The sequence below is a fragment of the Ignavibacteriales bacterium genome (genome assembly GCA_026390815.1).
Taxonomy (GTDB): Bacteria; Bacteroidota; Ignavibacteria; order Ignavibacteriales; family SURF-24; genus JAPLFH01.
Genome location: JAPLFH010000012.1, coordinates 57,672 through 115,342, shown reverse-complemented (window position 1 = coordinate 115,342; position 57,671 = coordinate 57,672). Strand labels below are relative to the sequence as shown.

Sequence of the window (57,671 nt, the reverse complement as noted above, 5' to 3'; positions counted from 1 at the left end):
ACAAGGAATATGTAAATCAAAATTACAAGGCATTATATAATAAAAAATTCTCGGATACTTTTTTAACTACTGGTGGAACAACGGGAAGAGGCTTGAAATATCCAGTATCAAAGGAGTTCATTTATCATCAATGGGCAACATTTTGGAAGTTTAGAACGATTCATGGATTAAACATGAAAACCTGGTGTGCCTATCTTGTTGCCAAACCAATTATTAAAAATGAAAAAACGGAACCACCACTGTGGATAAAAGATTATTTTTCTAAACGATTATTTCTATCTCATCCGCACTTAAATGAAAATACGATCAAGCTTTATTTAGAAGAGATTAAAAAAAACCAAGTTACTTGGCTTCACGGTTATCCATCGGTGCTCAATTTATTTGCAAACCTAGTTGTTGAAATGAATCTTATCGATTTAGCCAAGGGACTTAATTTGACCTGCATTACAACAAGTTCTGAAATGATCCTTGATTTTCAAAAAGTAAATATTGAAAATGTTTTTGGTTGTAAGGTAAGACAGCTTTACGGGCTTACTGAAGGAGTTGTTAATATTTTTGAATGTGAATCAGGAAATCTTCATGTTGATGAAAGCTTTTCTTATGTAGAATTCTTACAAGAAAAAGAAAACTCTGAGTTATACAAAATTATTGGAACTCAATATCATAATAAGGCATTTCCATTATTCCGTTACAATACGGGCGATTATGCATTACTACCAGAGAAGAATTATGAATGTGATTGTGGTAGAAAATCCAGAGTTGTAAAAGCAATTTTAGGAAGAGAACAAGATTATTTAATTCTTAGTGATAACTCTAAAAGAGTGTCAATCGGTACGATCATTTTTAAGGGAACTCACAACATTTATAAAGCTCAAATCGTTCAAAAGAAAGAAGGGGAGGCAGAATTTCATATTGTAAAGGGACCAGAATACAATGAAACTGATGAAAAAATATTGCTGCGTAATATTGAACATTATTTGGGTAAAAATTTCAAACCTCAATTTATTTATACTGACAGTTTAAAAACGTCAGGTAATGGAAAATCTAAGTTAATCATTCATGAAAATTAAAAATCATTCAATTATATATAGCAGGTTATACCAGCGAACCCCGCAATTAAAAAAAACATTATTAAAGATTTATTCTTTAGAATTCTTTGCAGATTGGAGCAAATTTTAATGATAAAGACTTATTTCAGATTACCATATTTATTAAAATTTATAGCTGTAAATGCACACGGGTATTATTTAAAAAAGAAGAGGTATTCGCCAAAATTTTTTGAAATATTAGATGAGTATTTAAAAATAGATAAAACAGAAAATATATCTCTTGATATAAATAAAATAATTGACATAACTAAAGAGTCAAATTTTTATTCAATTAAAAATAAAAGTGATTTCTTCGCAACTCCATTTATTAATAAAGAAATTGTTAAAGAAAACTTTGATAAACTTGTAAATAAAAAACATATAAGTACATTTTTGTCAACTGGCGGCACTACAGGTTCTGCGCTTAAATATCCGGTATCCAGAAATTTTATTTTCAATCAGTGGGCAGTTTATTGGAAATTCAGGATGATCCACGGATTGGATATGGATACATGGTGTGCATATATTGTTGCAAAGCCAATATTGAATAGAGATCAATCGAAACCCCCATATTGGATTAAGGAATATTTTTCAAAACGACTTTACCTAACTCTTGTACATTTAAACGAGGATACTGTTAATATTTATCTGGATCAAATAAGAAAGAATCAAATTAAATGGATCCATGGCTATCCTTCAATTTTAGCTTCTTTGTCTCACTTAATAAAAGATCATGATCTTGTTGACAAAGCAAAATCATTAAATATTAAATGTATTACAACAAGTTCGGAAATGTTGTTAGGTTATCAAAAAAATATTGTTGAGGAAGTATTCAATTGTAAAGTTCGGCAACTATATGGCTTAACTGAAGGAGTAGTAAATATTTTTGAATGCGAGTATGGAAGTTTGCACATTGATGAAACTTATTCTTTTGTTGAATTTATTAAAGATGATGAAGTATTAACTCAATATAAATTGATTGGTACTCAATACCACAACAAAGCTTTACCGCTAATAAGATATGATACTGGAGACAGAGTAATTTTAGAAAATAATCATTCAATGTGTAAATGCGGAAGAAAATCCAGAGTTGTTAAAGAAATAATTGGAAGAGAAACTGAATATCTTTTAAAAGAAGACGGGAGAAAAATAATCAGGATCGGAATGTTATTTTCAAATTCATTTAATATTTATAAAGCCCAAATTGTTCAACACACCCCAGGTCATGCAGAATTTTATATCATCAAGACAAAAAACTATTCCAATAAAGATGAAAAAGAATTGAAAGAGAAAATAATCGAATTGCTCGGAGATGATTTCAGATTCGAAATCATTTATACTGATAAACTTAGAACTACACTAAATGGTAAAGTAAAATTAATCATTAATGAAACTGATTTTGATAAAGGTGAAAGGACTTTACTATACAATTATGTTAATTAGAAAATTTTCATTTAAGAAAGTTAACTATTCAACAATACTAAGATGAAAATGGTTAATAATAAAACCACTTTATTGAACATAGCAATGAACTTAAGTAATAAATCAGCTAAAACCGTGAGGGGTTTATGAAACAAAAAATCGCATTGATTCAGCTGAATTCATTTTCCAATATAAATGAAGCAGTTAGAAAAAATATTTTAAAAGTATATCCTGAGTTTGAGCTGAAAATAATTGATGTGTACAAAGAATTTAATTCTAACAAAGTAATTAAAGTACTTAATTACATCTTTACAGTTATGGAATATTTTTATCCTTTAATTACCAGTAAAATTCACATAAGAAATTGTCTGGCAGCTAATTCCTTCTTCTTTAATCATGCAAAAAAATTGGTTTATAGAATTCTAATAAAGGATCAATATATTTTTACATTTCAAACCCAATCGCTTTTTGATGCCAGCATAAAAGGAATCCCAAATTTCATCTTTACTGATAACACAATGCTGGAAAATTTAAACAACACATTTTCTACTAATCATATACTTCCATCAAAAAAATGGTTGAAATTAGAAAAAATGATGTATTCCAATGCGGCAAGAATTTTTGTAATGAGTTCTAATGTGTACAACTCATTGATTAATCAATATGGAATTAAAAAAGGAAAAATTGAGATTGTATATGCCGGAAGCAATTTTCCTGAAAGCAATGTAGTGAACAGACAGAGAAATTATAATTCCAAAACCATTCTTTTTGTTGGCAGCCATTGGGATAGAAAAGGTGGTCCAACCCTGGTTAAAGCGTTTGAGAAAGTAATTAAAAAATATCCTGATGCTCAATTAAAAATTGTAAGTTGGACAGCACCAAAAATACATACTCCAAATGTTACACAGTTTGGTAAACTATCCTTACAGGAAGTTGGTGAGTTATTTTCTGTGGCATCTATATTTTGTTTGCCATCAACAGTTGAACCTTTTGGCTTAGTTTTTTTAGAAGCTATGATGTTTAAACTTCCTATTGTTGCAGCAAAAGTAAATGCAATACCAGATTTTGTTAATCATGGAATTAGTGGTTATTTGGTTGAACCAAACAATGTTGATCAATTAACCGAAGCTTTACTAAATTTATTGGCATCGCCAGAAAAATGTGAATCATTTGGTAAAATGGGATATGAATTATACACACATAGATATACCTGGGATAAAGTGATTTCCAAGATGAAATTATGTATTGATGAAGAATTGAAAAATCCAAATTCGTATAAAAGAGAAAATGATCTGATTGAACTAACTCAAATGGCTTTATATAAAACGCAGTTATCTACATAACCTTTCAACAAATATTCCTCGTTAAATTATCTGTTATTTCAACTATTTATATGAAAAAATTATTTAAGATTTTCTATTCAATAAAATATACGAAGCCAAGCCAGCTTTATTACCGGTTATTCTTTATCTCGAAAAGATTTATTCGGAATGTAGTTCTAAATTTCTTGTATAAATATTGGAGTGGCTTCATTCACAATAATATTAGATTGAAAGTAAATCTTCCAAAACACTTGATGCCTTTACGCAAAAACAAAATTGCCAGAGCAAAAGATGGATTTATTATTTCTTTCCTGAATGAATCAAATAATTTTAGAGCCCCGTTTGATTGGAAATTAAATATAGAAGATCAATCAAAACGTTTATGGTTGATGAATCTGCATTATATGGAATATTTAGAAGAGGTAAGTAACAATGATTTTGAATTAATTGTAAATGATTGGATAAAGCAAAATCCTCCATATGAAAAGAATTTTGATTGGGCAGGATGGAATTCTTATGTGATTTCTTTAAGAACTGTTGTTTGGATGCAGCAATTTGAAGTTAGAAAAGATTTTCTTTCAGAAATATTCAAACAGAATTTGCTTCAATCGCTTTTTGTTCAAGTCCTCTTTTTAGAAAAGAATTTAGAAAAAGATATCGGTGGTAATCATCTTATTAAAAATGTAAAAGCACTAATCTTGGCTGGGAGTTTTTTTGATGGACAGATTGCTAATCGTTGGAAATTTAAAGGTGAATCTCTTTTAGCTGATCAAATTGAAAAACAAATTTTAATCGATGGCGTCCACTTTGAATTATCGCCTTCTTACCATTGTCAGGTTTTTGTTGATTTGTTGGAGAGTTATTCAATCCTTTCAACTGAAAATATTAAAAGCCGCTTAAAAGAAAAATTAATCAAAATGGCTCAGGTAATTGCTGATTTAACGCATCCAGATGGCTACACAAGTATATTCAATGACGGATCGCTGAATATGAGCTATTTGCCAGATGAATGCTTAAATGCCTTTGAAAAAATTATTAAGGAAAAAATTGTAAAACAAAATTCATTTGAATATAACGAAGGTGGTTATTATGGATTGAGCAATTCACAATTTCATTTGGTAATAGATGCAGGTAGAGTTGGGGCAGATTTTTTGCCAGCTCATAGTCATGGGGACATATTTTCATTTGAGCTAAGTATAAAAGATAAAAGATTTTTTATAGATCCTGGCGTATTTGAATATAATGCCGGCGATAAAAGGAATTATTCCCGTTCAACAAAGGCGCACAATACTTTAACTATTGATGATGAAGATCAGTGTGAATTTTATGATTCATTCAGGTTAGCGAAAAGAGCAGACGTAAAAACTGAAAAAATAATTATTAATGATTCATTCCTAAATTTATCTGCCGAACATAACGGGTATAAAAAATTTACCGGCAATCCTATTCATAAGCGGGAATTTTTAGTAAATGAATCCATTTTAAAAATAAATGATATTGTAATTGGTGGCAATGGACAAACAGTTTGTGCCAGACTTTTATTACATCCTGAATGCAGAGCCGAGATTCAAGCTAAAAAAATAATCATTTCACGAAATGATGAATCAATCATTTTATATTGCACTTCTTCAATAAGTATAATACCCGCCAAATGGTTCCCTGATTTTGGTGTTGAGATAGATACTAAACAAATAGTACTGGAGTATGGAATCGCACCTTGTGAAGGTGAATTTTCAATTGAATTGGTAAATGAACCAATAGGTCAAGGCTCTGATATTAGTAAAGAGTCCGAAATAATTTCAGCTTAAAAAAATCGCAAACTTGGAAAAAGGGGCGCAGTCAATCATGAATATCTTATATCTAACATTTTTTTATAAACCGGATCTATCGGCTGGTTCCTTTAGAAATACAGCCTTAGTGGATATGTTGAAGAAAAAAATACAACCCACTGATAGAATTGATGTGCTAACTACAATTCCTAATAGATATCATTCATATAAAACACAAGCTGAATCAATTGAAGTTGATGGTAACGTTCATATACATAGAATAAAATTGAGTGAGCATAAAAATGGATTCGCAGATCAGATATTTTCTTTTAGAGATTATTACCAAAGTGTATTAAAATTCACAAAGAATAAAGATTACGATTTAATTTATGCTTCTTCATCAAAATTATTTACGGCATTTCTGGCAGCAAGGATTGCAAATAAAAAAAAGATTCCTTTGTACCTGGACATCAGAGACATTTTTGTTGATACGCTGAACGAAGTTTTGAAAAATAAATATGTTAAAGCAGTTATTATTCCATTATTAAGAATGGTTGAAAAATATACAGTTAATTCAGCTACTCACATTAATTTTGTTTCAAGAGGATTTGAAAATTATTTTGATCGAATTTACAGAGGACCAAAATCATTTTTTACAAATGGTATTGATGATGAATTTTTGAATATGTCAAAACCAATTTCAACTAACGGAAATGGACAGAATGGTAAGATTAAAATAATCACTTACGCAGGTAATATTGGAGAAGGGCAAGGTCTGGATAAAATTATTCCCGAAGCAGCAAAGAAACTTGAAGGAAAATATCTCTTCAAAATTATTGGGGATGGCGGTGCTAAAAAAGTTTTGTTAAACAAACTTGCGGAAATGAAGATAATTAATGTAGAAATTCTTCAACCAGTTAGCAGGGAAAAGTTAAAACAATATTATTCAGACAGTGATTTTCTATTCCTTCATTTAAATGATTATGAAGCTTTTAAAAAGGTATTACCATCAAAAATATTTGAATATGCTGCCACCAATAAAGGTATTATTGCTGGTGTTGGTGGTTATGCAGGAGAATTTATAAAAGAGAATTTACCAGACGCAATATTGTTTTGTCCAGGAAATCATTTTGAATTTCTTGAAAAATTAAATATGTATAAAGCAAATGGCACTACAAGAACAAGTTTTATAGATAAGTTTAGCAGAGGAAAGATTATGGATGAAATGGCTTCATCTATCCTGGATATTTTAAAATTAAAACCCGGAGTAAAAGTAACTTTAAAGAAAATTCTTTTCGTTCAAAAATCAACCGAATATTCAGATAGAGCAATATTAAATTAATATTAATAATGGTGATAATTAACACATTATATTTCAGTAAAGTTGACATTCACCAGCTATGTTTTAACTTATATACAAGAACGATAGGCATCCAAAAATGGAAATCTTGAGAAAATGAATTTTTTATTAATATTTTTTACCAGTTTAATTTTTACGATTTTTTTTACACCGTATTTTATTGCTTATTTGCAAAAATCCAAGGTTGTAGATCTTCCAGGTAATAGAAGAATTCACACTGCCATTGTTCCGCGGATGGGTGGGCTATTAATATTCTTAGTTGCTTCTGTAATGATCCTAACATTTTCTGAAAATCTCAATTCGATTCGTTTAATAATAATTGCTGCTAATATTATTTTGCTTGTTGGAATATTTGACGATATACTTGGTCTAGATTATTCAGCAAAGTTTATAATGCAGCTTTTTGCTACAATGCTGATGATTTTTTATTTAGCGCCTCGGTTTACAGAAATTCATTTGTTTGATGTAACAATTCCATCACCTTTTAGTTTTATAGTTTTAGGACTTTTCATACTTGGAGGAATAAACGCGGTAAATTTATTAGATGGAATGGATGGATTAGTTAGTGGATTTTCTTTGTTAGTATTTTCAATAATATTGGCACTGGCAATTATTTCTAACGACACATTTCTTCTAATATTAACCACAAGTTTAATGGGAAGCATTTTAGGATTCCTCAAATACAATGCTTACCCGGCAAAAATATTTCTAGGAGATACTGGATCATTATCTTTAGGTTTCTTCCTGGTACTTACCTCCATTATTACATCAATTAATTTAAATAACAAAGTTTTGGATTTAACTTTTCCAACGATGTTATTAGCAATACCATTAATGGATACTCTTAAGGTAATGTCATTTAGAATTTTCCGGAAGCAAAATCCATTTTTACCGGATAAAACCCATATTCATCATTTGATCACTTCCAATGATATATCCCATAAATTCACTGTTTTTTTAATTGAGGGTTTTACATTAATCTTTATAATAATTTCACTTTATTACATTAAAGTATCTCATTTTATTCCTTCAATATTATTCTTTGTTTTTGTCGGAATACTTGTTGCGATAGACCCAATAATTAAATTTGCAAAAAGTCTTGTCCGTATAGAAAAAGCATTGGCAGTATTTAGAAAATTACCTGTAAAGATTGTAGTATCATTGGAAAAAAGTTTGATACTAATATCAACTATTTTAATTGGGATTATTTTAATTTCCTCAATACCACAAAATACTAAAATTACTAATAACATTTTGATGATATTCTCTGCAATTGGAGTAATAATGTTTTTATTGGCTTTTGGTCATCAAAAAAAATCCAAAGACGTTAGTAACATTTATACATTTATTAATTTAGCAGCATTTTTTACAATCACTAATCTAAGTTCTACCTCCATCTTCAATTATTCTTCTGCCAGTTTTGATCTAAGAGAAATAACGGAAATTAGTTATTACATTTTAACGGCAATTGTTGTTTTATTTTTAGTTGCAAGCGATAAGCTTTCACCAGTAAAAAAAGTTGTGTTAAATGGAATTGACTTAACAGTTATAGTTTTTATTTTATTAGTAATGCTTGTAAATAGCTTTATTAAATTTCATTTTGATGAATTTTTTAGTATTAGTTTGCTTGAGGCATTTATTTTTTACCTTTGGTATAAGATAATTATTTCTATTAAAGCTGAAGTGACCAACCTGCTTTTTTATAGCTCATTTGCTCTTCCATTTGTTGCAATTATCACGCTGTTCATCATTTGAAAATTAAGAGAATTGCAAAAATCTACTTATTAGAGTTCTTACTTTATATCCAAGAATCTTTTTATGAATCTTAAAGTGATTATGAAATATCTTACAATTATTTTCTTATTTATTATTATAGGATTTCTATTTTCATCTAACATTGAGTTTCCAAAAATTGTAAAAAAGAATCCTGATTCAAAAGCAGATTTTTATGTTATTCCACCAACAAAATATAATCGACTTACTGGCAAGAATTTACCAGATGATATTAAACCTCTTGAAAAGTTAACAGCTAGAAGTTCACCTGGGGAATATTTACCACTTTCTTTTCTTATTCAAGCAAATGAAAAACTAAAAAATATTAAAATAATGTGGACCGATTTTATTGGCAATTCCGGGAAAATCCCAAACACAGCTCTGGATGTTTCAATTGCAAAAGTATGGTACCAAGCGGGATATAGAACCAGTGATAACACACAAAAAATTTTAACTCAAGAACTACTTATAAAAAACGATAACCTGATAAAAGTAGATTATGAAAAGGAAATGAATTTTATTCTTGTAAAATTTCCAAATGGATCTGAATCTTACGTTGACGTTACCACTCCAACAGCAATTTTTCCGGAAAATGGCATTATTGAGGATAGCCAATCCTTGTTACCTTTTTCTATTGAAGCAAATTTTAATAAACAGATTTGGTTAACAATTCACATTCCGTCTAATGTTGCCTCCGGAAAGTATATTAGTCAGGTTACAATTTCGGATGATAATGAAACACTTAAATCTTTCCCGATTGAAATTGAAGTTCTTCCTTTTAAGCTTGATGAATCTCGAATAACTTACGGCATTTATTACCATGGTTATGTGGATAATTTTACAAAACGAACCATGCATTACACTAATAAAACTGAAAAGCAATATAGAATCGAAATGAAGGATTTGAAAGAGCATGGGGTTCTTTATCCAACCACTTACCAGGTCTTACAAAATTTAGATAATGATTTGAAGATTAGAAAAGAAGTTGGTTTACAAAACGATAAGATTTTTACTTTGGGAATTACAACCGGTAACCCGCAATCTGAAAGTGAAATTAATAATCTTAAAGAAAATGTAAAAGCCTGGCAGAATAAGATTACCCAATTTGGTTATAAAGAACTTTATGTTTATGGAATAGATGAAGCGAGAGGTGATCAGCTTACCAGTCAACGACCTGCCTGGAAAGCTGTGAGAGATATTGGAGCTAAAATATTTGTTGCTGGTTACAGAGAAACTTATGCAGCAATGGGTGACCTGCTTGACGTTGGTATCATTCAAGGGGAATTGGACAAAGAACAGGCAATATTTTATCATTCCAAAAAAAATAAAATATTTTCTTATTCCAATCCACAGGCAGGGGAAGAGAATCCTGAGATTTATAGAAGGAATTATGGAATAGCATTATGGAAAGCTGGTTATGATGGGGCTATGGATTATGCATATCAGAAGAATTATGGTAGTACCTGGAATGATTGGGATAGTAAAAAATATAGAGATGAAAATTTCACTTATCCTACGGCAGATGGAATAATTTCTACAATTCAGTGGGAAGGATTTAGAGAAGGAGTTAACGATGTACGATATCTTTCTACCTTGCTTAACAAGATAGATAGATTAAAAGCAAAAGGGAAAGATGTTTCCAGTTTGGAGCAGTGGATCAATTCAATAGATACTTCAGTAGATTTGGATATGCTTAGACAACAAATAATTGATAAGATTCTTTCGATTGAATAGCGAAAATTTTGGTAACTGATAATCAGGAAGTATTTAAATATAAAAATGCTGAATGGTTTGAGTCTGTAACTAATTTTAAAATACAGGATCAAACATTCAGCATTTTAATTCAATTTTATTTTACAAGTTGCATTTTGTTTACAGCAGTAAAATTCTCTTTTCCTTCAGTTGAGCTTACTCCTATCCTATAAAAATAAATACCAGAAGATAAATTCATAGCATTCCAAACGGTCTCATAACTACCAGCCAGTTGGTTATTATTAACCAGCGTTTCAACCAGTTCGCCTATCGAATTGTAAATCGTTAACTTTACATTGCTCTGATTTTTTAATGAATATGAAATTTTAGTTGAAGGATTGAAAGGATTAGGATAGTTTTGAAGAAGTGAATAGTTCAATGGTTTCTCAACCATAATTTCTACTTCATCAGAGTTTGAATAAGCGCCATCAATATCAATCATTTTTAATCGATAAAAATATTTACCAGTCTTTCCGCAATTAACATCCTGGAAATTATATTTTTTATACGAATTAGAGGTACCAGCACCGTTTACAAATCCAATCTTATTCCATTCTTCATTATTGGAGGATGAGAATATCTTACGTTGAATTTCAAATCCCCAAACGTTCATTTCAGTTGCTGTTTCCCAATTTAATTTTACAAAATCATTTTCAAAGTTAGCATTAAACAAAGTTAACTCAACTGGCATTGGTGTATCCAAACCGAAGAAAGTGAATTGCTGCGTAATATCTATAAAACCGCTTCCAGTTAACATTGTACGTTGTGTTCCGACTGTATCCCAAAGAAAACCTGTGGTATAATGGCCAAATGGGACTGAATTTTGAATTCTGAATCTTCCAAGTCTTGTATAAGTGCTCGAAATAATATCGCTGCCAGGCCATGAAGCCATACATAACCGTTCACTTCCATTATCATTTTCAACTGCTTGATTTAACGGCTGATTGCTAAGTTGAGAGGAGGCTGCTATATAACTAAATGTCAATGTACCTCCATTTAGTATTTCTTGATTAAAACCCACTACACATTGATAAGAAGTTAATTCAAAACTAGCTCCTGTACTTTGAATATGAATTTCGAATTCAAAAGTTTTATCATCAATTTCTAAACTATTTGAAATACTAAGATGTCCCTGGGGAAAACTTGTTTGGATTGTTATAACAGATAAGAGCAAGATCCAAAAAAAGAATTTATTTATAAAGCCAAAATGTGCATACGACTTTGTTAAAGTACTCATGGCGACCCATCCGTGATTAACCTTTTAAATCTATTATTTAAGCACTTCCTCGGAAATTATATAGAAAGAATTATGCCATCAAAAACAATCTAATATCAGCATCTTTTCAAATAAAAAATTTATTGTAAGTAAGAATTGCATGTAGTTATTTATCCGAAGTTAGAAAAATGAGAGCTGAATATTCAACTATATTTTATTATTCGAGTAATAATTAAGACTGTTCAACAAATAGTTGAGCAGTCTTAGTAAATTCATAAAAATATTTCTATTTAATTTATTTAGGATTTACCATAGTAATGTTAGCATTAATCAGAGGGTACTTTACTGGTTTTAAAGAGGGATTTGTAAGTCTTTCCATAATCCAAAACATTTATTACTTGGTTTAAATCCATATCCCCTTGTTTATAACCAGTTTGAAAAATACTATTTGCAACACTGCAATAGTCTAAAACATTTACAGTTCCATTTGCAGCCCCATCACCCGCGTACATACCATAAATTCCACTACCTAAAAAGGCAATTGGATCGTCACCATAAGTTTTAGATGCTGCCGATGTGAAATCATATTGTGAAGAAGTATCTGAAAGAAATATGAAACTTGCACTCATAATACCAAGATGATTTCTATGTCTTACAACTAAGTAATAGTTACCATGAATAAGACTATCGAATTTAACACCTTCAGAATCATCAATATCAAATATTCTTCCATCAGATTTAAGAAACGCAGCGCGGCGGCTTACAATTGAATTAACACCCGTTCCAGTTCTAAGTTCAAACAATAACCAATCTACGGTTCCCGATGGAATTTTTGAAACTGTTTCTTTACCAGGATAATTCCAAGGTGGAAGATTATATGGTTGTTGAAGCGGAATTACGCCGGATACTAATAGATTTGTATTCATTGAATTATTTGAATATGCACCTTGTAAAAATATTTTTGCTTTTACTTTAACAAAAGATCCAAATGAATATGAATGTTTGTTAAAGTTTGGATTAATTAAATTTCCTGTAACATCAAGTATATTGTTTGCAGTTATTGTATATAAACTATATGGATGATGTGTTGATGTGGCGATGGTAACCGATTTGTTATCAGCATTAAGTACAACACTGTTAACAGTAATGCCAGATGCTATTGTGAAATTGGATTTATTTTGAGCTGTTGTTGCATCCAAGGCTTCATCAAAATCTACTTTTAAACAGGTTGGATTAACGATAGTTGCTTCAACTATCTGCGGAAGTGTTCTATCAGGTTCTGGTATTATGTTTTGGGATTCTATAATTTTGCTAATAATTTGCGAGCGCAGTAAATCCAAATCTCCATAAGTATTTATTGCATTAATAAATTGATCTAATGATGCAGTATTAATGCCAGAAGCTTTAAGCTGATCTATTTTATTTAGAAGTGTAGAAAGATATCTTACATCATCAATCCCTTCTCTAAATCCTTCCCATTGGATGGTTGAAATTATTCCATTTGAAACGGGATAAGTAAAACATTGTTCTCGGTAAGTTGCTCCATCCCAGTCATTCCAAAACGAACCATAATTTTTCTGATAAGCGTAATTCATAGCCCCATCATAACCAGCTTGTAATAATGCAATTCCATAATTGCGGCGATAAACATCCGGGTTTTCATATCCAACTTGAGGATTAGAATAAGAAAATATTTTATGCCCAAAAGAATGATATTTGGTTGCTTCAGTTGAGTTTAAACCCCCAAGTATGTTTCCTACATCGAGCAAATCTCCCATAATATCAGCAGTTCCAACATAACTGGCAACAAAAATACTTGCCCCCGCATCGTGTACCGCTTGCCATGCAGGTCTTTGGCTTGTTAAAGTACTGCCAGTAGCTTCATCAATTCCATATACATATAAATTGGAATATCCATTGCTGGACATTTTTGTTTTCCATTGCGCAACCTGGGATTTTAATGCATCAAGTTCCGGCTGTGTTTGTGGATTACCGGCAGAAAATGTAACTGTGTACAACCTGTCATTAGGTAATCCAATTGCATTTCTAATTTGTAAATCGCCCGCAAGATTATTTAATGATTGGTAACATGTTGGATAAAGAATTCCATGTTCTTTAATATCTGCCAGTTCTAATCTAAGTTGTGCTTCTTTTTTATTTGAATAATAAAATGGTCGGTCTGTAAAATTATCTAAATAACCATGATAATAGACGCCATAAGTTAATCTTGAAGGATCCAAATTGAATGGAAGGACTTCTATTTCAACTGGAAATGTTCTAACAATATTTTGATTCTCCAACACAGTAAATTGCGCAATGTAAATTCCCGCTGGTGTTCCAGTCGGGATGTGAAATGAAAGCCAAAGTTGCTTATTTCTTCCATTCATTATTTTAAATGGAAGAAGTGTTGGACTATCTGAAATGGTAATTCCAGTTGGAAAAGTTGCGCTTGATGTGGTTATATCAATATAAGATTTAGAACCATTTGAATTTGTTACAAGAAGGTAATTCAATTTATTTATAAGGTCCATTTTTATCAAACTATCATTCTTAACCAATAACTCCTGCATAGGAATTTTGCTTGTTGTCCTGTACTCATCCAAACCAGCCTGGTACCATACTTTTGCAATTGATACATCCAATGCAGTAGATGGAATTGTTCCAGAAGAACCAGAAAAATCTGTCCATCGCACATTTATATTATTGATGTTTGATTTTGCTTGTAATAAAATTGATAGAGGCTCATACTCACCAGAACAAGCCCGAACATTTAACTTTTCAAAACTTGTTAAACCGCCAGGTTGATTAGTTTCATCTAATCGGTTAAATGCTGTTGCCGGGAATGAAAAAATATCAAGCTTAGAACCAGGATTAGAAATTTCATTTATAAGTAGATTTACCCAGGAAGGATATAATCCTAACAATGTATTCATCGAATCCATAATTGATGGTGCAAAATATTCCGAATTATCCATTGTTGTTAAAAGATTAGTCATATTAATTTTTGCGCTCTTCAAATTGTTGAAATAAATTAGTCCCTGAGGAGTTACAATACGTCCGCTTGTATCAGGCACAGGTTGAAGATTGTTAAATTCGCTATGCTTGCCGATAACTATTGCATCTACTTCTGATTTATATTTATTCCAGGCAGTTGTATATTGATTAACGAAATCCGTTTGCGATAAATTTGTTCCTGTAATTTCTACTTTATCGATGTAAAAAATAATTCTGTGAGAACCTTTTGCTTTTATTGTTAACGCAACAAATTGTAATTCTCTACCAAAATCATCTTTAGTTGAATTATAGATTTTAGTGTTTGCAAAATAATCCGCATGATAGGCTACATCATTTGAAAGCACAGTTGATTGTGTAAACCAGGTATTGAATTGCGTAACGGTAGGTGCTGTTGGCAGGCGTTCCAATCCGGTTGGAGGAAAGTCATAATAATAACCCAGCTTAACATAAGTTGCGGCATCTGCATCCATCCACAAACGTGCTGAGAAATTTATTGTACCGTGCAGGTTTGTTTTTACCGGAAGCTTCCAGTAATAATAGCAGTCTTTTGTACCGCTTCCATTAATTGTAATATCCATTTTAAGTGATTGGTTTCCATCAAAAGCCCGATCAATAGATGGACTAAAAGAATTAATTGTGTAGGTTGCATTGCTTGTCCAAAAAACAAATGGGTTACTACTTTCAAAACTTTCTGTATAAGAAAAACTTTGCGGAAAACTATTTTCGTTAATTATTAAAATGAATAGTAGTAAATGAAAGAAATTTATAAATCTATTTTTCATGCGACAATTCCTGTTAATAATGCTTTAAAATTATATCGTAATTATTTTGCCAGTTATCAACTGGTAACTTACTAGAACGATTTGGATTTCCTAAGGGCTAAATTAGTATCATTAATAAATCTTCAACTAAATAATTCTTTTGAGTTCTAATTCGAAAAAAAAAGAAAAAAGTTTAAATGATGAACTCAACTATCAACCTATTTGTTTTGAATTAAAACCAATTGGAGATTTTATGAAAGTAGCTTTTTTTAGTACTAAACCGTATGAAAGGAAAATTTTTGAAGAAGTAAATAGACTCTACCATCATCAGATTACTTTTTTTGAACCAAGGTTAACTAATAATACAGCCGGGTTAACAACAGAATTTCCTGCTGTCTGTATATTTGTTAATGATCAATTAGATTCATCAACTTTAGAAATACTTTCTAATAATGGAATTAAACTTATTGCTCTACGCTGCGCAGGCTTTAATAATGTTGATCTGATTGTTGCAAAAGAAAAAGGAATTACTGTGGTAAGAGTGCCTGCTTATTCACCTCATTCTGTTGCTGAACATACTTTAGCATTAATTCTTGCATTAAATAGAAAAATCCATAGGGCTTATAATCGTATTAGAGAAGGTAATTTTGCTCTCGATGGTTTGTTAGGTTTTGATTTATTTGGTAGAACCGTTGGTATTATTGGCACTGGCAAAATTGGTGCAGAAGTATCCAAAATTATGACTGGATTTGGTTGTACTGTAATTGCACATGACCATGTCGTTAATCCTGTCTGTGAAAAAATTGGAGTTAAATATGTTGAGCTGGATAAAATATTTTCTGAATCTGATATTATAACTTTGCATTGCCCGCTAACACCGGATACATATCACTTAATTGATTCCAAAGCTATTGAAAAAATGAAAAAGGGTGTTGTATTGATTAATACAAGTCGGGGAGCTTTAATTGACACTATAAATGTAATCCGTGCATTAAAGTCTGGAAAGATTGGTTATCTTGGGCTGGATGTTTACGAAGAAGAAGGGGATCTTTTCTTCGAAGATCTTTCCAACAAGGTTCTTCAGGATGATGTTTTTGCAAGACTTATAACTTTTCCGAATGTAATAATTACAGGGCATCAGGCATTTTTTACAAAAGAAGCATTGCAAAATATTGCTGAAACAACTTCACTTAACATTAAAGAATTTGAAGAAACAGGAAATTGCAAAAACCAGGTAATTTTAGAAAGCATCAAAAAATGACAGTTAACAGAATTTGATTACAGTGCTTTTATAAATTTCTTTGTAAGAATTAATTTTAGAACTCCAATAACCAATTAGGATAAGTGTTTGCTTAATTTGGTAGCATAGACTATTTTTGGAACGTAAATTTTACAAAAACATTATACGGAGTTCTGCTGTGTCATTTCTAAACTATCTCATCGTAAAGTTTGTAAAGATTCTTCCAAAACCAATTGTTAAAATATTTGCGTTAAAGTACATTGCTGGCACCAAGCTTCAGGATGCTGTTGAAGTTGTTAAGGAATTGAATACCAGGGGAATTTATGCCACAATTGATGTTCTTGGTGAAGCTATCAATAATAAAAATGAAGCAATCGATGCAAAGAAAGAATGCTTTGAAGTGTTAGACGCCATCGATAAAAATAATCTGATGGCTAACCTTTCTATCAAACCCACACAAATGGGAATTGTTCTTGATAAAGATTTTGGCTTTAAGCAAATAACTGAAATTGTTGAAAAAGCTAAAGAATATAAAAATTTTGTTCGTATCGATATGGAAGACTCTCCGGTTACCGATCTAACTTTTGAATTGCATAGATTCCTAAAACAAAAATTTGATAATGTTGGTGTTGTTGTTCAGGCATATTTAAAAAGAACTTACACGGATGTTTCAAAGCTGAATAAAGAAGGGACAAATTACCGTCTTTGCAAAGGAATTTATATTGAACCGGAAAGTATTGCATACAAAGACAAACAAGAAATACGCAATAATTATATGAAAGTGCTAAAGAAAATGTTTGAAGATGGAAACTATGTTGGAATAGCGACACACGATGATTATTTAATAGAGAATGCCTACCAATTAATTAAAGAAATGAATATTCCAAAAGAGAAATATGAGTTTCAAATGCTGTACGGAGTGAAAGAGAGTTTGCGGGATAAAATTAATTCAGATGGACATAAAATAAGAATCTATGTTCCTTTCGGGGAACATTGGTATAAATATTCAATACGCAGGCTGCAGGAAAATCCTAACATGGCTTGGTATATAACCAAGAGTTTATTTACGTTCAGATGATTTCCTATTTGAATCTGTTTTGGATGAGATACTGATAAAAAATTTACTTGAGTGTATAAAATATTCTTAATATAAGTTTTTGTTAATACCTGAAATATTTTTTCCTGCGATTGGTAAACTTCTTAAGTCCTTTCATATTTGAATTTTTCTAACTCGCATACCAAACTCCTTCATGTAACTTTCTGATATAATGCCTATTTTTACAAAGTTTTTATTTACAGTTTTACAAATCTAAATTAATGAATGTATTAGGAATAGAAAGTTCCTGTGACGAAACTTCGGTTTCGATAATATCTGATGAAAGATTGGTTGCTAATCTAATTTCTTCCCAGGATTTCCATACGAAATATGGCGGAGTTGTGCCTGAACTATCGAGCCGCGCGCATCTGCAAATTATAATTCCGCTTGTAAAAGATGCGCTTAGCAAAGCTAATTTAATGTTAACAGATATTGATTTAATATGCGCTACTGCTGGTCCTGGTTTAATTGGGGCTTTGTTGGTAGGATTAACATTTGGTAAATCACTTGCATATTCATTAAACAAACCTTTCGTTCCAGTTAATCATATTGAAGGACATATATTTTCTGGTTTTCTGATGGAAGAGAAACCAGAATTTCCCTACCTATCTCTTGTTGTTTCTGGCGGGCATACGCTTCTTTTAGTTGTAAAAAGTGATGAGGAAATTATAAAACTTGGAACAACAGTAGATGATGCTGCCGGAGAGGCATTTGATAAAGTTGCAAAGATGATCGGGTTAGGTTATCCTGGTGGACCTAAAATTCAAACTATTTCGGAAAATGGAAATCCAGATAAAATATTTTTCCCAATTGCATCATTAAAAAATCCTTTCGATTTTTCTTTCAGTGGTGTAAAAACTTCTGTACTTCGCTATGTTCAAAAAACTTATGGCGAACCTAAAAATATTCCGGCTGTAGATTTACCTGATTTGACAGCATCATTTCAGGCTTCTGTTGTTAAAGCTTTGATGCAGAATGTAGAAAAAGCCTTGAATAAGTTTGAAGTAAAAGCGCTTTCTTTGGTTGGTGGTGTTGCTGCAAATAAAAGTTTAAGAATTGCATTCGCAAATCTGGCTGAAAAATATAATAAGAAACTTATAATTCCAGATTTTGTTTTCTGTGGGGATAATGCTGCGATGATTGCGTACAGAGGATTGAAATTACATCAGTCAGGAAAGAAATTTTCATTAAATTATAATGCGTTTCCAGGATTATCATTCAATTCATTTTTAAAAGATGGGATATAAAATTTGAATTTTGAGAAACAAAATATCGATTCACTTACTGTGGTTGAAAAGGAAGTACTGCTAAATAAACTTCGGAAAAAAGTGGATTTCATTGATCGCATTCTTGTATACATTCTAAATCGAAGAACAAAGATTGCAATTTTAATTGGCAGGATAAAGCTTTCTCTAAATCTTCCTACATATGCTCCGGAAAGAGAAAAGGATGTAATGGCAAAAGTATATAAACATAACAACGGACCGCTTACTGAAGAATCGCTTGAAAGAATTTACGAAAGAATATTAGATCAATCTCGTGCAACGCAAAAATCAGAATCACCAAAATTATTTTCAAAAGCTGACGATGCAAAAGAATAAAATCATATTAAAAAATATTTTAACTAAGAAGCAGTTTATAATTATTATTGCATTCTTCCTTATAGTTTTTGCTGTGCTGGCTTATACTTTTTTTTCACCAAATTATTTTGAAGGCAAAAAATCTTTTAGATTCGAGATAAAGACCGGCACTACCTTAAACCAGGTAATAGATACATTATATAATGCTGGTATTATTCCAGGTAAAAGAAACATGAGGATTGCTGCATTTCTGCTTGGCGCAGAGAAAAGCATAAAAGCAGGCAGATATGAAATACCTAACGGAATTAACTATGTAAATTTGGTTGAAATGTTCAAAGAAGGATTATGCGAAGTACCGGTTTATGTTCATTTGTATGATGGTATTTCATTAAAAGTTCTTGCACGAGTGCTGAAGGAAAAAGTTTACGTCGATTCTGTATTGGTAATTGAATTGAGTAAAGACAAGAAGTTCATTCAGACGGAGGAATTTAATGTTTCCTCGCTTGAGGGTTATTTGCTACCAGGTGATTATTATTTCTACAAAGAAACACCGGTAAAGGAAATCATTGAAAAACTAAAAAGTAATTTTGATAAATTTATTTCAACCGACTCACTTCAGAAACAAATAAAAAAACTTAAATATAATCTTCATCAAATATTAACTATGGCTTCTATAATTCAAGGTGAATCAAAGAAAGTTGATGAGTACATAACGATATCCGGCGTTTACTATAATCGGTTACAAAAGGGAATGAAGCTTCAGGCAGATCCTACAATTCAATATTCACTTAATACTGGCTGGCGCAGATTGCTAAAGAATGATTTGAAGATTAATAATCCGTATAATACTTATGTGCATTTTGGTTTACCACCAGGACCCATTAACAATCCCGGGAAAGCTGCAATTTTATCAGCACTTTATCCGGAAAAACATAGTTATTTATTTTTTGTGGCTGATGGCAAAGGCGGGCATAAATTTACTAGAAATTATACTGAACATTTAAAAGCCGTTAAAGAATATAGAAAATGGTTCGGTGAACAAGTTATTAAATAAATTAATGATATCATTTTAATATGAAGTTAATTGTTCAGAAATATGGTGGAAGTAGTTTAGCTGATACAACCAAAATTAAAAATGTTGCCTCAAAAATATTCCATAGAGTACAAAACGAAGAGAAGGTTGTAGTTGTTGTTTCTGCAATGGGAAAGACTACAGACAATTTGATTAAGATGGCAAAGGAAATTTCCATTAAACCTGATCCACGCGAATTAGATATGCTCTTAACCACCGGAGAACAAATTTCCATTTCGCTTCTTTCTATGGCATTAAAGGAAATTGGAGTTAATTCAAAATCGCTTAATGCTTTCCAGGTAGAAATTATGACTACAAATGATTTTAATGAAGCGAGAATAAAGAATATAAAAGTTGAAAAAATATTTTCCGAACTTGGAGACAATGATGTTATAATCGTTGCAGGTTTCCAGGGAATTACTGAAGATGGCGAAATTACAACACTGGGCAGGGGAGGATCAGATACATCGGCGGTGGCGCTTGCTGCAGCATTAAATGTTAATTGCGAAATTTACAGCGATGTTGACGGAATTTATACGGTTGATCCACGCCTTTATCCAAATGCAAAGAAATTAAAAACCATTACTTATGATGAAATGCTTGAAATGGCAAGTCTTGGAGCAAAGGTTCTCCACAGCAGGTCAGTGGAAATAGCTAAAAAATTCGGTTTAGTAATTTATTGTGCATCAACTTTTTCTAACGAAGAAGGGAGTTATGTTATGACAGAAAATATAGAGCAGCCAATTGTATCCGGGTTAAGCGTAATGGATAATCAGACACAGGTTACAATTTCCAATTTACCGAATGATTATAATCTGATTCATAAAATATTTTATAGCGCCGCCCATGAAGGATTGAATGTGGATATGATTTCAGTAATTACAGAAGGTAATTCGATTAACATATCTTTTACAATAATTGATGATAAAAAAGTTCACGTTGATGAATCGCTTTTGCATCTGTTAAAAAATTACAATGAATATAACCTTCATTATTATCCAGGCTGTGTAAAAATTTCTATTGTTGGTGTTGGAATGCGTTCAAGCAGCGGAGTTGCAGCAGATTTTTTTAAAGCTCTGGAAAATATTCCGATTAAACTTGTAACAACATCAGAAATAAAAATTTCCTGCCTTGTAGATTCTCAATTCAAACAACAAGCTGTAGATTCACTTGTAAAAACTTTTAGTTTATAGGTGGAATTTAGTGAACTTAAAAATCAAACATATTTCTGGTACCATAACTTTAGTTCTCAGTTTATTTTTAGTTGTATTATTAATCAGTTGTGCAAACCAGCTACCTCCGGGTGGAGGACCACAGGATACAGTCCCACCAGAAATTATTTCTGTCTTTCCTGCAAATGGAACAACAAATTTTTCAGATAATTATTTTGAAATTGAATTTTCAGAATATGTGGACAAACGAAGTGTTCAGGATGCAATATTTATCTCTCCAGCTATTGATGGAAGTCTTGAATATGACTGGAGCGGAAAATCTTTAAGAGTTAACTTTCCGGGAAAACTGAAGGATAGTATGACTTACATAGTAACTGTTGGTACAAATGCTACTGATTTGAATAACCGGAATAAAATGGCTCAAGCGTACTCACTATCTTTTTCTACCGGAAATAAAATTGATAGGGGAATTATTCAAGGAAAAGTTTATAGTGAAAAACCGCAGGGGATTATGTTATTCGCTTATCCGGTTTATGATACTACAATAAATCCAACTAAGCATAAGCCAAAATATATTTCTCAAGCTGGAGCAAATGGAGAGTATAAACTACTGGGATTGGCATTTGGCAAATATCGTGTGTTTGCTGTCCAGGATGAATTTACAGATTTAATTTATAATGTAGGAGATGATGCTTATGGTTGTCCTTACTCTGATGTGACAGTGTCCGAGATGGATTCTGTTTTTCATAGTCTAAATTTTTATATGATAAAAGAAGACACATTAAAACCGCGTTTGATAAGCGCTACAATGACTGATCAAAAACATATTCTTCTTGAATTTAGCGAACCGATTGACAGCTTAATTATTTTAAATGATTATTCAATTGTAGATTCTTCAAATAATCTTAGTTTGAAACCACTTTATGCTTTCCAGGGAAAAGGGAAAAAAGAAAATGTTGTTCTGGTAGTTAAAGAAATTCTATCTGAAAAAAATAACAATTTTGTTATTGCCCGGAATATAAAAGATTTAGCGGGTAATATTACTGGGAAGGATTTTACACAGCTTATAATTAGTGATAGACCGGATACCTCAGCACCGAATTTGTATTCCACAAAAGTTGCTACGCTAATAACCGAAGAAAAAGTTAAACCAGAATTTATTTTTTTGTTTGATGATGGATTTGATACAACTCTTGCCAAAAAAGGAATTAGTGTAAATGAAAGAAAAGGAAAAGTTATTTCTTCTAAAGTTACTTTTCCTGATGCTGCATCTATTAAAGTAAAAATAATGGATGAATTAAAACAAAAAGAAAATTATGAAGTGAATATAAATCTAAATGATATAATTGATGCAGCCGGCAATAAACGCGATTCCATTTATAAATATGGATTCAAACCGGTTTCACAGACAGATTATGCAGGTGTTTCCGGTAAGGTTAAACTTCCTGTAAGTTTGCAGAAAGAAAAAGTTATAATAGTGTTAAAGGGAACTGATAGTGAAAAATTTAAGTACCAACAAAAGGCTAATGAAAAATACGAATGGAAATTTAACAAAGTAAATCCAGGGAAATATATCCTTTGGAGTTTTATTGATAAGGATAGCAGTGCGAGTTATAAATATGGCAAACCATATCCATTTCAAACTTCGGATAGGTTTACGGTTTATCCAGATACCTTAAAATTAAGAGCCAGGTGGCCCGTTGGTGATGTAGTTCTCGAATATAAATAAATCTATTTAAGAACTGTAAATTTCTTTGTTTCTGAAAAATTATTGACTGTAAGCTTATAAAAATAATTTCCACTTTTCAATTTATAATTATCAATTGAGAATGTATAATTATAAATTCCTGCTTTTTGAACTTCATTTACTAATGTTGCAACTTCTTTACCTAAGATATCAAAAACCTTTAGAGAAACTAAAGTTCCTCCTTGTGAGGGATTTAGAGATGATAGTAACTGATAGCTGATTATTGTACTTGGATTGAATGGATTCGGATAATTTTGATCTACAATAAAATCTTTTACAGGAATATCCGATTGTTTCTCAACAGATACGAATGGATTGATAAGTGTTGAATAAATAAAATTACTTATAACCGTAATCGAAGTATCGAAACGCGCATTTACAGTATCCATACTTCCTCCAATCAACTGATGACCAGCCCCATAAAACAATTTTAATTTGTTTTCAATCCCTAATCTTGTTACGTTTCGCTCAATTACACCACTTCCATAAACCGGGAAAACTCCCATTGCTTTTCCACTATAGCAGGGAACAATATTATCTGCCGTTCCATGGATGCTTACAACCGGAAGATCGCCGGCTTGCATCCAATTAGTATCAACTATCGCTCCCCAGCAATTTACAATCAAATTAAATTTTGAAGAGTAGCCGGGATTACCTGAATTGCCCTCTATACTTCCAATCTTGCTGGTGTCAATCTCTGACGGAATCTCATCAGCATTCAAATATCCGGTGTGAATGGCAGTAAAGCCACCTGCAGATGTTCCACCGGCAATAATCTTTTCCGTATTGATTTTATATACCGAAGCATTTGCGCGGAAAAACCTGATAGCAGCTTTAAGATCTTGTGTGGCTCGTAAAATGGCTTCCATATAACCTTTGTTATTAAATGAAGTAACCCCAAGCCTATAATCAATTGAAGCTGTTACGTATCCACGTTTTGCAAATTCTTTACAGTACAGGACTACATCAGCATATTTTCTATCTCCAAGTACAAAAGCTCCGCCGTGTACCCAAATCATTAAAGGACGAGAAGCCGAAGTATCTCCTTCAGGTTCATAAATATCCAGCAGTAAATTTTGATTTATTCCAAAAGCATTTTTGTTGGATCCAAACTGTATTCCATTTGTAACCTTTATATTTGAAAAGACAGTATCCAGATATCGTGTTTGTGCGGTGGATCGGCTTGTTGCTGTTAATAAAATTATAATAAGAGAAAAACCTATAAGGGAAAATATTTTCATAATTGTATAAACTCCATTTCTCTATTAACATTTATAAATGATTAACAATTCAATTTTACCTATTTAATTTTTTTGCTGCTTCTTTTAATGGTTGAAACTGGGATGTTTCACCCGTTACCGGTCTTTGCCAGGTTGTACATAGATGACCAAGCATTTTGGGAGAATTAAACTTAAGCGAATAATCTACAAGCGCATCAGAAGCTGAAACATCTTTCCAGCTTGAAGGCAAAACTCTAAATCCTTTCTTCAGAAAATATGGAATAGAATTGTACTCGTTCATTTTTCCATAATGCCAATCGCAAATAATAATATCATTTGGAACCATATCAATGGCTGGATAAGTATTATTCGTGGAAGATTCCCATTCGCTATATTTTGTTTCTTTTGCATTTATTAATCTATCTCCCCACATCATCATTTCAACGCCACGCTTTTGTAAATGATTATGATAATCATTTACAGCTTTGGCAAAGAGCTCCGCAGGATTCTTTCCTTTACACCGCGGGCAAAAATCGGAGGCGATAAGAAAAACTTCATCCATTCCAACGTGCAAAGTAGAAGCTTTAAACACATCAATCAATTCATCCATTAAATCAAAGATGATTGGATTTAAATCCGGATGAAGTGGGCACCAGCTACGGCAATATATTCCTTCGTTGTTTGGATATTGCCCTGGTGTTTCATCAAACTGAGGATAAGTTGTTAAAAGTGGAAATGTTTCTTTCGCCCAGGACTGATGACCCAAACACTGAAATTCGGGAACAAGCAGGATATTGTTTTCTTTACAAACCTGAAGAAGATTTTTAATTTCTTCTTTGCTTATATGTCCATTTCCACGCAGCTCTGGATGTGATTCATATTCGTAATTATAATTTATTTCTGCAATAACAAGGTTAACTCCATTTTTTGCTAATGCTGGAATTTCACTCGTAAGTGCTGCTGCAGCATCTTTGTTGTCCATTAAAACATGGATACCTAACCAAAAATCTTCCTGTGAACTTCTTACTAAAGTGGTTGGACCGGCACATTGTATCTGGACAAAAACAAAGGCTATTAAAAAGCATATTCTAAATAAAAAAATTAAATATTTTTTATTCATAAAATAATCCTCATTTCAAAACAATCATCTTTTTTGTTTGTCTGAGATTTCCAGCTTGTAAAGTGTAGAAATAAATTCCGCTTGGTAATTGATTATTGATGACTGAAAATTGATTGTCGTAAATACCAGCGTCCTTTTCTTCATTTAAAAGAGTTGCGACTTCATTTCCAAGAATATCAAAAACCTTTAGTTGAACGTGACTCCTGATGGGTATCTCCCACTTTATAATTGTATTTGGATTAAATGGATTGGGATAATTTTGATTTAAGATAAAATTCTTTTCCCAAAAGTTTTGATGTTCTACGTTCACAAGAATTGGCAAAGTAACATTTAAATAAATAGTTTCTTCAGGCCAAAGTTTTAATGTAATCCATTTTAAAATATCAGTATAGCTAAAATATACTTTATCGGTTGTATCAATTAGAATACAAGGCACCCCTGATATGCAACTTATTTTGAACTGACCAAGCGAATCAGTTTTGACAAATGAAATTACTTTATGAAGTCCCCAACTCGGACTTTCCCAAGAAGCTATTATTCTAATTTTTTTAAGAGGAATACCTAAAGAGTCTTTTATGGTTCCAATGATTAAACCACACGCACTTAGTGTATCATTGGGACCACCAAATGTCGGAGTATTATCGTAATAATATCCCCCACCCAAACACAATGACTGATTTATCTTTGGAGCATCGTACATTGATCCCGGCATATTTCCGAAAATAAAATAATCCCTTGGATATTCTTCATTTGGTGCATATAAGAAAAGACTGTCACCCTCCGGATTTATAATGAGATTATTTAATAACTTGGCAACGGTAACACGCATATAACCTGCAGCACTTAATACAATGTTATCCTTAAAAAATGCTTGTCCTGAAGATGATTTCAGATACCAACCTCTAAAATTAATAGAACTCCCATCGTAATGACTTTTGTGCAACTCAAGTTTCCATCCAGTAGAATCGAAATATAATTCACTAAAATATGTTATTGAAATTGGATTCCCCTTGAGATTCAAAGTCACTGCAAAAAATAAAATTACTGTTAAAGAGAAAATCCTTTTCATTTTGTACCCCATTTTATTTTGAAATTTTTATCAGGCATAAAATATTTCTTTTGCAGATTGTATACAGTAAATCTTTTCTGGATTGATTTGTTATCGTACCCAAGTGAGTTGAAATCCAGCTTAAACTTTTTTGGAATTTTAACAACATATTCTGCTTCAACAATCGGTTTATGCCATTCTTGTGTTGTAGTTAGAATATATTCAAACATACTATATGGCGTTTTCTGAGAATATTCCACAGTATAAATTAAAGTATCATTTGAACTAATTTTCGCCTGAAGGATAATACCTTTCTTTTGCTTCTTGAATTTGATTAGTGAATTATCCCGGTTATTTACTACAGAAATTTTGTCTGGGTAGGGAAGACTATCGTTAACTATAAATGGATAATAAAAAGTTTGAATGAGTGGTTGTTTACTTGAATTACTAAAAAAGTATTTCCCAATTAGTTTGCAATAATTACCGCCAACTTCAATTTCAATCTTTTCCCTAAAGAAATCCAGTGGTTGGGAAACCAGAACGGACGACGTTATAAGAAATATCCAAATACAAACTAAGAATATTTTTAACATATCCCCTTATTCAAATTATCCAACCACAATGTAAGGTTTTACTTTAATAAAGCAAATATTTTTTGGACTTCATCCTAAATCCTTCAACGTCCTTATTTAGAAATGCTTCAATAGCTTTGTATTGCATTTTTTCGGAAAACATTTCTCTAACTTTATTAGTCCCGGCTACTTTATCAAAGAAATCTATGCGGTTATCCTTTGCAAGCTTAAAAGGGTTTTTATCTGGATATAGATCATTATGAACTTGCATAAACAAATATTGCAGGCTAAGCAAATTTAATTTTTTCATATCAGTTATATGAATTTGAACTCCGTGCAATTCTTTCTTTTCCCAGGTTCCGTAATACGGTTTGAAAGTTATTGGTCGGAATATAACACCTTCCAAACCTAATGCATTCATTTTATCTGCAAGAAGTTTTCCATCAATCCATTCGGCTGCAAAAGTTTCAAAAGGAATTGTATAACCAACTCCTTCGGAAATAACTCCAAGTTCTCCAAGCACTCCAGTAGAAACGTAATATTCCGGAGTGTCTTTATGCGGAACATGTGGAGAAGCTGGAACCCAAACTAATCCGGTTTCTTCATAGGTCATTTCTCTCTTCCAACCTTCAATTGGAACCACAGTAAGTTTACATTTTATTCCATCTTTTAGAAGACCTTCTTCGTTAAGATATCTGGCAAGTTCGCCGCAAGTTAATCCATACACATAAGGAATTTTGAATTGGCTAACAAAAGAAAAATATCCATCTTCAACAAAATTTCCTTCCACCTTTAATCCTGTTAATGGATTTGGTCTATCTAAAACTAAAAATTCTTTATTGTTCTCTGCAGCAGCTTCCATTGCTAATCCCATCGTGCTGATATAAGTATAGGACCTGCAACCATTATCTTGGATATCATAAACCAAAACATCTATGTCTTTCAACATTTCCGGAGTTGCATTTCGGGTTTTACCATAGAGGGAATAAACCGGAAGCCCTGTTGTTGAATCTTTATAGAAATCAACAAAATCCCCTGCAGAGTAATCACCACGGACGCCATGCTCCGGACCGTAGAGAGCAGCAAGTTTTACATCTTTGTTTTCAAATAAAACATCAATTGTTGATTTAAGATTCTTATCTACTCCGGTTGGATTTGTAATTAATCCGATTCGTTTACCTTTTAGAATATTAAAATTATTTTCTTTCAATACATCAATCCCGCATTTTACTTTTGGCATTTGTGCGAATTGAAATGAAGTAATAAGAAATAAAAGTAGGAGAATGCTTGTTTTTTTCATGATTGAAATCCTTTTATAATAACTTCTATAATATTATTGCTTTCAGATTTAATTTCATCTTTTACAACAGATGCTTCTGCCAAAAGTTTCTGAGCCTCGGAATTATCTTTTAGTGAAGAACAATTAATTAGCACGTTTAAATATGCTCCTTGTGCTGCGGTGGATAAAAGAAGCGCTGCAACTCCTGCATCAGAAACAGAATTCTGATTCCCTTTTTCCGCAATGGTTTTTATCAAAGGCAAAATAACTTTGCAGGAAGTTATTACTTCTGCAGGAACTTTAGCAGCTTCCAGAGTTGCCGCACTTATTTTTTTTAGTCGCATAGTTTTATCATTTTCAGTTTCTTTTGGAAACTTGAAAGCTTCCATTACTTTGTCAAATGCAGCATTATCCTTTGCTGCCAAATCAATAAATTCTTCTCTAAACGATTCAAGTTTACTTCGGATTTTCATCATATCAGGTTCAACGTCAATATATTTTTTCTTACCGATGGTTAATCTGCAAACCATAGTTCCAAGACTGGAAGCCAATGCCCCACAAAGTGCAGAAACATTTCCTCCACCGGGAGTGGGGGAGTTGGAGGAGAGTTCATCCAGATAATTTTTTAGAGTGTTTGATTGATTCATAACATTATCCTGTTTTTTGGAATTTATATTTTAAATCATATAATCAATTATTTTCTTTTCAGGATCGAACTTATTTAGTGAACTCAAACCAAGTTTTTCAATCGCAAGTTCTACCAAAGCTTTTTCCTCTGAGATATTATTATTAGAATAATATTTTCCAGCCATCATCAAAGCTTCTAGAGGTACGAGTCCAACAATTTCACTTCCATTAACTTCAACACCTAAACGTTCGGCTTCTTTTTTAACTTCCTCAAATGCAATGTGTAGCGGAGTAGTAAAATAGTTTTTCAGATTCATTGAAACTTGTGTGATGCTATATTTTTCTAATGATACTCCCATTCCTTGAACTGTTTTAAGTTTGCCAGGGATTTTAATAGTTTCCCCATTTACTTTAATTACATTACCATTCTCATCTCTTTTAGGTCTACCTGATTCGCGTAATACTTCACTTATTTCCTTTGCAAATTTTACATCACTCGATTTTATATTAACATTGTAAGCTATAAGAAAAAAACGAACTCCTGTTACAATAGCTCCCAGTTTAGGATTGAATTTTGCTTCGCCAAAATCCGGAAACCATTCAGGGTTCTTTAGCTTTTCTTCCAATCCTTCATATTCACCTTTACGGATATTGGAGAGTAATTTTCTTGAAGGATGTCTGGCTGCTTCCTCGTAAAGATAAACAGGAACTTCAAGTTCTTTGGAAATTCTTTCTGCATATCGTTCTGAAATTTTTATACATTCTTGTGTGGATATATTTTTAACCGGAATGAATGGTACAACATCAATAGCTCCAAGCCGTGGATGTTCTCCTTTATGATTTCTCATATCGATATTTACTGCTGCGGCTTTAGATGCAGCAATTGCACCTTCCAGTATTCCATTTTCATTACCTGCCAAAGTAACAACAACCCGGTTGTAGTCTGCATCGGGTTCTAAACTTAAAAGTTTTGCTCCTTCAATTTTGTTTACTGCATTTGTAATAGCGTCAAATGTATCCTGATTTTTTCCTTCACTAAAGTTTGGAACGCATTCAATAATTTTCATTCAATTTCCTAAATATTTTTATAAATGATTTTTCCATTTTTAATTGTCATACAGTTTAGATTTTTCCCAACATTATAAACGATATCCGGATACTCTTGTGTATCAAGAATTGCAAAATCAGCTTTCTTTCCAATTTCTATGCTTCCAACCGAATTGTTAACATCAAGAGCCTTAGCTGCATTAATTGTAACGGCAGAAATTGTTTCTTCAATTGTCATTTTCATTTCAATTGCTGCAAGACTCATAATTAAATTGATATTTGAAATATGAGATGAACCGGGATTATAATCCGTTGAAAGAGCAACTATTGCATTTTTAGAAATTAAATCTCTTGCTGGAGCAAATCCATAATGTAAAAAGAAAGAAACCCCGGGTAGTAAGACGCAAACAATATCAGTATTTCCTAATTTTAGAATATCTTCATTCTTAACAACTTCCAGATGTTCAAGGCTTACTACTTTGTGTTTCAATCCTAAATCAATTCCACCAATAGAATTGAACTGGTCTGTATGTAGCTTTAGTTTTAGTCCAAGCGAAGATGCAGTCTGAAAAATTCTATCAATTTGTTCAGCAGAGAATGCGGTTTTTTCGCAGAATGCATCACAGAATTTTGCCAGTTTGTTATTAGCGATAAATGGAAGCATCTTTTCATTAATTAAAGAAATATATTTTTCCTGATCAGATTTATATTCCGGTGGAAAAGTATGTGCACCCAGAAATGTTGGAATGATGTCAATCGGGAATATGTTGTTAAGATGATTGATGACATTTAGTAATTTAATTTCATCATCAAAGGAAAGACCATACCCACTTTTAATTTCCAGTGTTGTAATACCCTGAGAAATAGCATAAATAATTCTTGGTTTCGATATTTCAACCAAATCTTCAAAACTTAATTTTCTTACTGCTTGAACAGTTTTATTAATTCCTCCACCCGCTTTCGCAATTTCTTCATAACTTGCACCGGCAATTTTCATTTTAAATTCTTCGGCACGGGAACCTGCAAAAACTGTATGCGTATGGCAATCCACAAATCCAGGAAAGACAACTTTATCTTTAACATTAATTATTGCATCCAGTTGAGAATAATTTATACTTTGGTTAGGAATAAAATCTTTAATTAAATCATCTTCAACTAAAATTGAATGCTCAGTCAAAACATCAATTTCCCCCAGTTCCTTTCCTCTTTTATAATTTTTACCTTTGGAATCAACAGTAACAATCTGGGAAGGATTTGCAATTAAAGTAATCATAAAATGAAATTTCCTTTTTTTCTGAGGGAAATATAAAGAATTGATTTATTATTTGTTACCCAGGAATAGTTGGAAAAGAATCTCCAAAGTAGATTTTAAATGAAATGAAGAAATTATATGTTTAGTTGGCAAAGGTAAAATCTGCCAATTCTTTGTCAATAATTCGATTTTTTCGTAAATTTGTAAAAAAAATTATTGAGGATTTATATTTATGCCTCCTTCCAAACGATTGAAAATCTTGTTCATTACCTCTGAAGTTTTTCCATTTATGAAAACGGGTGGACTTGCGGATGTATCTGCAGCTTTACCACAAGCGTTGATGGAAATGGGGCATGAAGTACGCATTGTGGTGCCTAAATACGGCGCAATAGATGAGAGAAAATTTAAAATTCACGAAGTTGTGCGGCTTAAAGATTTACCAATAATGATTGGTGAAAAAGAAGTTATTTTTTCATTAAGATCTTCTTTTTTAATTGGACCCAAAGTTCGCGTGCAGATTTATTTCCTTGATAATATAGATTATTTTGGAAGCCGGCAAAGCCTTTATATTGATCAGGAAACAGGATTAGATTACCCGGACAATCATGAAAGGTTCATTCTTCTTGCCCGGTCAGTTTTTGAATTGATAAATAAACTGGGCTGGGTTCCTGATATTATCCATTGTAATGATTGGCAGTGTGGTTTAGTTCCTGCTTATCTTAAAACTATTTATAAAGATGATCCGCTTATAGTTAATATCAAAACAATTTTTACAATTCATAATTTAGCTTACCAGGGATTTTTCCCTAAAAGTGAATTTTATAAAACTGGTTTACCGGAAGAATTAAATTCTGAAAAGGGAATTGAAATTTATGGCAGATGTAATTTTATGAAGAGTGGTTTGATATATTCGGATGTAATTACAACTGTAAGTGAGAGATACGCTGAAGAAATTACCAAAGATGAAGAGTGGGGAGCGGGATTAAAAACAATCCTTCTAAAACGAAAAAAAGATATTTATGGGATTCTTAACGGAATTGATAATAAAATCTGGAATCCGGAATTAGATACTACAATTCCTAAAAATTACTCAGCAAAAACTATTGAAGATAAAGTTGAAAATAAGAAAGCTTTGGCGGAAAAATTTGGTTTTAGTTTTAATCCAGAGATTCCAATTATAGGTTCCATCTCTCGTTTGATAGATGCAAAAGGATTCGATTTGATTTCTGAAATAATTCAAGAACTGATGAGCTTGAATGTGCAAATGGTTTTGCTTGGTAACGGAGAGAAAAAATATCATAAATTATTTGAAGATATACAAAAAAAACATCGTGGAAAATTTTCCTGTTACCTGGGTTATAGTGATGAACTTGCTCATCTAATTGAAGCAGGAAGCGATATGTTTTTAATGCCTTCAAAATATGAACCCTGCGGTTTAAACCAGATGTATAGTTTAAGCTATGGTACTGTTCCAATAGTTAGAGAAACCGGTGGGCTTGCTGATACTGTTAGCCGGTACAGCGATAAAGACGAAACTGGTAATGGATTTGTCTTTAAAAAATATGATTCTCAAGAGTTTCTAAAAGAGATTAAACGAGCAATAAAATTATTCCAGGATAAAAAAACATGGATCAAAATTATTAAGAACGGAATGAAGTCCGATTTTTCCTGGATCTCATCTGGGAAAAAATATGTTGATCTGTATAAGAACATATTAGATTGATTCCAGATGGCTAACCACGCAGTTTTTTTTGATCGAGATGGAACAATAAATATTGATCCTGGATATCTTGGAAACCCTGAGCAAGTTGAGTTGTATAAAGGCGTAACTGAAGGATTAGTTCAATTAAAAAAATTGGGATTTAAGATTATTGTAGTTTCAAATCAATCTGGAATTGCCAGAGGACTTATTACAAAAGAAGATGTTGATTCTATCAACAATAAAATCAATGAAATTTTACTAAAAGATGATGTTCAAATAGATGCATTTTATTATTGCCCTTATCATCCCAAATTTAATACAACTGAAGAATGTGAATGCAGGAAGCCTTCTACTAAAATGATTTATCAAGCTGCTGAAGATTGGAATATCGATTTGAAAAAATCTTATCTTACCGGCGATATGGTTTCTGATGTTGAATGCGGTTTAAATGCTGGATTAAAAACGATTCTTATTAAAACCACAATTACCGAAGAAAAAATTTCTTACTTGCTTAATGAAGGTAAAATCCCCACTTTTATTGCACCAAATTTTTTAGATGCTTGTAATTTTATTGTTAATGATTTTATTGGAGGAAACTGATTGTATTCAAAATTTCGCATCCTGTTGCTTGTAATAGTTTCAACTTTGTATTTTTCTGCTTGCAGTGATTCACCTGGACCTGTTGGGTATTCTTTATTAAACCCAAGTGATATGATTTCACTAAAGGAGATAAGCAGTGATTCGCTGAGTCAGCAATCTAACGCTGTAAAAACAATCTTAAAAACCGGAACTTCCGACAATCTACTTCTTGGAAAGATTAATTCTGCAACTTCCTCTGTTCTTATGAAATTCCAGATTTACGCTTTGCCGGATTCAATTAAATTGCAAATTGCAAAAGATAGTATTAAAGTGTTATCCGCTTTAATTGAGCTTTATCCTAAGTATACTTTGGGAGAGAAATCTTCTCAGTTCGATTTTTCTGTTCATAAAGTAAATAGCGGTTGGACATCTGCATCATTTGATGTTGATAGCTTAAATGGTTTGAATTATAATGCAGAAAACATTGCTGCATCACCATATAATATTACGGATACTCTTTACTCATTTGATTTAAGTAAAGATGTGGTTCAGGATTGGTTTAAGGTTGATTCCGATACCAATTTAGCAGACGATAACGGAATTTATATTAAACCTTCAAATGGAACCAATAGAGTTGTTGGATTTCAAGCATACTCAAGCGAATCTACTTTAGCCAATTCAATTCCAAAATTGAAAGTTATATTTGAAAAACCTGGTAAATACAAAGATACATTAACATTCATTTCTATAAATGATTTGCATGTTGTGGAAGGAAGTTTGCCTGCTGCTTCAAATGACTATATTATAATCCAGGGTGGTATAGCTGTCAATTCAACTTTGAAATTTGACATTCCAACAATTTCCTCGTCCGCAATTATTAATAATGCAGCACTTGAATTTACATTGGATACTCTTGCGAGCGTGTTAGGCACTCCACATTCCGAATATTTGACTGTTAGATTATTAACAGATAGCGTTGGTGTAGCCTATGATAGTCTTTCATCTATAGTTTTAACAAGATCAGGTGATAAAATATCTGGCAACATAGTTAGTTATGTGCAAAGATGGGTTATTGGAGAAAAAAATTATGGATTATTAATTTCGCATACCAATGCAATAAATAATTTGGACTTGCTTAAGATTATTAGTGGCAAATCTGCAGATGTAACAAAGAGACCGAAATTGAAAATCAGTTATTCTTTTAAACGGTAATTATTTTTTTTTGAGTAAAAATGAAAATTAGAAAAATATTAATCTTACTATTGTTCCCTTCAGTTTTTTTAGCTGAAGGAGGATCTGGTTATACAAGAATTGGCTTAGGTGATATTTACAATTCACAATCAGCAAGACGCATTTCTATGGGCGGGCTCGGAACAGCTTTATTTGATAAAGATAACATAAGCGATTTTAATCCAGCAAGTTGGACCAGATTAAATATTACAAGGTTTGAAACCGGTATAAACGTGGAATCTTTTCAGACAAAAGATCAAACAACAAGTTCGTTCTTTTCAAATTCATATTTTTCTGGATTCGTCCTGGGAATCCCAATTCAAAAAGATTATGGTGTTTCTTTAGTTTTAGGAATTGTTCCGTATTCCAGGGTAAAATTCCTGGTTTCTCAAACAGTTAATTCTGATATTACTCATAACTTAAATTTTGAAGGGAAGGGAAGCGTTTCTAAAGTATTTTTAGGAACCTCTTATTCTCTTCCATTTGATTGGAATTTTGGAGCTTCTCTTGATTATTATGTTGGCAATATAGATTACGTTTCCAATCTTATTTATCTTGATGAAAATTATCTTAATTCTGAATATTCGACAAGATATAAATTACACGGAATTGGTGGTACATTTGGATTGATTTCAAATGATCTTTCTAAAAGTTTAGGAATTGATTTTATAAAAAATCTTCGGATCGGTGCAACTTTAAGCATTTCAAATAAAATAAATGTTGATACTACAGAAACTCAAACTATTTATTCTGGTAATAAAACCAGCATTGTTAGTACAATTGATTTAGCTGCTGGAAATACCCAGGCTGAACTTCCTATAAGTTTTGGGACTGGTCTTGCCTTTTCATCTGGTAAGTATTTATTCGTTATGGATTATTTTTATCAATCATGGAGCAATTACAAATTACGGGATTTAGTAAATCCAGATTTACAAAATTTACAGAAAATTAGCGCAGGAGTAGAATATAAAATTTCAGATGATTTGTCATCAAGTTTCTGGAATAGCATTATTTTACGTGGCGGAATAAATTATGAACAAACACAATATAAAGTGAACGGAAAGGGAATTAACCAGTATTCTGTTTTAGGTGGATTAACATTTCCTTTAGATTATACCAGCTCTATTGATGTCAGTTTAGAATATGGAATACGAGGTACAACGGATTTAAACCTGTTAAAAGAAAATCTCCTCAGGTTTAATTTATCAATTAACTTTGGGGAATTATGGTTTTTAAGAAGTGGGAGATAGTAATATGACAATTTCCCTATGTGCTGATCATGCAGGTTATAAATATAAAGAGTTGATAAAAATCTATTTGACTGAAAAAGGAATTGAAGTTATTGACCATGGATGTTTTTCTGAGGAGTCAGTTGATTATCCTGATTTCGTTCGCCCTGCCGCCTTAGATGTATCACTGGGAAGAGCAGTAAAGGGCATAGGAGTTTGCGGTTCCGGTATTGGGGTTGCAGTGGTTGCAAATAAAGTTAAAGGTATTAGAGCAGCACAAGTATTAAATATTTTGATGGCTAAATTATCCATTGAGCATAATGACTCAAACTTTTTATCACTTGCTTCCAGATTGACTGATGAAAAAGAAATTATTCCAATTGTAGAAGCCTGGTTAAATTCTAAATTCCAGGATGGAAGACATTCTAGAAGAGTGGAAAAAATTGAAGGATAGGAATTGTTGAAGAATTTCGATTGAAAGTATTAATCTTACGATATTGAAAAACTTGTTCTCTTCCTGGTAATATTGGAAATAAATTGTTAGCATTTAAAAACTCATTATAAATTAAAAGTGAAGAAGGAAACTGGGAAACAAAAGTATCTTAATCCAAAATTATTTATTCATAGTTTTCCAATTATCCCAACATTTCATTTTTCCATTATTAAATTTAGAAGTACTTTATGCTGAAATACTTAAACACCGACCCAGAAATTCTTAATGTTGCGGAAAAAGAAATAATCCGTCAACAAAATAATCTTGAATTAATTGCTTCCGAAAATTTTGTTAGTCTTGCTGTGCTTGCAGCAGCAGGTTCTGTCTTAACAAATAAATATGCGGAAGGATACCCCGGAAAAAGATATTATGGTGGATGTGAAGTTGTAGATATGGCGGAAAATATTGCCCGCGACAGACTAAAAAAATTATTTGATGCAGAATATGTGAACGTTCAACCGCATAGCGGTTCGCAGGCTAATATGGCTGTGTTTATGACTTTCCTAAAACCTGGGGATACTTTCCTTGGATTAAGCTTAGCCCACGGGGGACATTTGACACATGGTTCACCTGTTAACTTTTCGGGAATTCTTTACCGGGCAGTTGGTTATTCACTTCATCCGGAAACCAAAGTACTTGATTATGATTTAATAGCTGATCTTGCAAAAAAAGAAAAACCTAAAATGATTATAACCGGTGCAAGTGCTTATTCACGTGATTGGGATTATGCAAAGTTCAGGGAAATTGCAGATTCAGTAGGTGCATTACTTATGTGCGATATGGCTCATCCTGCTGGTTTAATTGCCAAAGGATTACTTAACAATCCGCTTCCATATTGTGATGTTGTAACCTCAACTACGCATAAAACTTTACGTGGTCCACGTGGAGGAATTATTTTGGTTGGCAAAGACTCGGAGAATAAACTTGGAATTAAAACTCCAAAAGGAGATAGACTAAAATTAGTTTCTGAAATATTTGATAGCATGGTTATGCCAGGTATTCAAGGTGGACCATTGATGCATATTATTATGGCAAAAGCTGTAGCATTTGGTGAGTGTCTTCAGGATTCCTTTAAAATTTATGCAGAACAGGTTATTAAAAACGCCAAGGTACTTGCCAGGAAGTTGAAGGAATATGGCTATGAAATTGTTTCTGATGGAACTGATAACCATGTTATGCTTTTAGATTTGACAAATAAAAATATAACTGGTAAACAAGCAGAAATATCCCTTGGTTTGGCTGGCATTACTGTAAATAAAAATATGGTTCCATTTGATCAACGAAGTCCTTTTGTAACAAGCGGAATTAGAATCGGTACACCTGCAATGACAACTCGCGGAATGAAAGAAGAGCAGATGGAAATTATTTCAAGTCTTATAAATAAAGTACTTTCAGATGTTAATAATGAAAAAGTATTAAGCGAAGTTAATAACGAAGTGATTAATCTTTGTTCACAATTTCCACTATATCCGGAATTATACAAATAAAAAATCGTGGCAGTAGAAGAAACCATCAATAACATTGGTAATGATGAAGTTGACGAAGAAATGGAGATGTCCTTCCTCGACCATCTTGAAGAGCTTCGATGGCGTCTTATATACTCAATTATTGGATTGGTTGTTGGTACTATAATCTGTTGGATTTTCATCGACTTTCTTGTAGATAATATCTTGCTTATCCCGGCTAAACATATGGGGGCAAAACTTCAGAACCTCCGTCCCTTTGGTCAGTTAATGTTATACATGCAAATTGCAATTATTGGTGGAATTGTTATTAGCCTTCCCAATTTATTTTTTCAACTATGGAAATTTATTGCTCCAGCACTGCGTAAGAAAGAAAGAAAATATATTTCATCAATCGCTGCATTTTCTACTTTTTGTTTTTTAGCAGGAATTGTATTTGCATATTTTTTAATGATTCCGCTTAGCTTAAAGTTTGCAGCAAGCTTTGGTTCAAAATCCATAGAAAACAATTTTGCCATAGACGAATATTTTTCGATCATTACAAGTATAATGCTTGCTGCCGGTGTAGTGTTTGAATTACCTATGATTTCTTTTTTTCTTTCCAAGCTTGGCATTCTTACTCCAAAGTTTATGAGAAAATACAGGAAGCATGCCATAGTTGTAATTTTTATTTTATCAGCTTTTCTAACACCTGGAACAGATCCTGTTTCGCAGGTCGTTTTAGCTGTTCCATTATTGTTGTTGTATGAAATAAGCATCTTGGTTTCAAAAATTTCTCAGAAGAAAAGAGTTGAGTAGTATTAATCTTGAAAATATAAGTAATCCGATTAAAGAAGAACTTGCGCAGTTTAATGAACTCTTCAAACAATCGATGAAATCCAAAGTTGGATTGGTGGACCTGGTTACCCGTTACATTTTAAAACAAAAAGGGAAAAAGATAAGACCACTCTTAGTATTGCTTTCCAGTAAAGTTGCTGGTGAAATTTCTATTAGAACGTATCGCGGTGCTATCTTAGTTGAGCTACTTCATTCAGCCACACTCATCCATGACGATGTTGTTGATAATGCTGATAAAAGAAGAGGACTACCATCAATAAATGCTATTTGGAAAAATAAAGTCTCAGTATTAATGGGGGATTACCTTTTAAGCCGTGGTTTAATGATTGCAGTTGATGGAAAGGATTTCGATTTTCTAGGAATAATTACAAACGCAGTTAAAAGAATGTCTGAAGGTGAACTACTTCAGATTGGCAAAACAAAAAAGCTCGATATTGATGAAGAAACTTATTTTAAAATTATATCTGATAAAACAGCTTCTTTGCTTTCAACCTGCTGCCAGATTGGTGCTGCAAGTTCAACAACAGATATTGAACTCCATGAAGCAATGCGAAAATATGGTGAGAACATCGGAATGGCTTTCCAAATCCGCGATGATATACTTGATTATATTGGAACGTCAAGTTTAATTGGTAAACCGCTTGGTGGAGATATTAAAGAAAAGAAAATTACATTGCCTTTGATTCATTCCCTTTCTAAAGCGGATAAACCTGAAGCATCTAAAATAATTAAGTTGATTAAGATTGGAGGTAAAAAAGATAACATTAAAGAAATTATCGGTTTTGTAAAAAAATACAACGGTATTGAATATGCCGAAAAAATAGCGCTTGAATTTTCTAAAACCGCAAAAGCTAATCTGGCTGCGTTTCCAGATTCACCAAGCAAAACTTCGCTGGAAGCACTTGCTGATTTTATTGTTGAACGGACTAACTAAATCAAACTATAAGAATTAGTTTCTTTTGATAAATAGTTAACGTAAATATCACAAATTAAAAGCTTCCAACACAATAAAACTCTCTCCGATTTATATCAGTTAATTTAAGTATACAAAATCATTGATATTTTATAGATGAGTCTGATCTAAAAAGGTCATTCCCGTGAAAACCTGTTTGCAGCAGACAAGCGGGAATCTAAAGAATATAGAATTTTGAATAGATTCCCACTCCCGCCTCCCGCTGGCAGGTTCGTGGGAATGACAATTTGAGTATTTGGGCTTTTTAGAGTGGACTCATAGATATTTATTAAAATTTAAAATTATCGGGAATCTTTATATTATTTCTTTTGTTTTGATTTTGATTTTATTAAATTATTTAAAGTAAGGATTAGATTCTGGATGCTTATTTTTTATGAAATTTATATTTTATTACTTACTTAGTTCCTTATATAAAAATATTCGTCAAAGGTTTTTACGTCCTCTTGCTAATTTGTTGAAGGGTTAATTTATTAATAGATTCAGGAAATAAATGAAAAAATCTGTACTGGATTATATCCTTAAAGTACGTCTTCCAATTACAGCTTTTGTAATTATTATTTCATTTGCAATAACATATTATGTGTCAAGACCAGAAAGAGATGGAATTGGCTATCAACCGGAACAACCAATTAAGTTTTCTCATAAACTTCATGCTGGTACGATGGGAATAGACTGTAAGTACTGCCATACAGGTGTAGAAAAGTCACGGCAGGCTGTTGTACCATCTGCAAATATTTGTATGAATTGCCACTCAGTTGCTCGTAAAAGCAAGCCGGAAATTGTTAAGCTAACTAAGTATTATGAAAAGGGAATCCCGATTCCATGGAAAAGAATACATCGCGTACCAGACTTTGCTTATTTCAATCATAGTGTTCATGTAAACAAGGGAATTGATTGTATTAGCTGCCATGGGAATATTCAAAATATGGATGCAGTTCAACAAATTAAATCTTTTACAATGGCAAGCTGCCTGGATTGCCATAAAAATATTCAACAATATTCCCCTAAACTTGCCGGGATAAATATTGGTCCGGATAATTGTTTCGCCTGTCATCGGTAATGGAGTGAAAATGGGAAAAAATATTAAACGAAGAAATTTTTTTGAATTATTTGGAAAAGGGACAATTGCAGCTATAGTTTTAAGTGCTATTCCATTCAAAGCACTCTTTTCTAATAAAAGAAATACACAGAGTATAAAAGTTGAAATACATCCACTTGCAGTTAAAAGAAATAAGAGAGGATTAAACGGATGAGTACTTCTGAAAATCATCTCGATGGAAAAGATCCAAACTATTGGAAAAGTTTGAAAGAATTAAATAACGATCCAGATTCATATGAAGCTAAAGCCAATGAATTTATGAAAGGTGTTACAGATGATTTCGAACTTTCTAAATTATCCGGTTTATCACGAAGAAAATTTTTAGCTTTGCTTGGAGCATCAACTGCTTTTGCTGCGGCTAACTGTTCAAACTATCGCGACAAAGGAGAGATTGTTCCTTATAATAAAAAACCGGATGAAGTTATCCCGGGTATTGCTAATTATTATGCTTCAACTTGTAATGGGTGTTCACAAGCTTGTGGCGTATTAGTAAAAACCAGGGAAGGAAGACCAATTAAAATTGATGGCAATCCCGACCATCCAATAAATATTGGAAAGATTTGTTCTGTTGGGCAGGCAAATATTCTTAATTTGTACGATCCAAATAGATTAAAATCTCCTTTAAAAATGGTTAACGGATTTGGAACAGAAATATCCTGGCAAAAAGCAGATGATGCTATTCTTCCAGCATTAAGTAATGCTGCCAAAGATGGAAAAGAAATTGCAATCATTACTCATTCAATTCTTTCCCCAACAGAAAAGAAATTGTTTGATGATTTTCTTGTAAAATATCCAACTGCAAAAATCTATTCTTACGAATTATTTGATGATCAAAATAGAAACAATGCCTGGGAAAAAAGTTATAAATCGGGAACATTTCCAATTATTAAATGGGAAAATGCAAAAGTAATCCTGGCACTTGATGCGGACTTTTTAGGTAATGAAGGAAACACTATTGAAAATATTAGAAAGTTTACTGGTAATCGTGATGTAATGAAGAGTAAAGATTTCAATCGGTTGTATGTGATTGAGGGAGGAATGACACAGACTGGTATGAATGCTGATTACCGAATTAGAATGCGTCCTGATCAGCAATTTGAATTTGTAATGAGTTTGATAAGTGAAGTTCAAAAACGAAATGGAAAATCGGTTGTTAAAGATAATATTTATTCTCTCAATGATTTTGTAAAGAAAAATTCTTTATCTGGCGATATTGTAAGCTACCTTGTTTCTGATTTGATTAAACATCAAGGCTCGTCAATTGTTTATGCCGGCAGTCAGCTTTCCGAAGAAGTTCATATTGCAGTTAATGCTTTGAATGAAATTTTAGGGAATGTTAAACTCTACGATTCTGAAAAAGTTAAAATTGATTTTACTTCTCTAACTACAAAAATGGAATGGGAAAATCTAATTGGAAAAATGAATGATGGGGAAGTTGGAGTTGTAATCCATTATGATACTAATCCAGCTTATCACTTCTCTCCTGATTTTAAATATGAAAAAGCATTAAAAAAAGTTGCAACCTCGGTCAGCTTGGTGGAGAATGAAAATGAAACATCAATTTTATGTAAGTACGTTCTTCCGATTAATCATTACTTAGAAAGTTGGGGAGATTATAATGTCCGAACTGGTGTTTACAGTTTGCAGCAGCCAATTATTTCACCACTCTTTGGATCACGTCAGAAAGAAGCAATACTGCTTACCTGGATTTCTGGTGATAATAAAATTTACTCGGAAAATATCTATCATCAATATTTGATGGATAACTGGGAAAAGAATATTTATTCTGTTTTAAAATCTCCAATTGAGTTTAAGAGCTTCTGGTTTACAGCACTTGAAGCTGGTGTTGTTATTAATGATCAAACTGCATCTCAAAATTATGTGTTTAATTCTCAAGCTGTAAATTCATTATCAAAATCAACTTCTGGTGATGATTTCGTTCTTCACCTAAAGAAAAATTATTTTCTTGGAGATGGAAGATTTGCAAATAATGGATGGCTTCAGGAATTGCCGAATCCAGTTACAAAAGTAGTTTGGGATAATTATGCTTCTATGTCAGCATCAACAGCTAAAGATTTGAATATTGAAGATAATGATGTTATTGAAGTAGCTGTTTCAAATAGAAAAGTACAACTTCCGGTATTTATTCAACCTGGAATGGCAGACAAGTTATTGGTGGTTGAATTAGGTTATGGTAGAACTAAAGCTGGGGAAGTTGGTGAAGGTGTTGGAGTAAATGTAAATAAATTATTAGGTAAAGATTTTTCGATCTCAAAATGGATTTACAATGGAGTAAAAATTTCCAAAACTTCCGATTCATATAAACTTGTAACTACACAAGAAAAGCATTCTTTAGATGATACATTTGTAAAAGATTTGCATCTGAAACGCGGCATTATTAGAGAAGGAACTTTAGCTGAATATAAAAAGAATCCAGAATTTTTACTGGAAGAAAAAACAAATCCGTTAAATATTACAAAGGATATTGAATATAAAGGTGTCAAATGGGGAATGTCCATTGATATGAATAAATGCGTTGGTTGTAATCAATGTGTTTCTTCCTGCAACGTTGAAAATAATATTCCAGTTGTTGGTAAAGAGCAGGTTGAAAAAGGTAGAGACATGCATTGGCTAAGAATTGATAGATATTATTCAGGTAGCCCCAATGAGCCTAAAGCAAATTACCAGCCGATGCTTTGCCAGCATTGTGACAATGCTCCCTGCGAAAATGTTTGCCCTGTTGCAGCAACCAATCATAGTCCTGATGGATTAAACCAAATGGTTTATAACAGATGTGTTGGAACAAGGTACTGCTCAAACAACTGCCCATACAAAGTAAGAAGATTTAACTTTTTCAACTTCCGCGATCATTTTGCGGATGGATATTATGAACAAAAACCATTCGACCTTATAAACAATCCTGAAGTTACAGTTCGCTCGCGTGGAGTAATGGAAAAATGTACATTTTGTATTCAGCGTATTATGGAAGCACGGCAGCACGCAATTGAAGAAGGCAAACCATTAAAAGGAAGTGACGTTAAAACGGCTTGCCAGGTTGCTTGTCCGGCAGAAGCAATTGTATTTGGTGATGTGAATGATCCACAATCTGAAATTTCTAAATACCGTGAGCACGAATTAGGCTATAACGTTTTGAAAGAATTAAATACCAGACCGAATGTTACTTATATTGCCAAACTCAGAAATACTTTTTCGGAGGATGTATAGTGAGTGTTGATTATTCAAAAGAGATTTCTGTAATAGAAGGTCAGCCATCTTTCAAGTCGATTACCGAATTGATTGTTGCTCCGATAGAACAAAAAGGAAATAAAAAATATTATATCGCTCTTTCAATTACTCTTGCTATGCTTGCCATAGGAGTAGTTTGCCTTACCAATACTTTTCTTCAGGGGATTGGAATGTGGGGAAACAATCAGCCTGTTGGCTGGGGTTTTGACATTACAAATTTTGTCTTCTGGGTTGGAATCGGTCATGCAGGAACACTTATTTCCGCCATCTTATTTTTATTCAGGCAAAAGTGGAGAACAGGAATTGCACGCTTTGCAGAAGGAATGACAATCTTCGCTGTAATGACAGCCGGTTTGTTTCCACTTATCCACGTTGGTCGTCCCTGGCTCGGTGGATACTTAATACCTTATCCAAATCAGCATGGAATTTGGGTTAACTTTATTTCTCCACTTGTATGGGATGTATTTGCAGTTTCTACTTACCTGACTGTTTCATTTATTTTTTGGTATGTTGGACTGGTTCCTGATTTAGCAACATTGCGGGATAGGACTTCCCATAAGATAAAAAAAACTATTTATTCGATTTTTAGTTTGGGTTGGAGGCATTCAAACCGGCACTGGCATCATTATGAAATGGTTTATTTAATCCTGGCAGGATTTGCAACTCCACTTGTTCTTTCTGTTCACACAATTGTAAGTTTCGATTTTGCAACATCAGTTCTACCAGGATGGCACGCCACAATCTTTCCTCCTTACTTTGTAGCAGGTGCCGTCTTTTCTGGTTTTGCAATGGTACAGAACATTTTAATTTTTGTTAGAAAGATTTTTAATTACGAACACATTATTACTCTTGATACACTTGAGAAAATGAACAAGATTATCATCCTAACTGGCTCTATGGTTGGTTATGCATATGGAATGGAATTCTTTACATCGTGGTATAGCGGAAATCCTACTGAACAATTTGTATTTCTAAATAGGGCACTTGGACCTTATGGCTGGGCTTACTGGACGATGGTTTCCTGTAATGTGTTGTTCCCACAATTATTCTGGTTAAAGAAAATACGCCGATCAATAAAAATGATGTTTATAATTGGAGTTCTTGTAAATGTTGGAATGTGGTTTGAAAGATTCGTTATTATTGTTACAACTTTATCAAGAGATTTTCTGCCATCAAGTTGGCATCATTATATTCCGACTTTAACTGATTTAGGAATATTACTTGGCAGCTTTGGATTTTTCTTTACCTGGCTTCTTTTATTCACTAAAAGCTTACCGGTGGTATCAATTGCAGAAGTGAAAGCTGTAACTGATGGAGCTCAACCTCATCACAATGGAGCAAATAATGGATAAGAAAATATTGTATTCGGTTGCAGGATTGTTCACAAAACCAGATGATATAATCCATGCTGCTGAAGAAACTGCAAAAGCTGGATTTAAAAAATATGATGTGAACACACCATATCCGGTTCACGGAATGTCTAAAGCTATGCGCATTCCTCCATCTAAGCTTGGCTATGTTGCACTTGCTGTTGGTTTATTTGCGATTGTATTTGCAGTACTAATAATGTCCTGGATTACTACCAGCGGTTATCCCTTAGTAGTTGGAGGCAAACCATTTTTTTCACTGCCAGCTTTTATTCCAATTATATTTGAAGTCACAGTTCTGTCAGCTTCAATTGTAACAGTTTTAGCGATGTTATTTGTATTCTTCAAGCTCCCCAATTTAAACCATCCGTTGCACGATACAGATTATATGAAACAAGTTTCAACAGATAAGTTTGGAATAAGTATTCAAGCTGAAGATGCAATTTTTAATGAAGAGCAAGTAAAGCAATTTTTAACAAGCCTTGGTGCACAAAATGTTCAATCCATTTTTTATGATGAAGCTGAAATAGGATTAAAACATAAAATATTTGAACCAAAGTTTATTCTATTCTTAATCGCGGTTGCAATAATAACAAGCGGTGGAGTTTATTTTACTTTAAATAAACTTCTTTACTGGGATCCATTCAATTGGATGATGGAGCAACCAAAGCTAAATCCACAACAAAAAAGTAATTTGTTTACAGACGGTTTTGGAATGCGAACGCCAGTTGAAGGAACTGTAGCTCGTGGGCATCTGCCATATCTTTATAAAGGAAACCAGGCTGATGCTTCAAAATATTTATTAAATCCACTTCTGCCATCAAAAGAAAATTTGGAAAGAGGACAAAATAAGTTTAACACGTTTTGCAGTCCATGTCATGGATTTTTTGGAAAAGGGGATAGCAGATTGCGCGGACAATTTCCTGCACCACCAAGTTTGCATTCGGATAAAGTCCGTAATTGGAAAGATGGCGATATCTTTCATGTGATTACAGTTGGGCAAAATATTATGCCTTCCTATGCGAGCCAAATTACTGAAGCTGAAAGGTGGCAAATAATTTTATTTGTTCGGGCACTTCAACGTTCGCAAAATGCCAAGGAGACTGACTTATAATGAATTCAGTGGATAATATAATTGAGTTTAAACAGAAAGAATTGCCATTAAGCATTAACAGAATTGGTTGGATTCTTTTTGGTCTTGGATTATTACTTTCAATTCTTGCATTTATTTATGATAAGCAAAGAAGCTCATTCAATCTTTTAATAGTTTTTATGTTTCTTATGAGCATTGGTGTTGGTTCTCTTTTCTTAGTTGCACTTGAATATATAGGTGGAGCAGTTTGGAGTACACCTTTCAGGAGAATTAGTGAATTCCTTTCTTCCATATTATTAATTCTACCAGTATTCGCAATTCCTTTATTGTTTAATATGCAGGATTTATATCATTGGACACATATTGAAGCAGTTCAGAATGATAAAGTACTTCAAGCTAAATCTCCATATTTGAATACAAATTTTTTCCTTGTCCGCACAATTGTTTTCTTTGGATTATGGTATTTGTTTTATTGGTTAATAACAAAAAACTCAAAACTGCAGGATACAACAAAAGATCAAAATCTAACTACAAAGAATGTAAAAATTGCTGCTGTATTTATGCCGGTATTTGCAATTACTATTTCTTTTTCTTCTATAGATTGGATGATGAGTCTTGAACCGCATTGGTATTCAACAATCTTTGGTGTGTATTATTTTTCAGGGACAATCCTGGCAGCTCTTGCAGCCTTAACGATTATAGTCGTTCTCTTAAAAGAAAATGGTTATTTGCATCCAAGCTTGATTAAGGATAATTATTATTCGCTTGGCGCTTTGCTCTTTGCATTTATTAATTTTTGGGCTTATATAGCCTTCAGCCAGTTCATGTTAATCTGGTATGCAAACATCCCGGAGGAAACAGTCTGGATACTTGCAAGATGGCACGGTAGCTGGAAATTTATTTCTTTGGGATTGATAATTGTCCACTTCATCGTACCATACGCTGCATTATTATCTCAGCCTTCTAAGATGAATCCAACAAGATTATTGTGGGTTTCTATCTGGATTCTTTTTGCCCATTTATTTGATTTATACTGGATTATTATGCCAACTTTTAGCAGCACCGGCGCAGTTTTTAGCTGGATTGAAATAGCGTTTCCAATTTTAGTTATTGGCGCTGTTATCCTTTTATTTTATTATAAAGCAAAGAGCAATAATATTATTCCAATTGGCGATCCGAAGTTAAAACGTGGATTGGATTTTAGACTATAAAGTATTTATGAATTACTAATGACGAATTACGAACTTAGATGATTTTGATTTTGTTATAATTTTATCGGGAATTCATCTCGTAATTTGAAATTCGTAATTTCTAATTTCAAACTTAGAATTTAAATATTTATTTATGGGTATGGAATGGTTAACAAACCTGAATTAGATGAAATTAAGTTTAAGAATGTCGTAAAAACTCCAATCCGATGGTTTGGTTTAATCTACTTTTATTTTGCAATAGTGACGATTGTTGTTGGACTCAATTATGTATCTAATTTAGAGGTGATTAAACGAAACGGCTTGACTCCAGCCTTAATTGATTCAGCAAATTACTTTAAAGATATAGTTGTAGTAAAGGGAAGCATTTCTAAGGGAATTGAATTAAAGTCATTATTCAATCCAACTGCTGATATGATAAAAAAAGGAGAAACACTTTTTAAAGCAAATTGTGTTTCCTGCCATGGGGAAAATGGAATGGGAGATGGTGTGGCTGGAACAGTACTTAATCCAAAGCCAAGAAACTTCCATTCAAAAGATAGTTGGAAAAATGGAAGAAAATTTTCGGAGATATTTAAAACTTTGAATGAAGGAATTGCTGGCAGCGGAATGCCTTCTTATAGTTATTTTCCTTCTGAGGATAGAGTCAATATTATTTTCTATGTAAGAGGATTCGCTGGCGATTTCCCCAAATTAGAACAAACGGAAATTGATGGCTTGAATAAACAGTATAATTTGGTTGAGGGAAAAACCGTTCCTTCACAAATTCCAATCTTAGTTGCTAAAGAAAAACAAACTTTAGATGCAGCCCCAAAAGTTGAAAAAATTTATTCGATAGCATCTTCAATAAATAATAATCCAAATGAAGCTGGGGCAAAATTATTAAATCGGGTTTCGCAAGATAAGATCAGAATTATATCTTTTTTAAATGATTCCAATGAATGGAACGCAAGTATAAATGATTTCGTGAAAACGGTTATATCAACATCATCCGTAAATGGATTTAATACAAACATAGTTTCTCTTTCAATCCGTGAGTGGAACGAATTGTATCAATACCTGAATAAATTGTTTTATCAAAAGAGTTAAACAGCATGAAACATTTAAAAAAACTCCGTGTCTCCGTGTCTCCGTGGTTAAAGTTTTCTTCTTCATTGCAAAGAAACAGAATATTAAAGATAATAGCGGTTTTATTTTTACTTATTAATTCTGGTTACACAAAAGATCAGAACCATGTTGATGTTGGGATTGATGAAAAACTTGGAAGTTATATTCCCTTAGACATTAGTTTTAATAATGAAAAGGGTGAACTGGTAAAACTAAATCAACTAATTAAGCAACCAACGATTTTGGCATTGGTCTATTATCATTGCCCGGCGGTTTGCAGCCCATTATTAAATGGTTTAACAGAAGTAGTTGATAAGCTGGATTTGGAACCACAAAAAGATTTTGATGTTATTACACTAAGTTTCGATCATAGTGAAGGACCAACAGCAGCTAATAAATGGAAGAAGGAACATCTTGCTTCTATGAAAAGAGATTTTCCGGAAAGTGCATGGACATTCTTAACCGGAGATAGTATTTCAATTAAAAAACTTACAGATGCAGTTGGCTTTTATTTTAAGCGCGATACTGACAGCAGTTTTCTTCATTACGGAACGCTGATCATTCTATCTGAAAAAGGAATGATTTCACGTTACATTTTTGGAATCCAATTCAATCAGTTTGATGTTAAGATGGCTTTGCTTGAAGCTCAACGAGGAGAATATCGACCAACTATAAATAAGATTTTAACTTTTTGCTACAGCTACGATAGATCAGGGAATAAGTATGTTTTTAATTTTCAAAAGATTGCTGGAGGAATAATATTGCTCTCTGCACTTATTCTGTTTACTGTTTTAATTATAAAAGAAAGAAAAAAATCGAAGGAGAAAATTTAATATATGAGTAATCACGCTCATTCAGGCGGATATGTAAATTTCTATGAAGAAAAAGGTAAGCATACTGGAATTTTATCCTGGCTACTAACAACTGATCATAAAAGAATAGGAATTCTATATCTGTGCTCTTTAGTTTTTTTCTTTTTGATCGGTGCCATAATTGGAATCTTAATGCGCCTGGAAATGCTTAGCCCTGGAGAAACAATTATGGGTGCACAAACCTATAATTCACTTTTTACATTGCATGGAATAATTATGATATTCCTTTTTGTAATCCCCGGTATTCCTCCAGTATTTGGCAATTTCTTTTTACCAATTCAAATTGGTGCTAAAGATGTTTCTTTTCCAAGATTGAATTTACTGTCCTGGTATTTATATATTTCTGGTGGTATTCTTGCCATTCTTTCGATGTTTCTAAAAGGTGGACCGATAGATACTGGTTGGACATTTTACGTTCCTTATAGTTTAAGAACTGGAACAGATGTTTCGTGGGCAATATTTGCTGCATTCATTCTCGGTTTTTCATCAATTCTTACCGGATTAAATTTTATCACCACGATTCATAGAATGCGTGCACCGGGAATGAGTTGGTTTAAAATGCCGCTTTTTCCATGGTCACTTTACGCAACTGGCTGGATTCAAATTTTAGCAACGCCAATTATCGGAATTACAATTATTCTTGTAATTATAGAAAGACTATTTAAGATTGGGGTTTTCGATCCTACGCTCGGCGGTGATCCAATTCTTTATCAGCATTTATTCTGGACTTACTCTCATCCAGCAGTTTATATTATGATTCTTCCTGCGATGGGAGTTGTATCAGAAATTATAGCAACTTTTTCTCATCGAACGATTTTTGGATATAAAGCAATTGCAATGTCCAGCCTGGCAATTGCATTTGTTGGCTATTTTGTTTGGGGGCATCATATGTTTACCAGCGGAATGAGCGATACTTCACGATTTATATTTTCACTTTTAACATTCCTCGTTGCAATTCCAAGTGGAGTTAAAATATTTAACTGGGTTGCTACTATGTACAAAGGATCGATTGATCCCCGAACTCCATTTCTATTTGTAATGGCATTCATATTTATTTTTTCAATTGGTGGATTAACGGGTTTAGTTCTCGGTTCTTTATCAACTGATGTTCATTTAACGGATACTTATTTTGTTGTGGCTCATTTCCACTTTGTGGTTTTTGGTGGGACCGGTTTTATATTTTTTGCTGCACTCCATTATTGGTTTCCTAAAATGTTTGGTAAAATGTATAATGAAAAAATTTCTAAAATTTCAGTTGCAATTATAACCTGGGGATTCCTTCAATTATATTTTCCATTTTTTATCCTTGGTTATGAGGGAATGCCGAGAAGATATTTTGATTACCTGCCACAGTTTCAAACATTGCATGTAATATCAACAATAGGTTCCTGGATTATGGTTTCCGGAATCTTACTGATGTTTTATAATTTGTTTAATGGTCTTAGAAAAGGTGAGAAAGCTGAAATGAATCCCTGGGGTGGAATGACTTTAGAATGGACGATTCCCTCGCCACCTCCTTTAGAAAATTTTGAAAAGATTCCAACAATAACTCATGGACCATACGATTATCATTTATTGGAGGAGGAAAAGTAATGGATAATATTTCTGAAGTTACTTTAACCAAAACCATCCACGAAGAACACGGACACAAAGATGCCGAAGGTGCCAAACTTGGTATGTGGTTATTCCTTTTAACAGAGCTATTATTATTTGGAGGTTTATTTGTTATTTATGGAACGTACAGGTACTTGAATCCAGAAGCATTTCATATCGCTTCGCTGGAATTAAATATATCTGTCGGTACTTTAAATACTTTCATTCTGCTAACTAGTTCTTTGACTGTTGCAATGTCCATAACAGCATTGCAGAAAGGACAGAAGGTTTTATCTTTAATTCTTATCGGCTCAACAATACTTTTTGCGCTGGCGTTTTTAGTAAATAAATATTTTGAATGGTCAGCTAAATTCCAGCATGGAATATTTCCAGGTTCACCGGAATTAGCAAACAAACCTGCTGGTGAAGTTTTGTATTTTGGATTATACTATACTATGACGGGTTTGCATGGTGTACACGTATTTGTTGGGATTGTGATTTTATCTTTTATATTTGTTTTTGTTGCCAGGGATAAAATTACACCCAATGATTTTGCGAAGCTGGAAAACTCAGCGCTTTACTGGCATCTTGTTGATATCATCTGGATATTCTTATTCCCATTGTTTTATTTAATCAAATAGGAAAAAATATGAGCAATAAAGAATCTCATACTCATATAGTTGGTTACGGAACTTATGTTTTTATTTGGCTAACTCTGCTTGCGCTTACCGCACTTACTGTAACAGTTTCTGGAATTCATTTTGGAAATATTACATTGTTGATTGCTATTATAATTGCAATAGTTAAAGCAGGATTAGTTCTAAACATTTTTATGCATATCAAATATGATGATGTTGTTTTTAAGGTATTTGTTATTGTTGGCACATTAACTTTAGTTGCAATTATTGTTTTAACATTCTCAGATTATCTGTTCAGATGAGGGGAATAATATGAAGATTGGTATTTCAGATTACGTAAACCAGGTAGACAATGTTTTTCTATTCATAGTAATCATTTCTATTATTATACTCGTAGGCGTTACAGTAACGATGATTTACTTTGTAATAAAGTATAATAGAAAGAGACATCCTATAGCTGAGAATATTGAAGGCAATACGATGTTGGAAATAACCTGGATTGCAATTCCAACAATTTTAGTAGTAGCAATGTTTTATTTTGGCTACACAAGTTTTAGAACGATGAGGACAATTCCAAAAAATGCGGTTGTAATTCACGTTCAGGGACAAATGTGGAAGTGGAGCTTTAAATATGCTAACGGAAAGAAATATGATACCTTATATGTTCCAGTTGGAAAGACAATCAAATTGTTACTAACATCAATTGATGTGAATCATGCTTTTTATATTCCTGCTTTCCGGCTTAAGGAAGATGTTGTACCGGGAAGAGAAAATTATTTGGCTTTTACTCCGGATAAGGTTGGAACTTACGATATAGCCTGTGCGGAATATTGCGGCTTAAAGCATTCATATATGTATAATAAAATTCATGTTATTCCGCAGGAAGAGTTTAAGAAGTGGGTGAATGAGAAAGAAGTTATTAAATAAGGTTAGTATTAAGTTTCTTTTGTATAACTGAATGGAAATTTTATGTGATCAAAAAGCGAAATCCATATTTGGAGGATAATGCATTAATCTTACGCTTTAATTTGGGAGAGTAATGCATAAACCCCACGCTTCATCGTGGGGAAAGGAAAACTAAAATAAACGGGCTTTAGCCCAAAAGATTAAAGGAATTATGTCACACGTTAAAATTTGGATCCACACAGTTTGGTGTACGAAGAACCATGTTCGCATACTTTCCAACGATGTTAGGCAACAACTTTTTGATCATATACGTAAAAATGCAAAGGAAAAACAGATTCATAGTGAGTATGAGGAATTTATTAGAAAGTTTGACTTCACGCTTGCTGGATTCAAGATCCAACGCTTGACTGGTAGTAAAAATAATGAGAGTGTGGAAATGGAAGAACATCATGGCTAAAGCCCCTCTTCAGTTATATAGTTACCCCACGATAAATCGTGGGGTTAGCTCATTGTGTGTGTTGTTATGAGTAATCCAAATAAATAGTTTGAGTGTTAAAACTCGTTGAGAAAACTTACTGCTTTGTAAGGGCCGAAACTAAATAAAACTTATTGAAAGAAAATAAATTTTGAACAGATTAAAAAAGTACATAAACATTTTTATTGAGCTGGGAAAAGTAAGAATAACTTTCTTTGTTGCATTTTCAACATCTGCTGGATTTATTCTTGCTAACAGCAGAATAGATTTGAGAATATTTTTTTCTTCGATTGGAGTATTTCTTTTAGCCTGCGGGTCTTCTGCTATTAATCATTACCAGGAAAAAAGATCTGATGGCTTGATGGATAGAACAAAAATGCGCCCATTACCATCTGGAGAATTGAAGGAATCTCAGGCAATAATTTTTATAGTTAGCTCTTTAGCAACTGGATTTATTGTTCTTTATATATTCACCAATCTAACTGCAGTTGGTCTGGGTGTTTTAGCTGTTCTCTGGTATAATGCTTTTTATACTCCACTTAAGAAGGTTACAGCATTAGCCGTTGTACCGGGCGCGCTAATTGGCTCCATTCCTCCAATGATTGGATTTGTTTCTGGCGGAGGATATTTGTTTAATCCAGAAATTATAGCTTTAGCATTGTTCTTTTTTATCTGGCAGATACCACATTTTTGGCTTCTGCTTTTATTGTACGATAAAGATTATGAGAAAGCTGGTTTTCCTACACTAACAAAATTGTTTACAACTGAACAGCTTTCTAGAATAACATATATCTGGATAGTTGCTTTAGCAGCAAGTTGCTTGCTCATTCCGTTTTTTGGAATTGTGAACAACCTGGTAATTAATATATTCCTGGTTTTATCAGGTGTGTGGTTAATCTGGAAAACAAAAAGTCTGCTGGTTAAGCATTCTGAAAGAATAACTTTTAGATTCGCATTCAGGGAGATAAATACTTTTGTTTTGGTTGTAGTTCTTGTGCTGACAGTAAATAAGTTGTTCTATTAATATTTACAAACATAAGTTAATTGATTGTGAGGATTTTATAAATGGAATTTCTTGAAAAGCTGGTTGTCGTTCAATCAGCGGATAACTTAAGTTTTTTAATTTACATCCTGATAACATCTTTTATTCTTCTAATCCCATATGCAGGATTGGTAAACGCGGCATCATTGTTATCTTACATATTTAACAAACTTGGCAACAAGAAAAATAATGAACTGTATTTAAGATTTTCCCGCGACTTGATAACTATTGCTGCATATAAAAAAGGATTTATGTTCACACTCGGTATTGTACCATTATTGTCCATCGGATTTTCTTATACGCAATTGTTCCACCAAATAGATTCGCCGGTAATAACCTATTTGTTCTTATCAATAATTCTTTTTATCGCTGGTATCTTTTTGCTTTTCCTTTATAAATATTCTTTCAGATTAGATAACCTGTTAAAAGAAACCGGCGTTAAGGAAAGTAGTAACAGCAGCGAAGTAAATAGTTTTATTAAGAGGAATTTTAATCTCATCAATAAAACTGCACTGTGGGGGATTATTTTATTTTATGTCTCAACATTTATTTTGATGGGCTGCATTGAATTTTCCATTACAACGATATTCTATCATTCAAATGTTGGTTTCTTTAGTACTCTGTTCAGCGTTCCATCTTTAACGAAATATTTATCCTTCCTAACACTTGCTGTTTCCATTTTGAGCATTACAGTTTTATTTTACTTCAACAGGATTATAGACATTACAGATGTTGTTTCTAATGAATATAAAAGTTTTGTAAATAAGTTTGCATTAACGATTGGAATAATTTCCGTAATTGTTCTACCAGTATTTATTATTGCAAATATTTTAGTAATTCCTTATTTCGCATTAACCGGTACCTCATATTCAATTACCGCAATAATTCTTTTACTGCTTTTTCTTGTAACACATTATTTTTATGCGATGATTAAGGAATCTAATCTGAAATATATTACTCACGTTTTTTCTTTAGTTATTATAGTTTCTGTGCTGTTTGTTATAAATGATCAGGCTTCATTCGGTACCTCATCAAAGAAACAGATTTTAGTTTTATCCCAGGAATATGATAAAATGATGGTGGCGATTAAAGAGAAGTCCGGAACTGCACCGGCAATAAACGGACAGGAAATATTTGAAGGAAGATGTTCCGCATGCCATAGATTTGATAGGAAGTTAGTTGGTCCAGCATATAAGGATGTACTACCTAAATATGAAGGAAAGCAAGGTGAACTTGTTTCTTTTATTATGAATCCCGTTAAGATGAACCCAAACTTTCCTCCAATGCCAAATCAGAGCTTAAAGCAGAAAGAAGCTGAAGCTATTGCTGATTATATTATGAAAACTTATAAAACGAAATAAGAAGTTAGCAAAGGCGAAACCTAAAGGGGATTTATTAGGGGGACATAAATTTAGCAGCAACCTAATTTTAAAATATATCGACTTATGCTAATCAGAATAAATTACTAACAAAAAGATTTTTCCTGAACACAGTTAGATCGTTTGGTTGACTAATAAGCTGAAAGAGTAATTTAAAATGAGCTATAAAAAAAAAGGATTTAGATATGTGTGGTAGATTTGAAAGCAAAAATATAGAAAAAATGGTTGAAAATTTGTTTAGAGAATTAAATTTAAAAGTTGAAGTTGATGAAGAAATATCGAAACGGAGCCAGGAAGATATAAGACCAACGGAAAAAATTCTAAGTGTTATTTTAAAGGAAGATATTTACCGTCTTACAAAAGTCCATTGGGGAATTAAGTTTAAGGAAGATTCACCGCTTATATTCAATTCACGAATTGAAACAATAAAAGAAAAAACATACTGGAATAAATTATTGGCAAATAATAAATGTATTGTACCAATGACAGGATTTTATGAGTGGAAAACAGAGGGAAGAAAAAAAATTAAGTACAAAATGTTTTTACCAGATCAACCAATATTTTTTGTACCTGCTATTTACCACAAGGATAAAGAAGAAAAGATTTATGCTTCATTAATTACAACGGTACCGAATAAATTTATTGCTCAAATTCATCATAGAATGCCGGTAATTTTTGATTTGGAAAGCGCTATAAATTATTTAAATGATGATGTTGAGAAAAATATGGAAAGATGTTTACCTTATGACGACAAGAAAAAAATGGAAATGGAATTAGCCGACTAATGGCTAAAATAACATTACTAATTTTATAAATGATGTTGACAGTAAATTGGTTTTAACCTAATTTGGCTACAAAATTATTGAGGGGAAGTAAAATAGTGACCGACAGGAATTCAATCCGAAATTACACGCAGCTTGCGATGTTATTGCGAAAGACTGCTATACCCAAAATAATTCTTTATTATCTCCATTCAGATGAAAATTATAATTACAAAATAAAAGCTACAATTATTAAACTTTACAGTATCAGTTATAGTCAGGTGTCTTAAATCTATGCTTGAAAAAGATATAGAAAATTTAATTGCAAGTCATCCAGATGAGTTTTTCCCTTCTTGTGGTTTCAAGTTAATTGGTCAACAAATTAAACTTGGTAGATGCTTTGCGGATATAATTTTTGAAGATAGATTCAGCAGAAAAGTAATTGTTGAGGTTAAGCGTGGAATTCTTTCAAGAGATGCTTCTGGACAAGTAATGGAATATTATGGTTTATTAAAGAATGAACAACCTGAGGTCATTATTGAATTAATCTTGTGTGCCAATGTAATCCCCGTGGAAAGAAAAAAGTTTTTAGAAACAGTTGGGATTGAGTGTAAAGAACTTGGTATAAATTCCATAAATACAATTGCTGCAAAATATAATTATCGATTTCTTGATTCAGAACATAAAGAATCAATCGCCCAGACAGTAAATATTAGTTCAATTCCCGAGACGGAAAGAGTTTGGATATTTCAAGCTAATCCAAGGCGCTATGATATTTTAAATGCATTATCTGACGAAAAAATCGGTTCAGAAATTCATTGGTTAGTTA

The 57,671-nt window shown here is 32.6% G+C and carries 48 protein-coding genes (2 of these 48 cut by a window edge); 38 read left to right on the top strand and 10 right to left on the bottom strand.

The window, feature by feature from the left end:
* From NTX22_05365 to NTX22_05335, 7 genes are all read left to right on the top strand, one after another.
* Positions 1 to 1,070: the 3' portion of a hypothetical protein gene (locus tag NTX22_05365; GenBank protein MCX6149937.1), read on the top strand. Its footprint begins 265 nt before the window's first position; the window shows 1,070 of its 1,335 coding nt (coding positions 266-1,335); the start codon falls outside the window, past its left edge; the stop codon is at positions 1,068 to 1,070.
* A gap of 108 nt (positions 1,071 to 1,178) precedes the next feature.
* Positions 1,179 to 2,531 carry a hypothetical protein gene (locus NTX22_05360; GenBank protein ID MCX6149936.1) on the top strand — a complete coding sequence of 451 codons (1,353 nt, stop codon included), beginning with the start codon at positions 1,179 to 1,181 and terminating at the stop codon, positions 2,529 to 2,531.
* Positions 2,532 to 2,656: 125 nt separating this feature from the next.
* The gene (locus tag NTX22_05355) at positions 2,657 to 3,853 is read left to right on the top strand and encodes a glycosyltransferase family 4 protein (GenBank protein MCX6149935.1); all 1,197 of its coding nucleotides are present in this window, start codon (positions 2,657 to 2,659) and stop codon (positions 3,851 to 3,853) included.
* 50 nt (positions 3,854 to 3,903) lie between these two features.
* The gene (locus NTX22_05350; GenBank protein ID MCX6149934.1) at positions 3,904 to 5,640 is read left to right on the top strand and encodes an alginate lyase family protein; all 1,737 of its coding nucleotides are present in this window, start codon (positions 3,904 to 3,906) and stop codon (positions 5,638 to 5,640) included.
* 37 nt (positions 5,641 to 5,677) lie between these two features.
* Positions 5,678 to 6,943: a glycosyltransferase family 4 protein gene (locus NTX22_05345; protein ID MCX6149933.1), complete on the top strand. Its 1,266-nt coding sequence runs from the start codon at positions 5,678 to 5,680 to the stop codon at positions 6,941 to 6,943.
* A gap of 114 nt (positions 6,944 to 7,057) precedes the next feature.
* Positions 7,058 to 8,716: an MraY family glycosyltransferase gene (locus NTX22_05340; protein MCX6149932.1), complete on the top strand. Its 1,659-nt coding sequence runs from the start codon at positions 7,058 to 7,060 to the stop codon at positions 8,714 to 8,716.
* Positions 8,717 to 8,779: 63 nt separating this feature from the next.
* On the top strand, positions 8,780 to 10,468 hold the full coding sequence (locus NTX22_05335) for a DUF4091 domain-containing protein (protein MCX6149931.1): 1,689 nt from the start codon (positions 8,780 to 8,782) through the stop codon (positions 10,466 to 10,468).
* 115 nt (positions 10,469 to 10,583) lie between these two features.
* Here the strand turns inward: NTX22_05335 and NTX22_05330 are convergent, their stop codons facing one another.
* A complete protein-coding gene (locus NTX22_05330; GenBank protein MCX6149930.1) occupies positions 10,584 to 11,723 on the bottom strand; it encodes a T9SS type A sorting domain-containing protein in 1,140 nt (379 codons plus the stop codon).
* Positions 11,724 to 12,028: 305 nt separating this feature from the next.
* Complete coding sequence (locus NTX22_05325; GenBank protein MCX6149929.1) at positions 12,029 to 15,499, bottom strand: hypothetical protein; 3,471 nt, start codon at positions 15,497 to 15,499, stop codon at positions 12,029 to 12,031.
* 232 nt (positions 15,500 to 15,731) lie between these two features.
* On the opposite strand from NTX22_05325, the gene NTX22_05320 reads away from it, so the two are divergent.
* The 7 genes from NTX22_05320 to NTX22_05290 all read left to right on the top strand — a co-directional run bounded on the left by NTX22_05320 (position 15,732) and on the right by NTX22_05290 (position 23,367).
* Positions 15,732 to 16,739 (top strand): 2-hydroxyacid dehydrogenase, encoded by a 1,008-nt coding sequence (locus tag NTX22_05320; protein MCX6149928.1) that lies wholly within the window; start codon positions 15,732 to 15,734, stop codon positions 16,737 to 16,739.
* Positions 16,740 to 16,896: 157 nt separating this feature from the next.
* On the top strand, positions 16,897 to 17,796 hold the full coding sequence (locus tag NTX22_05315) for a proline dehydrogenase family protein (GenBank protein ID MCX6149927.1): 900 nt from the start codon (positions 16,897 to 16,899) through the stop codon (positions 17,794 to 17,796).
* Positions 17,797 to 18,035: 239 nt separating this feature from the next.
* A complete protein-coding gene (tsaD, locus tag NTX22_05310; protein ID MCX6149926.1) occupies positions 18,036 to 19,061 on the top strand; it encodes a tRNA (adenosine(37)-N6)-threonylcarbamoyltransferase complex transferase subunit TsaD in 1,026 nt (341 codons plus the stop codon).
* A 3-nt stretch (positions 19,062 to 19,064) separates the two neighbouring features.
* Positions 19,065 to 19,415 (top strand): chorismate mutase, encoded by a 351-nt coding sequence (locus tag NTX22_05305; GenBank protein MCX6149925.1) that lies wholly within the window; start codon positions 19,065 to 19,067, stop codon positions 19,413 to 19,415.
* Positions 19,402 to 20,448 carry an endolytic transglycosylase MltG gene (gene mltG / locus NTX22_05300; GenBank protein MCX6149924.1) on the top strand — a complete coding sequence of 349 codons (1,047 nt, stop codon included), beginning with the start codon at positions 19,402 to 19,404 and terminating at the stop codon, positions 20,446 to 20,448. Before NTX22_05305 ends, mltG begins: the two co-directional genes overlap by 14 nt.
* Positions 20,449 to 20,468: 20 nt before the next feature.
* On the top strand, positions 20,469 to 21,659 hold the full coding sequence (locus NTX22_05295; GenBank protein ID MCX6149923.1) for an aspartate kinase: 1,191 nt from the start codon (positions 20,469 to 20,471) through the stop codon (positions 21,657 to 21,659).
* Between the two features lie 10 nt (positions 21,660 to 21,669).
* Positions 21,670 to 23,367 carry an Ig-like domain-containing protein gene (locus NTX22_05290; GenBank protein MCX6149922.1) on the top strand — a complete coding sequence of 566 codons (1,698 nt, stop codon included), beginning with the start codon at positions 21,670 to 21,672 and terminating at the stop codon, positions 23,365 to 23,367.
* Positions 23,368 to 23,369: 2 nt separating this feature from the next.
* On the opposite strand, the gene NTX22_05285 is transcribed toward NTX22_05290, so the two are convergent.
* From NTX22_05285 to hutI, 8 genes are read right to left on the bottom strand one after another with little or no spacing between them, the layout of a single operon-like run.
* Entirely contained in the window at positions 23,370 to 24,626 is a 1,257-nt protein-coding gene (locus NTX22_05285; GenBank protein MCX6149921.1) for a carboxylesterase family protein, read from the bottom strand.
* Positions 24,627 to 24,681: 55 nt separating this feature from the next.
* Positions 24,682 to 25,725: a family 20 glycosylhydrolase gene (locus tag NTX22_05280; GenBank protein ID MCX6149920.1), complete on the bottom strand. Its 1,044-nt coding sequence runs from the start codon at positions 25,723 to 25,725 to the stop codon at positions 24,682 to 24,684.
* Positions 25,726 to 25,735: 10 nt separating this feature from the next.
* On the bottom strand, positions 25,736 to 26,794 hold the full coding sequence (locus NTX22_05275) for a T9SS type A sorting domain-containing protein (protein ID MCX6149919.1): 1,059 nt from the start codon (positions 26,792 to 26,794) through the stop codon (positions 25,736 to 25,738).
* A complete protein-coding gene (locus tag NTX22_05270) occupies positions 26,791 to 27,366 on the bottom strand; it encodes a hypothetical protein (GenBank protein MCX6149918.1) in 576 nt (191 codons plus the stop codon). Before NTX22_05270 ends, NTX22_05275 begins: the two co-directional genes overlap by 4 nt.
* A 43-nt stretch (positions 27,367 to 27,409) precedes the next feature.
* Positions 27,410 to 28,645: a DUF1343 domain-containing protein gene (locus NTX22_05265; protein MCX6149917.1), complete on the bottom strand. Its 1,236-nt coding sequence runs from the start codon at positions 28,643 to 28,645 to the stop codon at positions 27,410 to 27,412.
* Positions 28,642 to 29,271 (bottom strand): cyclodeaminase/cyclohydrolase family protein, encoded by a 630-nt coding sequence (locus NTX22_05260; GenBank protein ID MCX6149916.1) that lies wholly within the window; start codon positions 29,269 to 29,271, stop codon positions 28,642 to 28,644. The genes NTX22_05265 and NTX22_05260 overlap by 4 nt, the downstream gene beginning before the upstream one ends.
* 30 nt (positions 29,272 to 29,301) lie before the next feature.
* Positions 29,302 to 30,318 carry a glutamate formimidoyltransferase gene (ftcD, locus tag NTX22_05255; protein ID MCX6149915.1) on the bottom strand — a complete coding sequence of 339 codons (1,017 nt, stop codon included), beginning with the start codon at positions 30,316 to 30,318 and terminating at the stop codon, positions 29,302 to 29,304.
* A gap of 8 nt (positions 30,319 to 30,326) precedes the next feature.
* Positions 30,327 to 31,571, bottom strand: coding sequence for an imidazolonepropionase (gene hutI / locus NTX22_05250; protein ID MCX6149914.1), 1,245 nt, complete (start codon positions 31,569 to 31,571; stop codon positions 30,327 to 30,329).
* 211 nt (positions 31,572 to 31,782) lie between these two features.
* Between hutI and glgA the strand changes: the two genes are divergently transcribed.
* From glgA to NTX22_05130, 24 genes are all read left to right on the top strand, one after another.
* Positions 31,783 to 33,273, top strand: coding sequence for a glycogen synthase GlgA (glgA, locus tag NTX22_05245; GenBank protein ID MCX6149913.1), 1,491 nt, complete (start codon positions 31,783 to 31,785; stop codon positions 33,271 to 33,273).
* Positions 33,274 to 33,279: 6 nt separating this feature from the next.
* Entirely contained in the window at positions 33,280 to 33,852 is a 573-nt protein-coding gene (locus NTX22_05240; protein ID MCX6149912.1) for an HAD family hydrolase, read from the top strand.
* Positions 33,853 to 35,043, top strand: a complete 1,191-nt coding sequence (locus NTX22_05235) for a hypothetical protein (protein ID MCX6149911.1) — start codon at positions 33,853 to 33,855, stop codon at positions 35,041 to 35,043.
* A gap of 20 nt (positions 35,044 to 35,063) precedes the next feature.
* A complete protein-coding gene (locus tag NTX22_05230) occupies positions 35,064 to 36,311 on the top strand; it encodes a hypothetical protein (protein MCX6149910.1) in 1,248 nt (415 codons plus the stop codon).
* A 4-nt stretch (positions 36,312 to 36,315) separates the two neighbouring features.
* Entirely contained in the window at positions 36,316 to 36,744 is a 429-nt protein-coding gene (locus NTX22_05225; GenBank protein MCX6149909.1) for an RpiB/LacA/LacB family sugar-phosphate isomerase, read from the top strand.
* A 227-nt stretch (positions 36,745 to 36,971) separates the two neighbouring features.
* Complete coding sequence (locus NTX22_05220; GenBank protein ID MCX6149908.1) at positions 36,972 to 38,270, top strand: serine hydroxymethyltransferase; 1,299 nt, start codon at positions 36,972 to 36,974, stop codon at positions 38,268 to 38,270.
* Between the two features lie 6 nt (positions 38,271 to 38,276).
* Entirely contained in the window at positions 38,277 to 39,044 is a 768-nt protein-coding gene (tatC, locus tag NTX22_05215) for a twin-arginine translocase subunit TatC (GenBank protein MCX6149907.1), read from the top strand.
* Positions 39,037 to 40,017 carry a polyprenyl synthetase family protein gene (locus NTX22_05210; protein ID MCX6149906.1) on the top strand — a complete coding sequence of 327 codons (981 nt, stop codon included), beginning with the start codon at positions 39,037 to 39,039 and terminating at the stop codon, positions 40,015 to 40,017. The genes tatC and NTX22_05210 overlap by 8 nt, the downstream gene beginning before the upstream one ends.
* Before the next feature lie 529 nt (positions 40,018 to 40,546).
* On the top strand, positions 40,547 to 41,116 hold the full coding sequence (locus tag NTX22_05205) for a cytochrome c3 family protein (GenBank protein MCX6149905.1): 570 nt from the start codon (positions 40,547 to 40,549) through the stop codon (positions 41,114 to 41,116).
* Between the two features lie 10 nt (positions 41,117 to 41,126).
* On the top strand, positions 41,127 to 41,309 hold the full coding sequence (locus tag NTX22_05200) for a hypothetical protein (GenBank protein ID MCX6149904.1): 183 nt from the start codon (positions 41,127 to 41,129) through the stop codon (positions 41,307 to 41,309).
* Positions 41,306 to 44,380 (top strand): TAT-variant-translocated molybdopterin oxidoreductase, encoded by a 3,075-nt coding sequence (locus tag NTX22_05195; GenBank protein MCX6149903.1) that lies wholly within the window; start codon positions 41,306 to 41,308, stop codon positions 44,378 to 44,380. Before NTX22_05200 ends, NTX22_05195 begins: the two co-directional genes overlap by 4 nt.
* Positions 44,380 to 45,753, top strand: coding sequence for a polysulfide reductase NrfD (nrfD, locus tag NTX22_05190; GenBank protein MCX6149902.1), 1,374 nt, complete (start codon positions 44,380 to 44,382; stop codon positions 45,751 to 45,753). Before NTX22_05195 ends, nrfD begins: the two co-directional genes overlap by 1 nt.
* Positions 45,746 to 46,882 carry a DUF3341 domain-containing protein gene (locus NTX22_05185; protein MCX6149901.1) on the top strand — a complete coding sequence of 379 codons (1,137 nt, stop codon included), beginning with the start codon at positions 45,746 to 45,748 and terminating at the stop codon, positions 46,880 to 46,882. Before nrfD ends, NTX22_05185 begins: the two co-directional genes overlap by 8 nt.
* Positions 46,882 to 48,072, top strand: a complete 1,191-nt coding sequence (locus NTX22_05180) for a quinol:cytochrome C oxidoreductase (GenBank protein ID MCX6149900.1) — start codon at positions 46,882 to 46,884, stop codon at positions 48,070 to 48,072. The genes NTX22_05185 and NTX22_05180 overlap by 1 nt, the downstream gene beginning before the upstream one ends.
* Positions 48,073 to 48,216: 144 nt before the next feature.
* A complete protein-coding gene (locus NTX22_05175) occupies positions 48,217 to 49,158 on the top strand; it encodes a cytochrome c (GenBank protein ID MCX6149899.1) in 942 nt (313 codons plus the stop codon).
* A gap of 5 nt (positions 49,159 to 49,163) precedes the next feature.
* Positions 49,164 to 50,009 (top strand): SCO family protein, encoded by an 846-nt coding sequence (locus tag NTX22_05170; protein ID MCX6149898.1) that lies wholly within the window; start codon positions 49,164 to 49,166, stop codon positions 50,007 to 50,009.
* Positions 50,010 to 50,012: 3 nt separating this feature from the next.
* Entirely contained in the window at positions 50,013 to 51,641 is a 1,629-nt protein-coding gene (locus tag NTX22_05165; GenBank protein MCX6149897.1) for a cbb3-type cytochrome c oxidase subunit I, read from the top strand.
* Complete coding sequence (locus NTX22_05160) at positions 51,641 to 52,282, top strand: cytochrome c oxidase subunit 3 (GenBank protein MCX6149896.1); 642 nt, start codon at positions 51,641 to 51,643, stop codon at positions 52,280 to 52,282. Before NTX22_05165 ends, NTX22_05160 begins: the two co-directional genes overlap by 1 nt.
* 8 nt (positions 52,283 to 52,290) lie before the next feature.
* Positions 52,291 to 52,581, top strand: a complete 291-nt coding sequence (locus NTX22_05155; protein MCX6149895.1) for a cytochrome C oxidase subunit IV family protein — start codon at positions 52,291 to 52,293, stop codon at positions 52,579 to 52,581.
* A 10-nt stretch (positions 52,582 to 52,591) separates the two neighbouring features.
* Positions 52,592 to 53,206, top strand: a complete 615-nt coding sequence (coxB, locus tag NTX22_05150) for a cytochrome c oxidase subunit II (GenBank protein ID MCX6149894.1) — start codon at positions 52,592 to 52,594, stop codon at positions 53,204 to 53,206.
* 605 nt (positions 53,207 to 53,811) lie between these two features.
* Positions 53,812 to 54,684, top strand: coding sequence for a protoheme IX farnesyltransferase (locus NTX22_05145; protein MCX6149893.1), 873 nt, complete (start codon positions 53,812 to 53,814; stop codon positions 54,682 to 54,684).
* A 41-nt stretch (positions 54,685 to 54,725) separates the two neighbouring features.
* Entirely contained in the window at positions 54,726 to 56,063 is a 1,338-nt protein-coding gene (locus NTX22_05140) for a c-type cytochrome (protein ID MCX6149892.1), read from the top strand.
* 203 nt (positions 56,064 to 56,266) lie between these two features.
* A complete protein-coding gene (locus tag NTX22_05135; protein ID MCX6149891.1) occupies positions 56,267 to 56,866 on the top strand; it encodes an SOS response-associated peptidase family protein in 600 nt (199 codons plus the stop codon).
* 270 nt (positions 56,867 to 57,136) lie between these two features.
* A protein-coding gene (locus NTX22_05130; GenBank protein MCX6149890.1) for an EVE domain-containing protein crosses the window boundary here: on the top strand, positions 57,137 to 57,671 show its 5' portion. 353 nt of this gene lie beyond the right edge of the window; the window shows 535 of its 888 coding nt (coding positions 1-535); the start codon lies at positions 57,137 to 57,139; its stop codon lies off the right edge, out of view.

Bases quoted from the DNA above. Each gene is read 5' to 3' on its own strand.
- NTX22_05280 (MCX6149920.1), bottom strand. From the start codon at position 25,725: ATGAATAAAAAATATTTAATTTTTTTATTTAGAATATGCTTTTTAATA.
- NTX22_05355 (MCX6149935.1), top strand. From the start codon at position 2,657: ATGAAACAAAAAATCGCATTGATTCAGCTGAATTCATTTTCCAATATA.
- NTX22_05220 (MCX6149908.1), top strand. From the start codon at position 36,972: ATGCTGAAATACTTAAACACCGACCCAGAAATTCTTAATGTTGCGGAA.
- tsaD (MCX6149926.1), top strand. From the start codon at position 18,036: ATGAATGTATTAGGAATAGAAAGTTCCTGTGACGAAACTTCGGTTTCG.
- NTX22_05295 (MCX6149923.1), top strand. From the start codon at position 20,469: ATGAAGTTAATTGTTCAGAAATATGGTGGAAGTAGTTTAGCTGATACA.
- NTX22_05325 (MCX6149929.1), bottom strand. From the start codon at position 15,499: ATGAAAAATAGATTTATAAATTTCTTTCATTTACTACTATTCATTTTA.
- NTX22_05180 (MCX6149900.1), top strand. From the start codon at position 46,882: ATGAATTCAGTGGATAATATAATTGAGTTTAAACAGAAAGAATTGCCA.
- NTX22_05170 (MCX6149898.1), top strand. From the start codon at position 49,164: ATGAAACATTTAAAAAAACTCCGTGTCTCCGTGTCTCCGTGGTTAAAG.
- NTX22_05275 (MCX6149919.1), bottom strand. From the start codon at position 26,794: ATGAAAAGGATTTTCTCTTTAACAGTAATTTTATTTTTTGCAGTGACT.
- NTX22_05165 (MCX6149897.1), top strand. From the start codon at position 50,013: ATGAGTAATCACGCTCATTCAGGCGGATATGTAAATTTCTATGAAGAA.
- mltG (MCX6149924.1), top strand. From the start codon at position 19,402: ATGCAAAAGAATAAAATCATATTAAAAAATATTTTAACTAAGAAGCAG.
- NTX22_05240 (MCX6149912.1), top strand. From the start codon at position 33,280: ATGGCTAACCACGCAGTTTTTTTTGATCGAGATGGAACAATAAATATT.
- NTX22_05335 (MCX6149931.1), top strand. From the start codon at position 8,780: ATGAATCTTAAAGTGATTATGAAATATCTTACAATTATTTTCTTATTT.
- NTX22_05175 (MCX6149899.1), top strand. From the start codon at position 48,217: ATGGTTAACAAACCTGAATTAGATGAAATTAAGTTTAAGAATGTCGTA.
- NTX22_05185 (MCX6149901.1), top strand. From the start codon at position 45,746: ATGGATAAGAAAATATTGTATTCGGTTGCAGGATTGTTCACAAAACCA.
- NTX22_05230 (MCX6149910.1), top strand. From the start codon at position 35,064: ATGAAAATTAGAAAAATATTAATCTTACTATTGTTCCCTTCAGTTTTT.
- NTX22_05135 (MCX6149891.1), top strand. From the start codon at position 56,267: ATGTGTGGTAGATTTGAAAGCAAAAATATAGAAAAAATGGTTGAAAAT.
- NTX22_05260 (MCX6149916.1), bottom strand. From the start codon at position 29,271: ATGAATCAATCAAACACTCTAAAAAATTATCTGGATGAACTCTCCTCC.
- NTX22_05200 (MCX6149904.1), top strand. From the start codon at position 41,127: ATGGGAAAAAATATTAAACGAAGAAATTTTTTTGAATTATTTGGAAAA.
- NTX22_05205 (MCX6149905.1), top strand. From the start codon at position 40,547: ATGAAAAAATCTGTACTGGATTATATCCTTAAAGTACGTCTTCCAATT.
- NTX22_05345 (MCX6149933.1), top strand. From the start codon at position 5,678: ATGAATATCTTATATCTAACATTTTTTTATAAACCGGATCTATCGGCT.
- NTX22_05340 (MCX6149932.1), top strand. From the start codon at position 7,058: ATGAATTTTTTATTAATATTTTTTACCAGTTTAATTTTTACGATTTTT.
- NTX22_05285 (MCX6149921.1), bottom strand. From the start codon at position 24,626: ATGAAAATATTTTCCCTTATAGGTTTTTCTCTTATTATAATTTTATTA.
- glgA (MCX6149913.1), top strand. From the start codon at position 31,783: ATGCCTCCTTCCAAACGATTGAAAATCTTGTTCATTACCTCTGAAGTT.
- NTX22_05360 (MCX6149936.1), top strand. From the start codon at position 1,179: ATGATAAAGACTTATTTCAGATTACCATATTTATTAAAATTTATAGCT.
- NTX22_05350 (MCX6149934.1), top strand. From the start codon at position 3,904: ATGAAAAAATTATTTAAGATTTTCTATTCAATAAAATATACGAAGCCA.
- hutI (MCX6149914.1), bottom strand. From the start codon at position 31,571: ATGATTACTTTAATTGCAAATCCTTCCCAGATTGTTACTGTTGATTCC.
- NTX22_05265 (MCX6149917.1), bottom strand. From the start codon at position 28,645: ATGAAAAAAACAAGCATTCTCCTACTTTTATTTCTTATTACTTCATTT.
- coxB (MCX6149894.1), top strand. From the start codon at position 52,592: ATGAAGATTGGTATTTCAGATTACGTAAACCAGGTAGACAATGTTTTT.
- NTX22_05160 (MCX6149896.1), top strand. From the start codon at position 51,641: ATGGATAATATTTCTGAAGTTACTTTAACCAAAACCATCCACGAAGAA.
- NTX22_05195 (MCX6149903.1), top strand. From the start codon at position 41,306: ATGAGTACTTCTGAAAATCATCTCGATGGAAAAGATCCAAACTATTGG.
- NTX22_05330 (MCX6149930.1), bottom strand. From the start codon at position 11,723: ATGAGTACTTTAACAAAGTCGTATGCACATTTTGGCTTTATAAATAAA.
- NTX22_05155 (MCX6149895.1), top strand. From the start codon at position 52,291: ATGAGCAATAAAGAATCTCATACTCATATAGTTGGTTACGGAACTTAT.
- NTX22_05320 (MCX6149928.1), top strand. From the start codon at position 15,732: ATGAAAGTAGCTTTTTTTAGTACTAAACCGTATGAAAGGAAAATTTTT.
- NTX22_05225 (MCX6149909.1), top strand. From the start codon at position 36,316: ATGACAATTTCCCTATGTGCTGATCATGCAGGTTATAAATATAAAGAG.
- ftcD (MCX6149915.1), bottom strand. From the start codon at position 30,318: ATGAAAATTATTGAATGCGTTCCAAACTTTAGTGAAGGAAAAAATCAG.
- NTX22_05270 (MCX6149918.1), bottom strand. From the start codon at position 27,366: ATGTTAAAAATATTCTTAGTTTGTATTTGGATATTTCTTATAACGTCG.
- NTX22_05140 (MCX6149892.1), top strand. From the start codon at position 54,726: ATGGAATTTCTTGAAAAGCTGGTTGTCGTTCAATCAGCGGATAACTTA.